Raw genomic sequence first — 55,535 nt, forward strand, 5'->3', positions numbered from 1 at the left:
GTAGGAAAGCTCAAGCGCTTCAAACGGGTGGCTCTGCGCTGCGAGAAAACCAAACGCAACTTTTCAGCCATCGTGTCAATCGCTGCAGCATTCAACCTCATCAAATCCGTCCACACAGCCTAGGCAGAACTATAGCGGCTTTTGGTTTCTTGTATTCTGCGTTTGTCGCAAATAAGTATCCGGCGAAATCTGCCAAGAGAGCATTTGATATAGCAATTTCCCCTGGTGCTTTATTTTCCAAGCGAACATTTGATATAGCAATTTCCCTTGGTGCTTTGGTTGCTCTGACTCCGCTTTTCTTAGTTGTTTCTGCGTTGATAAAGTTGGAGGATCGTGGTCCTGTGTTTTTCTTCCAAGAGCGTTGGGGACAGAATGGAAAGAAAATTCGAATTATTAAGTTTCGCACAATGGCTCAGCGCAACTCCGGGCTTGGCGCAGGAGCTTCGGTTGGAAATAATAACAACAGATTTTCTAAAGTCGGTGCCTTTTTGCGAAGAACCAATATCGATGAGATTCCTCAGCTTCTTAACGTAGCAAAAGGCGACATGTCTTTGATAGGTCCGCGCTGTCACCCTGTCGGCATGTTGGCTGGAGACATAGCATACGAGGAGCTGTTTCCTGATTACCAGCAACGTCACGTCATGCGTCCAGGCTTGAGTGGCCTCGCGCAAATACGCGGTTGGCGGGGTCCGACTACGCGTCGCGGAGAAGCCAGAGCTCGAATTGCATGTGATCTTTATTACGTGCAGAACTACAGCTTCTGGCTGGACATAAAAATTCTCTTGGCGACTATTCGTTCCGAAGTAGGTCGCGGTACCGGGTTTTAGGTTTCTGGCGAGCTTCTGAAAACTGCAGAACGAGTAGACTAATAGTATCTGCGCGTTCTGCAGTTTGTAATGATCAAATCGGCTTGTCGATCCCGTCATAAAGCTTCTGCAACTGGCCGATGCGCACCTCATAGGCCTTTTCGATGCAGGAGACGTCGGTGCCGCAGGCTTCGCGGGTTTTCAGCCAGGCCTTCTGGTCGTCGGCCATGTTGCCGGAGACGCCCATGGCGAAGAGCCCCTTCAGCATGGTGTACATGGTCGCCATCTTCACGTCGTCATCATTGAGCGTGAGGTTGGAGCAGATGGTCTTTTCATTGGGCGTCAGGCCGGAGGCCGAGCAGTCGAAGCTGGCAGCCTTTGCCTCGTTGCCGCCGAAGGGGGCTGAAAGCGAAAGCGTGAGCGCCAGCGCCATGGCGGCGGGCAGGCCGCCGAATGCGAGATAGGACTTACGGTTCATTCTGATCTCCTCATCACTGGTTTCCTGCCGGTTCTAAAATGCGGCAGCAATTGCGGCGAAATCATGCTTTGGCCAAAGAGGCTTTCTAGCCTTGATTCTCCGCCCGGCGTAACATCTCTATAGCGCCGGGAAGGCTATGTCGTGACACATGAAGGAATTCTGAATGCCAATGGATGTGATGAACGAGCCGACGATTTCAGACACCGGCGTTCGCGCCGCACCGCGGAGTGCACGGAACAGGTCAAGGCGTTTCGCCGTGGCCGGCGCGCTTTCGATCGCGCTGGCATTGTCCGGCAATCAGGGGTTCGCGCTGGAACGTCAGGTGCCCGCGGCGCAGGCTGACGTGATGCTCTCCTACGCGCCGCTGGTGAAGGAAACGGCGCCCGCCGTCGTCAATGTCTATGCCGAGCGCATGGTCCAGCGACGCATGTCGCCGCTCTTCTCCGACCCGTTCTTCGGCCGCTTCTTCGGCGAACAGATGCCGGGCCGTTCCGAGCGGCAGACCTCGCTCGGCTCCGGCGTGATCGTGACCGGCGACGGCATGGTGATCACCAACAATCATGTGATTGCAGGGGCCGATGACGTGCGCGTCGCCCTTGCCGACGGTCGTGAATTTCCCTGTTCGGTGCTGTTGAAGGACGACCGCTACGATCTTGCCGTGCTGAAGATCGAGTCGGACGAGAATTTTCCGACCGTGGCGATCGGCAATTCGGACAATGTCGAGGTCGGCGATATCTCGCTTGCCATCGGCAACCCCTTTGCCGTCGGCCAGACGGTGACCAGCGGCATCATCTCCGGCCGCGCGCGCAATGCCGTCAATGACGGCGAATTCGGCTTCTTCCTGCAGACGGATGCGGCGATCAATCCCGGCAATTCCGGCGGCGCGCTCTTGAACATGAAGGGCGAGCTGATCGGCATCAACACCGCCATCTTCTCCTCCGGCGGTGGTTCCAACGGCGTCGGCTTCGCCATTCCCGCCAACATGGTGAAGGTATTCCTGAAGGCGGCCGAAGATGGCGAAACGCGCTTCCAGCGGCCCTATGTCGGCGCCACCTTCGGCCCCGTCACCTCCGATATTGCCGAGGCGCTGGGGCTGAAGGCGGCGCGCGGCGCGATCATTTCCGCCACCCGTCCGGGCAGCCCGGCGGAAAAGGCCGGTCTGGAACCCGGTTCTGTGATCGTTGCGGTCAACGACATCCCGGTCGAGCATCCCGATGCGTTGCTCTATCGGCTGACCGTTGCCGGCATCGGCAACACCGCGGATCTGACGGTCGAGCGGGACGGGCAGGTGACCCACGTCGCCCTTCCGCTTGATCTGGCCCCGGAAGACCCGCCGCGCGATACCCGCGTGATCGATGGTTCCTCGCCCTTCTCGGGGCTTACGGTGGAAAACGTCTCGCCGCGCGTGGCCGAGGAGTTGCGCCTTTCGGGGATCGATGATGGAGTGGTGGTGAGCGATATCGAACCGGGCTCCACGGCCCAGCGGATCGGCTTTGCCAAGGGCGACGTCATCGTTGCCGTCAATGACGCGCCGATCGATACCACCGCGACGCTGGAGGATGTGGCAGGGGACAAGCCCGGCTACTGGCGTCTTTCCATCAATCGCGGCGGCAGGATGATAAACCAGATATTCAGATGAACGATCTTTTTGCCCCGCACGTCCCCGAGGACATCGAAAACAAGCGACCGCTGGCCGACCGGCTGCGGCCGAAGACGCTCGGCGAGGTGACCGGCCAGCCGCATCTGACCGGTCCGGACGGCGCGCTGACGCGCATGATCGCCTCAGGCTCGCTCGGCTCGATGATCTTCTGGGGGCCGCCGGGCACGGGCAAGACCACGGTGGCGCGGCTCCTGTCCGGTGAGGCCGACCTCGCCTTCGAGCAGATCTCGGCAATCTTTTCCGGCGTGGCGGACCTGAAGAAGGTGTTCGAATCAGCCCGCGCAAGGCGCATGAACGGGCGGCAAACGCTGCTCTTCGTCGACGAGATCCATCGCTTCAACCGCGCCCAGCAGGACAGTTTTCTGCCGGTTATGGAAGATGGCACCATCATCCTCGTCGGCGCGACCACGGAGAACCCGTCCTTCGAGCTCAATGCGGCTCTTTTGTCGCGCGCCCGCGTGCTGACCTTCCGTTCCCATGATGCCGAAAGCCTCGCTGAGCTGATGCGCCGCGCCGAAGAGGCCGAGGGCAGGGCGCTGCCGCTCGATGATGCCGCGCGCGAAACGCTGGTGATGATGGCCGACGGCGACGGTCGCGCGATCCTGACGCTTGCGGAAGAAGTCTGGCGTTCGGCCCGCGCCGACGAGCGACTCGATCCACAAAGCCTGATGAACATCGTCCAGCGCCGCGCGCCGATCTACGACAAGGGCCAGGACGGGCATTACAACCTGATTTCGGCCCTGCACAAATCCGTGCGCGGGTCGGATCCGGATGCCGCCCTTTATTATCTCGCACGCATGTTCGATGCCGGCGAGGATCCGCTGTTTCTCGGTCGCAGGCTGGTGCGCATGGCGTCCGAGGATATCGGGCTTGCCGATCCGCAGGCGCTCGTCATCGCCAATGCCGCCAAGGATGCCTATGATTATCTGGGCTCGCCGGAAGGCGAACTGGCGCTGGCGGAGGCCTGCGTCTATCTCGCCACCGCGCCGAAATCGAACGGCGTCTATACCGCCTTCAAGGCGGCGATGCGCGCGGCCAAGGAGCACGGCTCGCTGCTGCCGCCCAAGCACATTCTCAACGCGCCGACCAAGCTGATGAAATCCGAAGGCTACGGCGACGGCTATCGCTACGACCACGACGAGCCGGATGCCTTTTCCGGACAGGACTATTTTCCCACCGAAATGGGCCGGCAGAAATTCTATCAGCCACCCGAGCGCGGTTTTGAGCGCGAGATCAACAAGCGCCTTCAATGGTGGGAGAAGCTCAGGCGCGAGCGCAACGGCGGCTGAGCCCTTTTTGGCGGCTCCCGCGGGAACTCTTCTCTTCATGCGGCGTTTATCCAGCAACTCGAAGGGAGAACTGCAATGGATAACCTGCCTGCCCGCGTTCTTGCTTACATTGTTATCGCCATCGGCTGCGCCGCGATTGTTGCGGTGATCCTCACCGTGCCGCCGCTCTACGATGCGCGCGTCTTCCTGCTGCCCGCGATGCTGCTGATCGCCTGGGTCGCGGGACCCGTGCTGACCCACTATCTCGCGCCCGCAGCCCGCGCCCGTCTCCGCAAGCGGTAACCCCCCTGCCGCGCGACGCAAACGCCCGACCAGAAGGGAAGCTGGTCGGGCGTTTGTTTTTTCTCTGAACTGAAACGGCTCGGCTTACTGCGCCGGGCCCTTCTTGATCGGCTCCTGATAGGTGAAGCCCATGTCCCAGGGGAAGTAGATCCAGGTGTCCTGGCTGACCTCGGTGACGAAAGTGTCGACGGTCGGCACGCCCTGGGGCTTGGCGTAGACACAGGCGAAATGCGCCTTCGGCAGCATATCGCGCACTTCCCGCGCCGTATTGCCGGTATCCGTCAGGTCGTCGACGATCAGCACGCCCTCGCCGCCGGTCTTCGTCAGTGCCTCGGAAATGCCCTTCAGAAGCTTCGTCTCGCCCTGGCTCGTATAGTCGTGATAGCTGGCAATGCAGACCGTCTCGATCAACCGGATTTCCAGCTCGCGCGAGATCACCGCCGCCGGCACGAGGCCGCCGCGCGTGACGCAGACGATCGCATGGAAGGTCTGGTCGAGGCCGGACAGGCGCCAGGCAAGCGCGCGGGCATCGCGGTGGAACTGATCCCAGGAAACGGGAAAGGCTTTTTCGGGAAGGGACATGAAAGGCTCCGGGACAGGGGTGACGCAAAGGGTTTGACGGCCGACAACTCCGTCCGGCCCAGTGGCATCCGGCCGGCCCCGGGGGCATGAAATGCTTCTGCGATGCCCGGGGCAGGCAACGGCCTGCCGTTGGGCATCGCTATTAGCCGCATTCATCGCCAAAAGGCAAGGCATGCGGCCTTTCTGTCGCCGGAAAGATGGCTGATCGCGGGATCAGCGCGACATCAGCGTCGCCGCCGTCATCGATTCCAGCAGCGTGCGGGTGACGCCGCCGAACAGCAGTTCCCAAAGCCTGGAATGCGTATAGGCGCCCATGACCAGAAGATCGACGGAATTGTCCGACAGGCGGTTCTCGATGATGGTTGCTGCCTTCGCCTTGTCGGCATGGGCGCTGGTGGCGGTCACATTGACGCCGTGGCGGGAAAGCGTCGAGGCGATTTCCGCACCCGTGAGGCCGCTTTCCTGATCCTTGCTGTCATGCGGATTGACCGAGAAGATTTCGACCTCGCCGGCCTTCTTCAGGAAGGGCAGGGCATCGAAGGTGGCGCGGGCGGCCTCGCGCGAGCCGTTCCAGGCGACCATCACCCGGTTGAAGGGTTTTGCCACCTTGTCCACATGCGGCACGAGCAGCACGGGGCGTCCGCTTTCAAACAGGAAGCTCTCGAAATCGGCGCGGGCGTCTCCGGGGGCATCCGGGCTGACCTGCGGGGCGATGATCAGGTCGCAGGACCGGGCGCTGTCGATGACCGATGAGCCGGAGAACCCGGAGGCGGAGACGATCTTGCGCCATTCATAGGAAATGCCCTCGCGCGCCGCGCGTTTGTTGAAAATATCGCCGAGTTCGGCGCTGCGTTTCTCCGCCATGTCCTGAAGCGACTGGATGGAGATCGGGTCGGGGATTTCCATTGGCGCGATGATCGGCGTCGGGTTTACGGTCTCGGCATGGAGGCCGATCACATGTGCGTCGAAGGAGCGAACGATTTCAACGGCGTAATCGAGGAAGCCGCCGGCCTGCGTCGGTGATTCCATGACGGCGAGTATGGTCTTGTAGGTCATCTCAAACACTCCTCTCGGGCTTGGCTCCCACCCGTATGAAATGCCGGCTGGCGCGCCGGCCGTTACTGCTCTTCCAGTCTAAGCCTAATGCCAGAAAATGCGAAGGGCGGAAACGCGCCTTTCGGGTAAGGCGGCACGGGAATCAACCGGCCGTCATTGCCGCGAGCATGGCGCGGATGTCCTGGGCCGCCGCCTCCGCATCGGCCTCGGTTCTCGCCCTGACGACGAGCTGGGTGCGGAAACCTTCGGAGGAAAAGCGGGGATAGGAGCCGATCGAGGTCTTCGGGTGGGCCTTCTGGATTTCGCCGAGCCGCTCCGCGATATCGCCTTCGCCGAAGGGACATTCCACGGTCGTGGTGACGAGCGGGGCGCCGCCCTTCAGAGTCGGGATGACATTGTCGAGCATCGCCTCGAAAATGCTTGGCACGCCTGCCATCACATGGACATTGCCGATGACGAAACCGGGCGCGGTGGAGACCGGATTGTCGATCAGCGTTGCCCCTTCCGGCATGCGCGCCATGCGCTGGCGCGAGGCGTTGAAGTCGATCCCGCGCCGCTCGTAATGGGCTGCAAGCCGGCTCATCGCCTCGTCGTTGTAGATGCAGGGCAGGCCGAAGGCTGCGGAAACCGAATCAGCGGTGATGTCGTCATGGGTGCCGCCGATGCCGCCGGAGGTGAAGACATAGGTGTAGCGCTCTCTCAGCGCATTGACCGCCTCGACGATCGCGGCTTCGTCGTCGGCGACGATCCGCACTTCCTTCAGGCCGATACCGATGAGCGTCATCGCCTCTGCCAGATGGCCGATATTCCTGTCCTTGGTGCGGCCGGACAGAAGTTCGTCGCCGATGGCGAGCATCGCCGCGGTCGGATTGTCGTCTTCGCTCATTGTGGTTGGTCCGTGTTCGATTGAAGCAGGCGTGTTGTCACGTTTTGGACCCTTGATTGCGTTTCTTCAAGCCCGCCGCGTCGGCAAAGCGTATCTGCTGCGGATTGTGTGAACACTGCGTCTATGCCGCGGCCTCTGGACTTCGCCGCGTTCGAAGGACTATCTGCTGGGACACAGATTTCAATTCCGTTCAATGGAGTTTCAAATGGCGAAAGTTCTCGTTCTCTACTACTCGGCCTACGGCCACATCGAAGCCATGGCCAAGGCCGTCGCCGAAGGCGCTGCCGCCGAAGGCGCCGAGGTAACCATCAAGCGCGTTCCCGAACTGGTGCCGGAAGAGGTGGCCAAGGCGTCGCATTTCAAGCTCGACCAGGACGCGCCGATCGCCGATCCGAACGAGCTCGACCAGTATGACGCCATCATCTTCGGCGCCGGCACCCGCTTCGGCACCATGGCCTCGCAGATGCGCAATTTCGTCGACCAGACCGGCGCGCTCTGGGCAACCGGCAAGCTCGTCGGCAAGGTCGGATCGGTCTTCACCTCCTCGGCGACCCAGCATGGCGGCCAGGAATCGACCATTCTCGGCTTCATCCCGACCCTGCTTCACCAGGGCATGGTCGTCGTCGGCCTGCCTTACGCCTTTGCCGGCCAGATGGGCGTTGACGAGATCAAGGGCGGTTCGCCCTACGGCGCTTCGACGATCACTGATGGCGACGGCTCGCGCATGCCGTCTGCCGTCGAGCTCGAGGCTGCCCGCTTCCAGGGCGGTCACGTCGCCAAGGTCGCAGCCAAGCTCGCCGCCTGAGGCTCACGGTTTCGGCTTTTGACAACGCGCGGGCCTTCCGGTCCGCGCGTTCTTGTATCCCCGGTTTTCCCCGGCGGCTCCCGCATCGATCACGACGCTTAGGATTCCTGCAGTTTCAAACAGGCAGGAAGGAGCCGCGCGATGCGGATCGAAAATCACAGAATTCCGGGCATCTGGTTCGGACAATCCGCCAATCTCGGCGCCCGGCGGCAGAACCCGCCGGTCATCATCGTGCTGCACTACACAACCGGCTGGAACGGGGCGGCGAGCCGGGATTGGCTGATGGGCGCGGCGGCAGGCGCCGCCAATCGCGGGTCGAGCGCCCATGTGGTGATCGACCGCGATGGCACGGCCTGGCAGATCGCGCCCTTCAACCGCACCGCATGGCATGCCGGCCCGTCGCGCTACGGCACGCTTGAAGGGTTGAACGCCTTCTCCGTCGGCATCGAATTCGTCAATCCCGGCTGGCTGAAGCCGAACGGGCTTGGCGATTTCACCGATGCCTATGGCAAGCGCTTTTCCGAGCGGGCGCTGAAAAAGGCGGGCGGTTATCAAATGGCGCCGCAGCCCCGAGTCGGGTCGGGCAGTTTTGCCTGGCCGCTCTACCCGGAGGCGCAGATTGCGACTGGGGTCGACCTTGTTCAGGCGCTTGTCGGCTTTTACCCGATCAAGGCGATCGTCAGCCATGAGGAGATCGACACGCGCGGCTGGAAGACCGATCCGGGGCCGGCCTTTCCGATGGAGCGTTTCCGGGCGCTTCTCGGCGAGGCGGACGATCGCGAGCCCGCGGCCGTGGTCACGGCAGGGCGGCTCAATCTGCGCGGCGGGCCGGGCGCGGTCTTCGAGAAGGTGGTGCCGCCCGGAACGCTTCTGAAGGGCACGCGGTTGAAAATCATGCAGCGGCAGGGAGACTGGGCCTTTGTCGCGCCGGAAAGTCCCGATGGCCGGGAGGGCGCTGTCACAGGCTGGGTGCACGCGGCCTATATCGCTCCGGTGATGGAAGCCTGAGCAACAAGGCTCTGCTTGCGTCCTGCCGGCAGGGCCTCTATATCACCGCCAACATTAACGGTTTGACATCCAACCTTGAACTGGACTGGCGGATCATGAATTCACTTGGTTTTGACAAGAAGCCGGAGGCCACGCGCGTTGTCGTCGCCATGTCCGGCGGCGTCGACAGCTCGGTCGTGGCCGGGCTTTTGAAGCGCGAGGGCTATGATGTCCTCGGCATCACCCTTCAGCTTTACGATCACGGCGCGGCCGTGCACAGGGCCGGTTCCTGCTGCGCCGGGCAGGACATCGACGATGCCCGCCGCGTCTGCGAACGGCTGGGCATTCCCCATTATGTGCTCGACTACGAGGCGCGGTTTCGCGAAACGGTGATCAACCCCTTCGCCGAAAGCTATATCGCCGGCGAGACGCCGATCCCCTGTGTTGCCTGCAACCAGACGGTCAAGTTCGCCGATCTTCTGTCGACGGCCAAGGAACTTGGCGCGGATGCGCTGGCGACCGGCCACTACATCCGCTCCAAACCGAACCCGATGCCGGAGAACCCGATGCGCCGCGCGCTTTACCGTCCGGTGGATGCCGAGCGCGACCAGAGCTATTTCCTGTTTGCGACCACGCAGGAACAGATCGATTTCCTGCGCTTTCCGTTGGGCGGCCTGCCGAAGGCCGATACGCGGCGGCTGGCGGAAGAGATGGGCCTGATCGTCGCCGACAAGCCGGACAGCCAGGACATCTGTTTCGTGCCGCAGGGCAAATATTCCGACGTGATTGCCAAGCTGAAGCCCAATGCCGAGCTTTCCGGCGAGATCGTGCATCTCGACGGCCGCGTGCTCGGCCGGCATGAGGGGATCGTGCGCTACACGATCGGCCAGCGCAAGGGGCTGGGCGTTGCCACCGGAGAGCCGCTCTACGTGGTCTATCTCGATGCCCGTTCGCGCCGCGTCATCGTCGGCCCGCGCGAGGCGCTGGAAACGCGCCGCATTTATCTGCGCGACGTCAACTGGCTGGGCGACGGGCCGCTTGAAGAGGCGGCGGCGGACGGGTTTTCCTGTTTCGCCAAGGTCCGCTCCACGCGTCCGCCGCTCCCCGTCAGGCTGCATGCCGACGAGAACGGCGTCTATGTCGACCTGCTGGAAGGCGAGGCGGGGATCGCCAGCGGCCAGGCCTGCGTGCTCTATGATGCGCCGGGCAATGACGCCCGCGTCTTCGGCGGCGGTTTCATCGATCGTTCGGAGCGTTCGGCGGAGGCCGAGGCGGCTCTGAAGAGCCTGATGGACGGGCTCGCGGCCTGACGCTGCCCGTCACGTGGCGATCGGCGCCTCGGCGGACATGAACAGTTTCAGCGATTCCTGGTAGCCGAGCCGCAACAGTTGTTCGATATAGGCGATCAACTGGTCGGCCCAGCCGAAGCCGAGATAGGCCGCGAGCCAGACGATCAGTCCGGCGATGATCAGGGCATAGATGAAGTTTCTGAGGATCATCAGCAACATGGCGAGCAGCACGAAGGCGACCAGCCCGTAAAACAGCGACGGCGTCAGCGCGACGCCGTCGGAATGGGCGAGATAGCCCATATAAATGCCGAAAATGATGCAGATGGCCGCGCTCAGCCGGTCGCGGATCATGCGGTGTGTATAGCTCGAACTTGCCATCTGACGGTCTTTCTTCGCTGAAATAGTTTTCCGGTATGTGATGATGAACGCGCGGCCTCCAAGGCGGGTTCCGCGTGTGCTTATAGCAGCTTGCAACCCGCTCGTCAGGAAAGTTCCGCGACGATCCTGTTCAAAAGCAGCATGCCTTCGGGCGTGGCGCGCAGGCGCGCATTGCCGATGCGCTCGATCAGGCCGAGGTTCAGCAGGAAATCCTCGCGTTCGGCATCCATCGGCTTGCCCGAGAGCGAAGACCAGCGGGCGAGGTCGACGCCCTCCTTCACCCGAAGCCCCATCAGCAGAAGCTCGTCGGCCTGCTCTTCCTGAGAGAGCAATGCTTGCTCGATCATGCCATGGCCATGGGCCTCGGCCGCCTGCAGCCAGGTCTCGGGGTGTTTCTCCGTTGCCGTCGCGGTCTTGCCCGAAGCCGTCCCCAGACGCCCATGCGCGCCGGGGCCGATCCCGGCATAATCGCCATAGCGCCAATAGGTGAGATTGTGGCGGCTTTCGGCGCCTGGGCGGGCATGGTTGGAAACCTCATAGGCCGGAAGGCCGCGCGCAGCGGTCACGGCCTGCGTCACCTCGTAGAGATGCGCCGCCTGGTCCTCGTCCGGCACGACGAGCTTGCCCCGGTTATAGAGGTCGAAGAAGCGCGTACCTTCCTCGATGGTCAACTGATAGAGCGACAGATGGTCGGCGGCCAGGTCGATCGCCTGGTTGAGTTCACGCTCCCAGTCCTCCGCCGTCTGCCCCGGACGGGCATAGATCAGGTCGAAGGACATGCGCGGAAAGGTCTCGCGGGCCAGACGGATCGCGCCAAGCGCCTGCTCGACAGTGTGCAGGCGTCCGAGAAAGCGCAGTTCGCGATCGTTCAATGCCTGCACGCCCATGGAAACGCGGTTGACGCCGGCGGCGCGGTATCCGCGAAACCGTTCTGCCTCGACGCTCGAGGGGTTGGCCTCCAGCGTCACCTCGATCCCGTCCGGCACATGCCAGGCCGCGGCGACGCCCTCAAGGATCGCGCCCAGCGTTTGCGGTTCCATCAGCGAGGGCGTGCCGCCGCCGATGAAGATGCTGGTGACGGTGCGCGGCCCGGAAAGCGCGCGCATATGGGCGATTTCTCTCAGGAAGCCGGCGACAAACCGCTTCTGGTCGACCGGCTGGTGGCGGACATGGCTGTTGAAGTCGCAATAGGGGCATTTGGCCGCGCAGAACGGCCAGTGCAGATAGACGCCGAAACCCGGTTCGCCGTCATCGCCATTGATGCCTGCCGTTGCCGCCGGGTCGTTTGTCAGAGCGCAAGTCCCGTTTCGGTGAACAGCTTGAAGGCGCGGGCGCGGTGGGAGAGCGCACCGCCATCGGCCGGGCCGCCTTCGGCTTTTTCGGACGGATCCATCTCGCCGAACGTCCTGTCGTGGCCCTTGGGCTGGAACACCGGGTCATAGCCATGGCCCTTTTCGCCGCGCGGCGGCCAGACGAGATTGCCTTCGACCTCGCCGCGGAACGTCTCGGTATGGCCGTCGGGCCAGGCAAGACACAGCACGCAGACGAAGCGGGCGGTGCGCGCCTCCGGCGTCGTCGCGCCTTTCTCGGCGAGCGCCTTTTCCACCTTCTCCATCGCCATCATGAAATCGCGGCTGCCATCCTCGGTCTCTGCCCAGTCGGCGGTGTAGACGCCGGGCGCGCCGTCAAGGGCGTCGACGGCAATGCCAGAGTCGTCGGCAAGGGCCGGCAGGCCGGACTTTTGCGCGGACGCCAGCGCCTTGATCGCGGCGTTTTCCTCGAATGTCGTGCCAGTCTCTTCAGGCACGTCAAAGGAGAGTTCTGCCGCCGACTTGGCCGAAAAACCGAGCGGGCCGATCAGTTCGGCGATCTCCGCGATCTTGCCGGCATTGTGGCTGGCAACGACGATGGTCTTGGTTTCGAGTTTGCGCATGTCAGTTCCTGGTGGCTTCAACTGGTTTTACGTCTTTCCGTCACCCCGGCCTTGAGCCGGGGTTTAGGGCGTTACGAACAAAGCAGGGGCCTGATCTCGATGTTTCAAGCCACCCGTATGGCCCTGGATGCCGGCTCAAGGCCGGCATGACGGTGGTTTGGGGCCAACCATCGTCATCAAAGCCCCCAGAGCTTTGCCTCGGCGCATTCCAGGCTGTTGCCGGCGGGGTCGCGGAAATAGATCGAGCGGGCGCCGTTCGTCCAGCGAAAATCGCTTTCGATGGCGATGCCGTTGGCCGCAAGCCGTGCGATCATCGAGTCGAAATCGTCTTCCTCGAGCCGGAAACAGGCATGCCCGGGGCCGCGCGCGCCATGGGTGGGGACTGGAAACGACGTGGCGTCCGAATGCTTTTCCGTCTCGGTCGGGTTGAAGACCAGCAACACCCCCGGTCCGCAGCGGAAGAACACATGGCGATTTTCGACACGGGTTATCTTCTCGAGCCCGAGAACGCCGCCGTAGAAGGCCTCGGCGGCGTCAAGGTTCTCAGCATAGAGCGCAGTTTCCAGAACGGCGGCAATTGGCATGGCAAACTCCTTCAGACGCCGGCGATGGTCTTCTTCTGCAGGTCCACCAGCTCGGAAATGCCGTTGCGGGCCAAGTCCAGGAGCGTCAGGAATTCGTCCTGCGAGAAGGGCTTGCCCTCGGCGGTGCCCTGGATCTCGACGATGCCGCCGGTGCCGGTCATGACGAAATTGGCGTCGGTCTCGGCAGACGAATCCTCCAGATAGTCGAGGTCGATGACCGGCTGATCGGCGAAGATGCCGCAGGAGATTGCCGCGACATGGTCCTTCAGCACCTTGTCGGTCTTGACCATGCTGCGGGCTTCCATCCATTTCAGGCAATCATGCAGCGCGATCCAGGCGCCGGTGATCGAGGCGGTGCGGGTGCCGCCGTCTGCCTGGATGACGTCGCAGTCGACGCTGATCTGACGTTCGCCGAGGGCTTCGAGATCGACGACGGCGCGCAGCGAGCGGCCGATCAGGCGCTGGATCTCCAGCGTGCGGCCGCCCTGCTTGCCGGAGGAGGCCTCGCGGCGCATGCGCTCTCCTGTGGCGCGCGGCAACATGCCGTATTCGGCCGTCACCCAGCCCTTGCCGCCATTGCGCAGCCACGGCGGAACGCGCTCTTCGAGGGAGGCGGTGCACAGAACATGCGTATCCCCGAATTTGACGAAGCAGGAGCCTTCCGCGTGCTTGGAAAAGCCACGCTCGAAGGAAACATTGCGCATCTGGTTGAGTTGTCTGCCTGATGGCCGCATGGTGTGGTCCTTCCGGTTTTCGTTGCGGCGGTTCTAGAAGGAAGAGGCGGCTTTTGCAAAGAAAAACGGCAGGCCGGCGCGCAGCAAAGACGAATTGCGAAGCGCCGCGCCGACACTATATTATGGGTCGAAGCAGACGAACCACCCGGCCATTTGAAGCATGACAGCAGATCGACGCGCAGACAATTCGGCAATGACACTGGACGACCGCTCGCGCGAGGTGTTCCGCGCGATTGTCGAGAGCTACCTGGAAAGCGGGGAGCCGCTCGGCTCGCGCAACCTGTCGCGGCTCCTGCCGATGTCGCTGTCGCCGGCCTCTGTTCGCAATGTGATGAGCGACCTTGAGGAACTCGGCCTGATCTACGCGCCGCATGTCTCGGCCGGTCGCCTGCCGACGGAGATCGGCCTGCGCTTCTTTGTCGATGCCTATATGCAGGTGGGCGACCTTGCTGAAAGCGAGCGCTCCGAGATCGAGCGCCACATGAAGAGCGTCGATCGCGGCCAGCCCGTCGACGGGCTTTTGAACGAGGCAAGCCAGATGCTTTCCGGCATGTCGCGCGGCGCGGGGCTGGTGATGACGTCGAAGAGCAACACCGTGCTCAAGCATGTCGAGTTCATCCGGCTGGAGCCGACCAAGGCGCTGGCCGTGCTTGTCGGCGAGCACAACGAGGTTGAAAACCGGATCATCGACCTGCCGGCCGGCACGACCTCCTCGCAGCTGACGGCGGCGTCGAATTTCCTCAACGCGCATCTGAACGGCCAGACCCTGCCGGAGCTGAAAACGGTTCTGGGGCTGCTGAAGGACGAGGTGCGCCACGAACTCGACCAGCTTTCGCAGGATCTCGTCGGACGCGGCCTTGCCGTCTGGTCTGGCAGTTCGGAGGAGGGCAAGCCGGGCCGGCTGATCGTGCGCGGCCGGGCCAATCTGCTCGAAGGCGTCGCCGATGCCGCCGATATTGATCGGCTGCGCATGCTGTTCGACGATCTTGAGAAGAAGGAAAGCCTGATCGAGCTGATCAGCCTGGCCGAAAGCGGCTCGGGCGTTCGCATCTTCATCGGCTCGGAGAACAAGCTGTTCTCGCTGTCGGGCTCCTCGCTCGTGGTCGCGCCCTATCGCGACAGCGACAACCAGGTCGTCGGCGCGGTCGGCGTGATCGGACCGACGCGTCTCAACTATGCCCGGGTGGTGCCGATGGTGGACTATACGGCCCATCTTCTGTCGCGAATGTCGCGTTCTCGCTGAGCGCGCCATGTGAATACCGGGGAGGGCCTTGATTTTTCGGGAATGAACCTCGATATCGTGGCCCGAGAGATTCAAGAACAAACTGCAACGTGCGGAGACGTCATGACCGACGAGACCAAGAAGAACGGCACTGACGAGGAAATCAACGAGACGGTGGTCGACCTTGAGGCGGATGCGCCGGTCGAGGCGGCTGCGGATGCCGAAATCGCTGAGCCCGATCCGATCGATCTTCTGCGTGAGGAGAACGAAAAGCAGCGCGACCAGTTGCTCAGGCTCGCCGCCGAGATGGAAAACCTGCGCCGGCGCACCGCCCGCGACGTGAAGGACGCCAAGGCCTATTCGGTCACGGCGTTTGCGCGCGACATGCTCGGCGTATCCGACAATCTGCGCCGGGCGCTCGACAGTCTGCCCGAAGACAAGCGCTCCGACGAGATCAAGGGTTTTGTCGAAGGCGTGGAGATGACCGAACGGTCCATGCTGTCGGCGCTGGAACGCCATGGCGTGAAGACGATCGAGGCGGAAGGGCAGAAATTCGACCCGCATTTCCACCAGGCGATGTTCGAGGTGCCGAACCCGGAAATTCCCGCCAACACGGTGGTTCAGGTCGTCCAGACCGGCTACATGATCGGCGATCGCGTCCTGCGCCCGGCCATGGTCGGCGTCTCGAAGGGCGGGCCAAAAGCCGATCTCGCGCAGCAGGCCGGTGAGGACAAGTCTGAATAAGCACGGCTTCGCGAACAACACAAAAAGAGGCGTTTCGCTTTGCGGAACGCCTCAGACTGCTGACAAAGCATGCGACCTAGGGCGCGCCACTTCGCGAGACCTCCCCATGAGGCGTCATGCTCGGACTTGATCCGAGCATCCAGGCGGCGCAACTCCTTGAATTCAGGGGCTTTCTGCAGCCATTTCTCGGGCAGCCTGGATCCTCGTGTCAAGCACGAGGATGACCCAGACCACGAGGGGGCAGCAGTCCGTGGCGTTTCGCTTTTGCGGAACGCTTTTTTACTGGGAAAATGCTTGCCGCAGGTTCAGGCCGCGGAAGAATCCGGATCGGTATTCAGGAAGGCGTAGATCGCGCTTTCGGAATCCGACGCCCGGAGTTTCTTGACCAGGTCCTGGTCACGCAGAAGCCGCGCCACGCGCGAGAGCGCCTTGAGATGATCCGCGCCCGCGCCCTCGGGGGCGAGCAGAAGAAAGGCAAGATCGACCGGCTGGTCGTCCAGCGCCTCAAAATTGACGGGGTGCTGCAGGCGGGCGAACACGCCGCAAATGTGGTCAAGCTTCGGCAGTTTGCCGTGGGGTATGGCGATGCCGTTGCCGACACCGGTCGAACCGAGGCGCTCGCGCTGGAGCACCACTTCGAAGATCTCGCGCTCGGGAATTCCCGTCACGGCCTCCGCTCTGGCGGCCAACTCCTGCAATAATTGCTTCTTGGAGTTTGCCTTGAGGGCGGGGATGATCGCCTCCTGTTTCAGCAGGTCGTCAAGGGCCATATCCTGGTATCCTGGGTTGCGGCTTGGGGGCGGGCGCCTGAACGGCACCCGCCAAAGTGGGTTCAGCCCTTGATGCCGGCTGTGTCGATCCAGCCGATATTGCCATCGGGGCGGCGATAGACGATGTTGAGCGTCTTGTTGTCCGGGTTGCGGAACAGCATCAGCGGCTTGTCGGTCATGTCGAGCGCCATGACGGCCGTTGCCACCGCCATTGTGCGGACCTCGGTCTTCGCTTCGGCGATGATGGCCGGCGCATAGTCTTCCGGAATCTCGGTTTCATCCTCCTGCGGCAGGTCCATCACCGAATAGGCGACTTCGGCGAAATCGGCGTGGCCATTGTGCTGGTGGTGATCCTTCAGCTTGCGCTTGTAGCGGCGCAGGCGCTTGGCGATGCGTTCGAACGCTGCGTCGAAGGCGGCCTGGGGATCATGGGCCTTGCCGGCTGCATGCAGCACGGCGCCACTGTCGAGATGGACCTTGCAGTCGGCCTCGAAGCCGCCTGCCGACTTCTCGACCGTGACCTGGCCGGAATAGCCGCCGTCAAAATATTTGGTGACCGCTTCCTCGATCTGGTCTTCGATTTTTTCACGGAAAGCCTCACCGACTTCCATTTGTTTTCCCGAGACGCGAACACTCATGGATCTTCCCTTCTTCTATCGTTTGCGGGCACCAGTTTAAGCCAAGCCCCGTTCTCCTCCAAGAACTTACAGGCATGGCCTTCCGGTGACCGGGACGGCACTTCGATGACTGATTGTCATCATAACTCATTTGGGCATTTTTCAGCCGTTTGCCAGCGGGATCTCCGCAATATTCTTCTTGCGATTTTTTGCCGCCGGGTGCGGTTGGTTTGCCGCTTATCCCGGTCCCGGAGCATCTGCGTCCCGTCTCCCTTGCTGAGGCGGCGCCCCTCTTGCGGCGGATGCTCTACCGTCCATGTTGGCCGAAGTCAATCACGGCGGCGCCTTTGCCGGGGCCGTTCTCACCGCGGCTCAGGCGCCGACGGCCTTGGCGTAGGCGCGTTTTTCGCGGCGGCGCTGGACGGAGGAGGGGATCGACATGGCCTCGCGGTATTTTGCCACGGTCCGGCGGGCCAGCGTGATGCCCTCGTCCTTGAGTGCTGAGACGATGTCATCGTCGGACAGGACCGCCTCGGCCGTTTCCGCACTGATCATGCGGCGGATCTTGTGGCGGATCGATTCCGCCGAAAGCGCGCTGCCGTCCGCCTGGTCGGAGGCGATCGAAACGGAGAAGAAATAGCGCAGTTCGTAAAGGCCGCGCGGGGTCAGGATGAACTTGTTGGAGGTGACGCGGCTGACGGTCGATTCGTGCATCTTGATCGCGTCGGCCACGGTCTTCAGGTTGAGCGGCCGCAGATGATCGACGCCGTGCTTGAGGAAGGCGTCCTGCTGGCGCACGATCTCGCTTGCGACCTTCAAGATTGTGCGGGCGCGCTGGTCGAGGCTGCGCGTCAGCCAGTTTGCCGTCTGCAGGCAGGTGTTGAGAAAGGCATCATCGGCCTCCGACATGCCGCGCGAGGCCTTGATTTCGGTAAGGTAGGAGCGATTGACCAGAACGCGCGGCAGCGTGTCGGGATTGAGCTCCACCTGCCATTCGCCCTCCTTGCGGGCCGAGACGATGACATCGGGCAGGACCGATTCGGGCGGCTGGCTGGAAAAGGTGCCGGCCGGTTTCGGGTTCAGCCGGCGAAGCGTCTGCATCATCGCCAGAAGATCCTGTTCTTCCACGCCGCAAAGCTTCTTCAGCCTGGTGAAATCGCGGCGGGCGACCAGTTCGAGATTGTCGACCAGGGCCGCCATTGCCGGGGTAAGGCCTTCAGTCTGCAGCAATTGCTGACGCATGCAGTCGGAAAGGGACTGGGCGAAGATGCCGGGCGGATCGAGCGTTTTCAGCCGCTCCAGCACAGCATCCAGCCTGTCGGCGGTCAGTCCGGCGCGTTCGGCGATTTCGGCGGTCTCGCCCCGGAAATAGCCGGCCTCGTCGAGATAGTCGACAAGGTGGCGGGCGATCGCCTGTTCGTCCGGACGCTTGAAGGTGAGCGCGATCTGGGCGGTGAGGTGATCGCGCAGGCAGGGCCTGCCGGCGACGAATTCGTCAAGGTCGACATGGTCGTCGCCACCAAGCGTGCCCGGCATCGATTTCCACTGGCTCATCAGCTCCGGCGCATCCGGCCGCAAAGGCGGGCTGTCTTCGCCGTAAGCGCTGTCGAAATTGCTGTCGAGGCTGTCTCCGAGCCGGGCCGTGCCGTCGGCCTGCCGGTCGTCGGAATACCAGTCGCTGGCAAGGTCGGCGCCGGCGGTCTCCTGTGGTTCGGCAACCTCCGGCCGGTCCTCCGGTCCGCCGTCTTCGCCGGCAACCTCCAGAAGCGGGTTCTTCTCCACTTCCTGGGCGATGAACTGGTTAAGTTCGGCATGCGGCATCTGCAGCAGCTGAATGGACTGCATCAGTTGCGGCGTCATGACCAGCGACTGGTTCTGTCGGAGAAAGAGATTGGCGCTTAATGCCATGACGCGAGCAAAACCCCTGGGTCGCTATCGCCGGCCCGAACGGGCGACCATATGCGTACTGAACAAATCAAAGTGTACAGATGGGAGACTGGCACAAAAATTGCTTTGTGATCAAGCCGGAATCCGCTGCTCGGGCGTTCGCATCTACAGGCTGAAATTGTCTCCGAGGTAGAAACGGCGCACATCGGTGTTGGCGACGATCTCGTCGGCCTTGCCGTGGGTCAGCACCTCGCCGGCATGGATGATATAGGCGCGGTCGATCATGCCAAGCGTTTCGCGGACATTGTGATCCGTGATCAGGACGCCGATGCCGCGCCGCGTCAGGTGGCGGATCAGGTTCTGGATATCGGCGACCGAAATCGGGTCGACGCCGGCAAAGGGCTCGTCCAGCAGCATGAAGGCCGGGTCGGTTGCCAGCGCGCGGGCGATTTCGAGGCGCCGGCGCTCGCCGCCGGAAAGCGCCACGGCCGAGGTCTTGCGCAACTTGGCGATGCCGAATTCCTCCATCAGCTGCTCGAGCTTTTCTTCCCGCTCCTTCTTCTTCAGGGGCGTCAGTTCGAGCACGGCGCGGATGTTGGCTTCAACCGAGAGGCCGCGAAAGATCGAGGCTTCCTGCGGCAGGTAGCCGACGCCGAGGCGGGCGCGGCGGTACATCGGCAGGCCGGTGACGTCGCGGCCATGCAGCGCGATGGAGCCCTCATCGACGGGCACCAGGCCGGTGATCATATAAAAACAGGTGGTCTTGCCCGCGCCGTTGGGGCCGAGCAGGCCGACGGCCTCGCCGCGGCGCACCACCAGCGACACGCCGTTGACGACGCGCCGGCTGCGATAGGTCTTGGTCAGCCCCTGCGCGATCAGCGTGCCGTCATAACGGCCGTTTTCGCGGTCGCCGTTCTGGGGCGCAGTTGCGGTAACGGACGGGCGCTCTGCCGTGGAGAGCGTTTTTCTTGTCGTTGTCTTCGGCATGCGGGATCAGTTGCCTGGCCGTGACTGCGGGTTGAGCCGGATCTGCACGCGCTTGCCGCATGCGTCAAGCTTGGCCTGGCTGGTGTTCATGTCGACGGTGAGCTTGCAGCCGACGAAGACATTGCCGCTTTCCTTCAGCACCACTTCATTGCCCTCCAGCACGAAATGCTGGGTGACCATGTCGAAATAGCCAGTGTCGCCGGTGGCCGTCTGCGTGTCTGTGAGAAGCTGCACCGACTGGCTGAGGTCGATTCGCTCGATATCGCCCTGTCCGGAGGCGATCCCGGTCGAGCCGCCGGCATAGCGCACGGTCATCTTGCCGGCCTTGACCTGGTTCTCGCCCTGGACGGCGACGACATTGCCGGAAAAGGTGATCAGCTTGGTCGCGTCATCCACTTCGAATTCGTCGGCGTCGATGTCGATCGGCTCGTCGCCGGAAAGCTGGAAGCCGCTGGTCTGGGTCGACTGGGCGAGGCTTTGGCCCGCCGGCAGCGCCAGCGCGCACAAAAGCGCCAGCGTTGCCGCGGTCGAGCGGCGCGGGGCGCAGAATTTCAAATTGCTCAGATCCATCCGAAACCTCATTGTCCGGTGCGGGCCAGTGCCGACGGCGACAGCGTGACGTGAACGCCGCCGCCAAAGCGGATTTTCTGACCGTTATCGATGATATTCACGTTTTCGGCAACCACTGATGCCTGCGGCGCAGTTACGGACACCGGCGTGTCGCTGGACAGCGTTCCGGCCTTGATGTCGATCTCGGCGGATGTGAAATCCGCATGCATGCCGTTCGAAAGCTCGATGGTGAAGGGGTCGTTTATCGTCAGCTTCTCGGTGGCGCGGTCGTAGAGCGTGCGCGCCGCATCGACCACGGCCGTCACATTATCCTCGACGGGAACCGTGGCAATGACGTTTTCGAGCAGCACGGTGCTGTCGTCGGGATTGGCGGCGGGCAACAGCGCGCGATCCGCCTTCAGCGAGTAGCGGATGCCGTCGGAATTGCGGCCCGACATGCCGGGATTGGTCATGACGATCATGCCGTTCTCGATCGATGCGGCATCGAGCGAGATGTTGTCGGGCACGATCGAGCGCAGAAAGGTTGCGGCAATCAGTCCGATCGTGATCACAACAGCGGCAAGCGGCAGGAGGAATTTGAGGCGACGCACATGGCCTGAATGCCGCCGCGCCTTGCGGAAGCCTTCCTCGATGGATGGCCCGGACAGACCCTTGTCGTCATGCGTTGTGGTTGCAATGCTCATCTTGTGTCGTCTCGTCGTCTTCGGACGGCCTGTCATTCCCGGCCGCCACGGGCCCTGCGACAGCCTGAGCCGTTGCCTCTCAGTGTTCATGGGTATTATGTTTTGCCGGCCATAACAAGTTGGCGACCGAAAAACGGGCCATGCGCGATTGACATCAGATGAGCGTCGCACGCACATTCGCCAAGCGCGGCAGCCATGCGCGCCGTTCAAAACACTGTGAGGGCGTTGATGAACCTATCGGATATCCTTGAGCGCAGGCGCCTCAGGCGGCGCGTTGGCTGGTGGCGTGCGGCGGCTCTCGCGGTCGCCGTCCTGCTCGTGGTCGCGCTCTACGAGGCCTATGGCGGGGCCGAGCCGGGGACCATGCTCGCCCGCCCGCACGTCGCGCAATTGTCGGTCTCGGGCGTCGTCGGCGACGATCCGGCGATGCTCGAGACGATCCGCGAGATCGGCGAGGATCCGGCGGCCAGGGCGCTGGTCGTGTCTCTTTCGACCGGCGGCGGCACGACATTCGGCGGCGAGGCGGTCTACAAGGCCTTGCGCAAGGTGGCAGAGACAAAGCCTGTCGTCAGCGAGATACGCACCCAGGCCGCCTCGGCGGGCTACATGATCGCGCTGGCCGGCGATCGCATCTTTGCCGGCGATACCTCGATCACCGGTTCGATCGGCGTCATCTTTCTCTATCCGCAGGCGAAGGAACTGCTCGACAAGATCGGCGTCTCCGTGGATTCGATCAAATCCGCGCCGATGAAGGCCGAGCCTTCGCCGTTCGACGATGCGAGCGCGGATGCGAAGGCCATGGTCCGCGCCTTGGTGATGGACAGCTATGACTGGTTCGTAGATCTTGTCGCCGAGCGTCGCGGCATGCCGCGCGATAAGGCGCTGGAGCTCGCCGACGGACGGATCCTGACCGGACGGCAGGCGGTTGGGGCCGGACTGGTCGACGAAATTGGCGGTCGCGAAGAAATTAAGGCCTATCTTGCCGCAAACGGCGTTTCGGACTCCCTTGAAATCCGGTCTTGGGATAACGTAAACAAAGACAGCTTCGGGGTCGGTTTAGCAAGAATGGGGGCCAAACTGCTCGAATCGCTCGGACTTGGCTGGTTTGTCAGCGAGGATATCCTTCGCCAGACCGGCCTTGTTGACGGGCTTGTGTCTGTCGGGCAGACTGATTGGCAATGAAAATCAGAGCGTTGAGGGGCTGGGTGTGATCAAGTCGGAATTGGTACAGATTGTTGCGGCGCGTAACCCGCATCTCTATCACCGCGATGTCGAAAATATCGTGAATGCAATTCTGGACGAGATCGCGGATGCGCTGGCGGCGGGCAACCGAGTCGAGTTGCGCGGCTTCGGTGCGTTTTCGGTCAAGAACCGCCCCTCGCGCTCGGGACGAAACCCGCGCACGGGCGACACCGTTTTCGTCGAAGAGAAATGGGTGCCGTTCTTCAAGACCGGCAAGGAATTGCGCGAACGCCTCAATCCCGACCAGAAAGACGACGACTAACGGCTGCGGGCCGGATCGCCGGCAATAAGGAAACGCGTTCGAGGCGCATCATGTCAAAGCTTGTCAATCTCATCATTCTTCTGCCCATCGGGGTGGTGCTGGTTCTGTTGTCGGTTGCCAACCGGCAGTCGGTGACCATGGCTCTGAACCCCTTCAATGCCAGCGACAACGTGCTCGCCGTCTCCGCTCCGTTCTTCGTCTACATCTTCATCGCCTTTATTCTCGGCATTTTGCTGGGCGCGCTGTTTACCTGGATCTCCCAGCGCAAGCACCGCAAGACCGCCAAATCCAGCAAGCGCGAGGCCGCACTCTGGCGCGCGGAGGCCGACAAGCAGAAGGCGCGGAGCACCGAAGTCTCGTCTGCCCGCCCGCTCGATCAACTGCCGTCCTCCTGAGACGATGCGAGAAGACTTGCCATTTTCGTAACAGGGCTGATAAACCGCAGCTTTCCAACACTCGCGGGATGATCGCCTTTCATGACGCCTTCCAGAGCCGACAAGACCCGCCGCAACAAGGCTGGCGGCAAGCCGCAGGCCAAGCCTGACCGGCAGCGCAAGGGCGCGCGGTCCGAAGGCCGTGTCGAACGGCGCAAGGCCGCGGCCCCGGCGGACAAGCAGACCGAGCGCCGCAGCCGCCAGCCCGAGCCGCAGTGGATCGCGATGCGGGAAGGCGAACGCCCGGCAGAACGCGTGCCGACCATTCTCCAGTCGGTCTCCGCCGACGGCTTTCACCTGATCGACAGCGGCCACGGGCTGAAACTCGAGCAATATGGCGATTATCGCATCGTTCGCCCCGAGGCGCAGGCGCTGTGGCCCCCGCTTCTCGATGAAAAGATCTGGGCCAATGCCGATGCGATTTTCACCGGCGATACGGACGAGGACGGCATGGGGCGCTGGCGCTTTCCCAAGGCCGCCCTTGGCGAAACATGGCCGCTGCGGATCATGGACGTCGATTTCCTCGGCCGCTTCACCGCCTTTCGCCATGTCGGCGTGTTTCCCGAACAGGTCGCCCACTGGCAATGGATGCGTGATGTGCTGCAGCAGGCCGCAGGCGGCAAGACCCCGCCTAAAGTGCTCAACCTCTTTGGCTATACCGGCGTTGCCTCGCTGGTCGCCGCTGCCGCCGGCGCGGAAGTGACCCATGTGGATGCGTCGAAGAAGGCGATCGGCTGGGCGCGCGAGAACCAGGCGCTCTCTGGCCTCAACGATCGTCCGATCCGCTGGATCTGCGATGATGCGATGAAGTTCATCGAGCGCGAGGAGCGACGCGGCAACCACTATGACATCATCCTCACCGATCCGCCGAAATTCGGACGCGGGCCGAATGGAGAGGTCTGGCAGCTTTTCGAGCATCTGCCTCGAATGTTGGACCTCTGCCGCGCGATCCTGAAACCGGATGCGCTCGGCTTCGTGCTGACGGCCTATTCGATCCGCGCCAGCTTCTATTCGGTTCACGAGCTGATGATGGAGACGATGCGCGGCTTCGGCGGCGTGGTCGAATCGGGCGAACTCGTCATTCGCGAGGCGGGGCTTTCCGGCGATCAGCCCGGCCGCGCCCTTTCAACATCCCTTTATGCGCGGTGGTTGCCCCAATGAGCTTCGAGCGAGACGACAGGCGCGCGCCGCGCGTCGGCACGGTGAAGGAAGTCACCTCCCTTACCAACCCGATCATCAAGGATATCCGCGCGCTGTCGCAGAAGAAGCACCGCGAGGAGACCGGAACCTTCATGGCCGAGGGGCTGAAGCTGGTCATCGATGCTCTGGAACTCAACTGGTCGATCCGCACGCTGATCTATGCCAAGGCGGCCAAGGGCAAGGCGCAGGTGGAAAAGGTCGCCGCCAAGACGATCGCATCCGGCGGCCTGGTGCTGGAGGTCTCCGAAAAGGTGCTTTCGGCGATCACGCGGCGCGACAATCCGCAAATGGTCGTCGGCGTGTTCGAAAGCCATTACCGGCCGCTTGCCGATATCCGCCCGGCGAATACCGAGACCTATGTGGCGCTCGATAGGGTGCGCGATCCCGGCAATCTCGGCACCATCATCCGCACCGCCGATGCGGCGGGCGCGGCGGGCGTCATCCTTGTCGGCGAGACCACCGATCCGTTTTCGCTGGAGACCGTGCGCGCCACCATGGGCTCGGTCTTCGCCCTTCCGGTCTCGCGCGCCGAGCCGCGCGCGTTCCTGGATTGGGCCGGAAAGAGCGGCGCCGAGATCGTCGCCACACATCTTGCCGGTTCCGTCGATTACCGGACCATCGACTATACGAAGAAGCCGGTCGTGCTTTTGATGGGCAATGAGCAGCAGGGCCTTCCTCCGGAACTCGCCGAAGGCGCGGGGCGGCTTGCCCGCATTCCGCAGCAGGGCAGGGCTGATTCGCTCAATCTCGCGGTCGCGACCGGTGTGATGCTCTATGAGGCGCGCCGCCATCTTCTGTCGCTCGACACACCGGAGAAAAGCCGATGAGATCGCCGCTTTCGCGCCCCGGCCCGGCCATCGCCTTCGTCGTCATCGCGCTGCTCATCGATGCGGTGGTCAAATATGCGGTCGAGCTCTATCTGCCGTTTCACCGGACAATCGACGTCCTGCCCTTCCTGGGCCTGTTCAAGACCTATAATCCCGGCATCGCCTTTTCGCTTCTGTCGGATACCAACGGCTGGGCGCTGGTCGGCATGCGGCTCGTCATCGTCGCGGTCGTCATCTATCTCTGGCGCAAGACCGCGCCGGGGCAGGCCTGGGCGCTGCTGGGCTTTGCGCTCGTCGTCGCTGGCGCGCTCGGCAATATTCTCGACCATTTCATCTACGGTCACGTGGTCGACTATATCCGCTTCCATGTCGGCGGCTGGACCTTCCCGATCTTCAACCTCGCAGACAGCTACATCACCGTCGGCGCAGTGATGATCTTTGTCCAGGAATTCCTGTTCAAAAGCCCCGGAGGCGACGACGCGTAAACCGGAAATACCGGCCGTCAATTTAGAAAGTGCTTGAACATCAAGGGATTGAAGGACCGTTGCTTCGGCCCTGAATTGTCCCCGGATGTTGACGAGGCGTCAAAACCTTCTGGACCTCGCATTCTCCATGTACTAGTCTTTTGGCATGAGGACGGTGCCCGGAAGGCACGTGAGAGGCGGCGGAGAATTGACGCGAGAGGACCTCTTTTTAACAATGTAACCTCCAGAACGGCGGGATGCGACTGTCACGAACGTGTCGCAGTTAGATGGTTTATGACATCCAAGATGAACGATCCGGAACACGCGATGACCATGGAAGCGCTCGATCTTCTTCAGGCAGCCGAACGCGCCGGCGCGGCCCCGGCCGTGAGCACGGCGCTTCTGCAGGAAGGCATTCTGGGCCGTATAGGCTCGCTTGAAACCCGCATTGCCCGCACGCCCGGCGAAATCGAGGCCGCGCAGGCGGTGCGCTATCGTGTCTTCGTCGACGAGATGCAGGCCCGTCTTCCGGCTGACGCCATGCGCGCCAAGCGCGATTTCGACCGGTGGGACGAAATCTGCGACCACCTGCTCGTACTCGACACCAAGCTCGACGGCGATGTCGAGGACCAGATCGTGGCAACCTACCGGCTTCTGCGCCACGAGGTGGCGATGGAGCATGGCGGGTTCTATTCCGATGCGGAATACCAGACCGACAAGCTCGTCGCCCGTCATCCCGATGTCCGCTTCATGGAGCTCGGCCGCTCCTGCGTGCTGCCGGATTACCGCAGCAAGCGCACCGTCGAACTGCTCTGGCAGGGCAACTGGGCCTATGCGCTGAAGCACAATATCGGCGTCATGTTCGGCTGCGCCTCCTTCCACGGCACGAACCCGGCCGAGCACGCCATGGCGCTCTCCTTTCTCTACCACAATGCCCGCGCCACCGGCGAATGGGCGGTCAACGCGCAGCCGGAACTTGCCGTCGACATGAACCTGATGAGCGCCGAAGATGTCTCCGGACGCCGGGCGCTGACCGGTCTGCCGCCGCTGATCAAGGGCTATCTGCGCCTCGGCGCGATGGTGGGCGATGGCGCGGTCATCGACCATGCCTTCAACACGACCGATGTGCTTGTGGTTCTGCCGATTTCTTCGATCTCCGACCGCTATCTCAACTATTACGGCGCCGACGCCGGCCGTTTCGCGAGCTGAAATTTCGGAGAGCGGCGCATAGCCCCCGACAATCTCCTCCCTTGGGGGGAGATGTCGCGAACGCGACAGAAAGGGGGAGGGGCATAAGCCGTGGGCTTCCGAATCTGCGGACAGGTTTTCACTCCTCTCTGCCCCTGTCGGGGCATCTCTCCCTCAAGGGAAGGGATTTTTGCTGCAAGGCGTCCGCGGGAATAGACAGCTATAAATCGGCTGAACTTTCAGCACGTCTGCTTCGGGCCGCTCGCAACCGGCCCGCCACCATCACGTTTTGCCCAGCTTTCTTGCCGCCGACACTTTCGAGCCGCGAAAATTCGTGACAGATGAAGAGGGCAATTCCCTTCATTTCGAGCGTGCGCCGTGGCAGACGATAATCGTATTCCGACCGAAGAACTGATTTCCGAGGAAAGCCGGGCATCGGCGACGCCGATGATGGAGCAGTATATCGAGATCAAGGCGGCCAATCCCGATCTCCTGCTGTTCTATCGCATGGGCGATTTTTACGAGTTGTTCTTCGACGACGCGGTGGAGGCGGCGCGGGCGCTGTCGATCACGCTGACCAAGCGCGGCCAGCATCTCGGCCGCGATATCCCGATGTGCGGCGTGCCGGTCCATGCGGCCGATGACTATCTGCAGAAGCTGATCGCCCTCGGCTTTCGCGTCGCCGTTTGCGAGCAGACGGAAGACCCCGCCGAGGCGAAGAAGCGCGGCGCGAAGTCTGTTGTCCGGCGCGACGTCACCCGGCTCGTGACCGCCGGTACGTTGACGGAAGAAAAATTGCTGGCGCCGGGCGAGAGCAATTTCCTGATGGCGCTTGCGCGGGTGAAGGGCGAGGGCGAGGCTGCCTACGGTCTCGCCTGGATCGATATTTCCACCGGCGTCTTCCGTCTGTGCGCCACCTCCGAAAGCCGGCTCGCCGCCGACATCATGCGGGTGGAACCGCGCGAACTGATCGTCTCCGACACGCTTTTCGCCGAGGCGAGGCTGCGGCCTGTCTTCGATCTTCTCGGCCGCGCGGTCGCGCCGCAACCGGCGGTTCTGTTCGACAGCGCCACGGCGAAGGACCGGCTGTCGCGCTTCTTCGGCGTGGCGACGCTGGATGGCTTCGGCCGGTTTTCGCGGCCCGAGCTTTCGGCCGCCGCCGCCGCCGTTGCCTATGTCGAGAAGACCCAGATCAACGAACGTCCGGCGCTCGGCATTCCAGAGCAGGACGGCGCTTCGGCGTCGATGTTCATCGATCCGGCGACCCGCACCAATCTGGAACTCGTTCGCACCATGAATGGCGGTCGCGACGGCTCGCTCTTGAAGGCCATCGACCGGACGGTCACCAGCGGCGGCGCGCGGCTTCTCAGCGAGCGGCTGATGTCGCCGCTGACCGATCCGGAGGACGTGCATGGGCGGCTCGATTCGGTCGGCTTCTTCCTTGATGAGGTCAGCCTGTCCTCGTCGCTTCGTGATGAACTGAAGCGATTGCCCGACATGCCGCGCGCGCTGTCGCGGCTGGCGCTCGATCGCGGCGGGCCGCGCGACCTCGGGGCGATCCTGAAAGGACTGGAAGCCGCCCGCGCCATCGCTGACATGCTGAAGCCGGCGACGCTGCCGGCGGAGCTCTCCGGCGCGCTTGACGCGCTTGAGGCCATGCCCGCCGATCTGGAGACGGCCCTTGCCGAAACGCTTGCCGAAGAACTGCCGCTCCTGAAACGCGACGGCGGTTTCGTCCGCGAAGGCGCCGATGAACGGCTCGACGAGGCGCGCGGCCTGCGCGACACGTCGCGGCGGGTGATCGCGGGTCTTCAGGCGCAATATGCCGAGGAGACCGGCGTCAAGGCGCTGAAGATCAAGCACAACAATATGCTTGGCTATTTCATCGAGGTGACCAGCGGCAATTCGAAGGCGCTGACGGAGGGCGACGCGGCCAAGGCCAAGTTCATCCACCGCCAGACCATGGCGAATGCGATGCGCTTCACCACCGCCGAGCTTGCCGATCTTGAAAGCCGGATCGCCAATGCGGCCGGCGAGGCGCTGGCAATCGAGCTTGAAACCTTCGAGGGACTGCGCCGGGCCGTCGTCGACAATGCCGAGCGGCTGAAGCAGGGCGCGCATGCATTGTCCGTGCTTGATGTTTCCGCCGGTTTCGCGGTTCTGGCGGAGGCGGAGGCTTATTGCCGGCCGATGGTCGACGACACGACGGCCTTCGAGATCAAGGGCGGACGCCACCCCGTGGTCGAACAGGCGCTCGCGCGCCAGTCGGCGGGGCCCTTCGTTGCCAATGACTGCACGCTCTCGCCCGAAAGCGGCGACAAGGGCCGGCTCTGGCTCCTGACGGGACCGAACATGGGCGGCAAGTCGACCTTCCTGCGGCAGAACGCGCTGATCGCGATCCTTGCCCAGACCGGCGCCTATGTGCCGGCGGCAAGCGCTCATATCGGCATTGTCGACCGGCTGTTTTCCCGCGTCGGCGCTTCCGATGACCTGGCGCGCGGGCGCTCGACCTTCATGGTCGAGATGGTGGAGACAGCGGCGATCCTCAATCAGGCGGGACCGCGCTCGCTGGTCATTCTCGACGAGATCGGACGCGGCACGGCGACCTTTGACGGCTTGTCGATTGCCTGGGCGACCGTGGAGCACCTGCATGACGTCAATGGCTGCCGCGGCCTGTTCGCCACCCATTTTCACGAGTTGACCGCGCTTTCGGAAAAGCTGCCGCGCCTCGTCAACGCCACGATGCGGGTGAAGGAATGGAAGGGCGAGGTCGTGTTCCTGCACGAGGTCGGGCCGGGGGCGGCGGATCGCTCCTACGGCATCCAGGTCGCGCGCCTTGCCGGCCTGCCCTCAGCCGTTGTCAAGCGGGCGAAGAATGTGCTGGCCCGGCTGGAGGACGCCGACCGCAAGAACCCGGCGGCAAGCCTGATCGATGACCTGCCGCTCTTCCAGGCGGCCATCCGCGCGCCCGAGCCCGAGGCGAAGCCCTCCGAAGTCGAGGCGATGCTGAGTGGCCTGAGGCCCGACGACATGACCCCCCGCGAGGCGCTGGAAGCGCTCTATGCGCTGAAGCGGAAAATTGAGGATGATGTTTCCCTTGAGGGGTGATTTGCTTTAAGACGACACCGGCGACAGGTAAGCCGCAGGTGTAAGGGCAAGTCCATGCAGAATTCCGCAAACGAACAGCGCGAACGCGCGTCAGAGCAGACCGTCAAGAGCAGCGCCCGCAAGGCGCAGCCTGATGCCTTTGCGATGACGGAGGCGCTCGATCCTGCAAAGCTGAAGGCGGAACTGCGTTCGATCGCAAAGAAAAACGGCGGAAATCCTGACAAGCTGCGTCAGGCCGTGCTTGCCCATCTGAAAGAGGTCAATGCCGCAGGCCGGAAGCGCGCTTACGAGATCCTCAAGGAAAACGGCGGCGGGCTGGAATGCGCCCGGCGGATTTCCTGGCTGCAGGACCAGATCCTGATCGCGTTGCATGGGCTCGTGGTTCAGTCGATCTATCCCGAAACCAACAGCGAATTCACGATCACCGCCGTCGGCGGCTATGGGCGCGGCACGCTTGCGCCCGGTTCCGATATCGACCTGTTGTTTCTGATCAACGGGGCCGACCGCGCCGAGACGTTGAAATCGATCGAATATGTGCTCTACATGCTCTGGGACATGGGGCTGAAGGTCGGTCACGCCACCCGCAGCGTCGCCGAGTGCATCAAGCTTTCCAAGTCCGACATGACGATCCGCACCTCGATCCTGGAGATGCGCTATATCGCCGGCCGCAAGTCGCTCGCCGATACGCTGGAACGCCGTTTCGACGAGGAAATCGTCGCCAATACCGCGCCGGAATTCATCGCCGCCAAGCTCGCCGAGCGCGACCAGCGTCACCAGAAATCCTTCGACACGCGCTATCTGGTGGTCCCCAATGTCAAGGAGGGCAAGGGTGGGCTTCGCGATCTCAACACGCTGTTCTGGATCGCCAAATATTTCTACCGGGTGCCTGAGCCGGCCGAACTTGTCGATCTCGGCGTGTTGTCGCGCCAGGAAATGAAGCTTTTCCTGCGCGCGGAGGATTTTCTCTGGGCCGTGCGCTGTCACATGCACTTCCTCACCGGCAAGGCGGAGGAGCGTCTGTCCTTCGATATCCAGAGCGAGATCGCCGAAGCGCTCGATTATCAGGACCGGCCCGGCCTTTCCGCCGTCGAGCGGTTCATGAAGCACTATTTTCTTGTCGCCAAGGATGTCGGCGATCTGACCCGCATCTTCTGCTCCGACCTTGAGGAGCAACAGGCCAAGGCCGCGCCGACGCTTCCCCGCGCCGTCTGGTCGAAATTCGCCAAGCGCCAGCGCAAGATCCCCGGCTCGCTCGAATTCGTCTCCGATAGCGGCCGCATCGCTCTTGCCGAACCGGACGTCTTCAGGAAGGACCCGGTGGCGATCATCCGCTTTTTCTATGTCGCCGTCATCAACGATCTCGAATTCCACCCCGACGCGCTGAAGGTCGTGACCCGCTCGCTGTCGCTGATCAATACGGAACTGCGCGAAAACGAGGAGGCGAACCGGCTGTTCCTGTCGATCCTGACCTCGCGCAACAAGCCGGCGCTCTATCTGAGGCGCATGAACGAGGCCGGCGTGCTCGGCCGTTTCCTGCCGGAATTCGGCCGCATCGTCTCGATGATGCAGTTCAACATGTATCACCACTTCACCGTGGACGAGCATCTGATCCGCGCCGTTGACGTCTTGTCCGAAATCGACAATGCCGGCGGCGAAAGCGAGATGCATCCGCTCGCCGCCCGTCTGATCACTTCGGTTGAGGATCGCACGGCGCTCTATGTGGCTGTACTGCTGCATGACGTCGCCAAGGGGCGCAAGGAGGATCACTCGATCGCCGGCGCCCGGCTTGCGCGCAAGATCTGCCCGCGCCTCGGCCTCAGCGTCAAGCAGACCGAGCTTGTCGCCTGGCTGATCGAGTTCCACCTTCTGATGTCGATGACCTCGCAGACCCGCGACCTCAACGACCGCAAGACGGTGGTCGACTTCGCCGACAAGGTCCAGTCGCTCGACCGCCTCAACATGCTGCTGATCCTGACGGTCTGCGATATCCGCGCCGTCGGTCCCGATGTGTGGAACGGCTGGAAGGGCCAGCTTCTGCGCACGCTCTATTACGAGACCGAAATCCTGCTTTCCGGCGGTTTCTCCGCCGTGTCCCGCAAGGCCCGCACGGAGCACGCGATCGAGCAACTCGACAATGCGCTCGAGGGCTGGGGCGACAATGAGCGGCACAAATACGCCAATCTGCACTATCAGAACTACATGCTCTCCGTGCCGCTGGAAGACCAGGTGCGCCATGCCCGCTTCATCCGCGATGCCGACAAGGAGCGCAAGCTCTTTGTCACCATGGTGCGCACCAACGCCTTCCACGACATCACCGAGATCACCCTTCTCGCGCCCGACCATCCGCGCCTTCTGTCGATCATTGCTGGCGCGTGCGCGGCGACCGGCGCCAATATCGCCGACGCCCAGATCTTCACCACTGCAGACGGTCGCGCGCTCGATACGATCCTGCTGAACCGCGCCTTCGACGACGACGCGGATGAACTGCGCCGCGCCAAGACGATCGGTCGGCTGATCGAGGACGTGCTGACCGGGCGCAAGCACCTGAACGACCTGATCGCCGCGCGCACGCGCGAGCGCCGCACGGTGCACGCCTTCTCGGTGCCGACCCATGTCTCGGTCACCAACAAGCTCTCCAACATCTTCACCGTGATCGAGATCGAGTGTCTGGACCGGACCGGCCTTCTCGCCGACGTCACCCAGACGCTTTCGGAACTCTCGCTCGATATCCAGACGGCACGGATCACGACCTTCGGCGAGAAGGTGATCGACAGTTTCTATGTGACCGATCTTGTCGGGGCCAAGATCACCAACGAGAACCGTCAGGCGGCGATCGTCGAGCGGATGAAGGCGGTGCTGGAAGACAAGGGCGATGCCTATCGCAAGGGCATGCCGCAGGGCATGCTGCTGCCGGCAGAGAACGGCCAGGAGGCCATTCCGGTCAAAGACGACGGAAACCGTCAATGAGCCTCGCCGGCAAGTTCGCCACCGTCGGCGGCGCCACATTCGCAAGCCGGTTGCTCGGTTTCGCCCGCGAGACGATGATGGCCGCCGCCCTCGGCAATGGCGCCATGGCCGACGTGTTCTACGCCGCTTTCCGCTTCCCGAACCTTTTCCGCCGACTTTTCGCCGAAGGCGCGTTCAACGCCGCCTTCGTGCCGCTGTTCTCCAAGGAGATCGAGGAAAACGGCGTTGACGGGGCCAAACGCTTTTCCGAGCAGGTGTTCGGCGTCCTGTTTTCCTTTCTCCTTGTCATCACCGTGGTGATGGAACTGGCGATGCCGCTTCTGGTGCGTTTCATCATCGCGCCGGGCTTTGCCGATGATGCGGAAAAGTTCGAGATGACCGTGCGGCTCGCCTCGGTCATGTTCCCCTATCTGATCTGCATGTCGCTGATGGCGATGATGAGCGGCATGCTGAACTCGCTGCACCGCTATTTCGCCGCCGCGATCGCGCCAGTGTTTCTCAACCTGGTTCTGATCGGGGTCCTGGCCTATGGCGTCTATGCGGGCGCCGATCCGGAACACATGGCGCGCAATCTCTCCTGGGGCGTGCTCGGGGCGGGCATCATCCAGCTTGGCGTCGTCTATATCGACGTCCGCCGGGCCGGCATGCGGCTCACCTTCCGTTTGCCCAAGGTCACGCCGAAGATCCGCCGTCTCGTCGCGCTCGCCGTGCCGGCGGCGGTGACCGGCGGCGTCATCCAGATCAACCAGATCATCGGCCAGGCGGTCGCCTCCGGCAAGGACGGGGCGATCTCGGCGCTGCAATATGCCGACCGGCTCTACCAGCTGCCGCTCGGCGTCGTCGGGGTTGCCGGCGGGGTCGTGCTGCTGCCGGAACTTTCGCGGGCGCTGAAGGCCGGCAACGCTTCCGAAGCCTCGCATATCCAGAACCGGACCATCGAATTCGTGCTGTTCCTCACCGTCCCGGCCGCCTTCGGGCTGATGGTGATCTCGCCGGAGATCACCCGCGTGCTTTACGAGCGCGGCGCCTTCGGGCCGGAAACGACGGCGCTGGTGGCGGCAATCATGACGGTCTATGCCTTCGGCCTTCCGGCCTTTGCGCTGACAAAGGCGCTGCAGCCGGCCTTCTATGCGCGCGAGAACACCAAACTGCCGATGCGCTTCACGCTGGTCGCTGTCGTGATCAACTCGATCCTGGCGATTTCGCTGTTTCCGATTCTCGCCGAACGCGGCATCGCGCTCGCCGAAGTGGTCTCGGGCTGGACCAATGTTCTGCTTCTGGCGACAACCCTCGTCATCACCGGCCATCTGCGCTTCGACAAGCTGCTGATGCGGCGCGGGCCGCTGATCATCGCAAGCGCCATTGCCATGGCTTTTTCCGTGCGGCTGGCGGCCGGGCGCATGTCCCAATGGTTTGCGCCGGAGGCGGCCTTCCTGCAGCAGCTTGGCGGGCTTTTGATCCTGCTGGGCTTGGCGGCGATCGTCTATTTCGGCCTGGTTCTGGCAACCGGCGGCGTCAACCGCGCGCTGCTCGGGCGGCTGGTGAGGCGCGGCCGCAAGAGTTAGCGCGCTTGCCCGTTTGACCTGCCGCCGCCTGCGGTGCATAAGCGCACTCGACATTCAACAGACCGGGCCTTCCACCCGTCCGAAAGAGACCAAGACATGAGCGAATTCAAGCCGCAAATCTTCTCCGGCGTGCAGCCGACCGGCAATCTTCATCTCGGCAATTATCTCGGCGCATTGCGCAAATTCGTCGCCCTGCAGGAGCAGATGGACTGCATCTACTGCGTCGTCGACCTGCATTCGATCACCGCGCAACTCGTCCATGACGACCTGAAAAGCCAGACGCGCTCGATCACGGCGGCTTATCTCGCCTCCGGTATCGATCCGGTGAAGCATATCGTCTTCAACCAGTCCGCCGTGCCGCAGCATGCCGAGCTTGCCTGGATCTTCAACTGTGTCGCCCGCATCGGCTGGATGAACCGGATGACCCAGTTCAAGGACAAGGCCGGCAAGGACCGCGAGAACGCCTCGCTCGGCCTTCTGGCCTATCCAAGCCTGATGGCGGCCGACATTCTCGTCTATCGCGCCACCCATGTGCCGGTCGGCGACGACCAGAAGCAGCATCTCGAGCTGACCCGCGACATCGCCATGAAGTTCAACCTCGATTTTGCCAAGAAGATCAAGGAGATCGGCAAGGGCGTTGACATCACAGTCGGCGACCAGCCTGTCCATGCCTTCTTCCCGATGGTCGAGCCGCTGATCGAGGGGCCTGCGCCGCGCGTGATGAGCCTGAAGGACGGTTCGAAGAAGATGTCGAAATCGGATCCCTCCGACCTGTCGCGCATCAACCTCACCGATGATGCCGAAACCGTCGCCCGCAAGATCCGCAAGGCGAAGACCGATCCGGATGCGTTGCCGAGCGAGGTCGACGGGCTGAAGGGCCGCCCCGAGGCCGACAATCTCGTCGGCATCTTCGCCGCCCTTTCCGATCGCACCAAGGCCGATGTGCTGACCGAGTATGGCGGGCAGCAGTTCTCGCAGTTCAAGCCGGCGCTGGCCGAGCTCGCTGTCAACGTCCTGTCGCCGGTCAATGCCGAGATGCGCCGGCTGATCGACGATCCGGCCCATATCGACGCCGTGCTGAAGGATGGTTCTGAGCGGGCCGGAGCCATTGCCGAGAAGACGATGAAGGACGTGCACGAGATCGTCGGCCTGCTCTGACGCTTGCTTTTGCGTCATCTATGCTATGATGCGGCGTTCGGATCGCCGGCATGACGTTGCCTGAGAAGGCCTTCTTCTTGCCGGCTCGGCCTTCTGTGCCGGGCCTTGCAGCGGTTCGTTGCCGGACAACACGGAGTTTCGCAAACATGGTTTCCAAACGACTTTCCGGCGAGGCCGGACATCGCCGTAAATTCATGGCCATTGTCGACGATACGCCGGAATGCAGCCGCGCCGTGCGCTATGCCGGTCGGCGCGCCAAGAACTCCAATGGCGGGCTGGTGCTCTGCTATGTGATCCCCGAACACGAGGTCCAGCAGTGGATCGGCGTGCAGGAATTCATGCGGGCGGAGGCCCGCGAAGAGGCCGAGGCGATCGTTAACAAGGTGGCCGAGGCCGCACGCGAAGGCATCGGTATCGAGCCCGAGATCGTCATCCGCGAGGGCGACAGGTCCGAGCAGATCAACGCCGTGGTCGAGGAAGACCGTGACATAGCCATCCTCGTGCTGGCCGCAGGTTCGGCCAAGGACGGGCCGGGCCCGCTGGTCTCGCTTTTGGCCGGCCGCGGCAAGGCCTTCACCATTCCCGTCACCGTTCTGCCCGACGGGCTGGAGGATGCCGATATCGACGCGCTCTGCTGATGCCCTTGCGGTTGAAGGCCAAAGCGCCGATATAGGGATAAAGCCTTGCCTGACGACAAGATTTGGAGATGAAGATGTTCATCCAGACCGAAACGACGCCGAACCCGGCGACCCTGAAATTCCTGCCCGGCAAGATCGTGATGGAAAGCGGCAATGCGGATTTCCGCTCGGCCGATGACGCGATCGTCTCGCCGCTCGCGACCCGGCTCTTTGCCGTGCCCGGCGTCACTGGCGTGATGTTCGGCTATGATTTCGTCGCCGTGACCAAGGGCGATCCCGAATGGCAGCACCTGAAGCCCGCAATCCTCGGCGCGATCATGGAGCATTTCATGTCCGGCGCGCCGGTGATGGCCGGCGAGGCTCCGCAGGTGGAAGACGACAGCGGCGAGGAATTCTTCGACGCCGGCGACGAAACCATCGTCGCCACCATCAAGGAACTGCTCGACACCCGCGTCCGCCCCGCCGTTGCCCAGGATGGCGGCGACATCACCTTCCGCGGCTATCGCGAGGGCACGGTGTTCCTCAACATGCGCGGCGCCTGCTCGGGCTGCCCCTCCTCGACGGCGACGCTGAAGCACGGCGTCCAGAACCTCCTGCATCACTTCGTTCCCGAAGTGGAGCATGTCGAGGCCGTCTGACAACCGTGGCGATACGGTTCTGAAAGGTCCGCAATGCTGATACTGGCGCTCGATACGGCGCAGGCCGATTGCGCGGCCTGCCTTTTCGATACGACAAGCGATGTCGTGCTTGCCCGCACGGTCGAGACTATCGGCAAGGGGCACGCCGAACGGCTGATGGCCGTGATTGATGAAACGCTGCAGCGTGCGGGCAGGGCGCCAGCCGGTTTCGACCGGATCGCGGTCAATGTCGGTCCGGGTTCGTTCACCGGCGTCAGGGTCGGGGTTTCGACGGCCCGCGCTCTGGCGCTTGCGACAAGGACGGAATGCGTCGGCGTTTCATCGCTTTCCGCGCTCGGCTTTCAGGCGCGGGAGCTTGCGCGGGGCCGCGCCGTCATGGCGACCATCGACGCGCGACGGGGCGAGGCCTATGCCCAGGTTTTCGGCGCTGACGGACAAGCGCTCACCGAGCCCTCTGCCTTTGCCTATGAAGCGCTGGACGGCCTGATGCGTCGCCACGATGCCCTCGCCTTTGGCACCGGGGCAAGCGTTGCCGGGCTGGAGGTCGCTGGCGACGTGACCCACATCGAGATCGAGACGATCGCACTGCTTGGCGTCGTTGCCCGTCCGCAAGGGCCGGTGAGCCCGCTTTATCTGCGCGCGCCAGACGCCAGGCCACAGGCGGGATATGCCGTCGCCCGCCGCTGACTGTTCCGGATTTGCCATGCTTCCCTTTTTCAGACGATCGCCGGAAATAGACCTGTTTCCCTTGGGGGACGAGCATCTGGGGCTGGCCGCCGATCTTCACCGCAAGCGTTTCTCCCATGCCTGGAGTGCCGGGGAACTGCGCAAGCTCCTGGGTCAGGCGCCGGTCTTCGGTCATATCGCGCGGCATGTGAACCGCATCGTCAGCCCGCCCGCGGCCGGTTTCGTGCTGGCGCGCAGCGTCGAGGAGGAAGCGGAGATCCTGACGATCTGCGTCGGTCCCGATTATGCCCGCAACGGCGTCGGCTGGCGGCTGATGGTGGCCGCCATGCAGGAAGCACGCATGCGCGGCGCGGCCTATATGCTGCTGGAGGTGGATGCCCAGAACCAGGCGGCGATCGGGCTTTACCGCAAGCTCGGCTTCTTCGAGGTCGGCCGCCGCAAGGCCTATTACGCGCACGACGACGGAACCCGCTCGACCGCGCTTGTCATGCGCCGCGATCTCGGCTAACCCCGAACGTCACGACGTTAATCGGGGAGGTGAGGGCGATGATCTGGCTGCGCTATGCCTATGTGGCGCTCGCCCTGTTTCTCGCAACCGTGATCCTCTCGCCATTGCAGATCATCGCGCTCTGGCGCGGATGGACGCTTGCCCGGAAAATGCCGCGCTACTGGCATATGGTCGCCTGCTTCGTGCTCGGCATCCGCATTCATGTCCATGGCGCAATCGAGACGCGGCGGCCGCTGATGCTCTCGGCCAATCATACGAGCTGGCTCGACATCATCGTCCTCGGCCGCGTTGCCGATGTTGCCTTCATCGCCAAGTCGGAAGTGCGCTCATGGCCGATTTTCGGTGTCTTTGCCCGACTGCAGAACTCCGTTTTCATCGAGCGCGCCGACAAGCGCGGGACCGGCCGGCAGGTCAATTCGATCGCCGAGCGCATGGCGGCGGGCGAGATCATCATTCTCTTTCCGGAAGGCACGACGTCTGACGGCAACCGGCTGCTGCCGCTCAAATATTCGCTTTTCGGCGCGGCCTCGAGCGCGGTGCCCTATTCGCCGGACGGCACGGTCCATGTCCAGCCGGTGGCCGTCGCCTATACCGGTATCCAGGGCATGCCGATGGGCCGGTTCATGCGCCCCGTCGTCGCCTGGCCGGGCGATGTCGGCATGCTGCCGTCGCTTGCCGGCGTCATCAGGGCCCGGGCGCTCGACGTCGATGTCTGTTTCGGCGAAAGCGTGACCTTTACGGCGGACACGAAGCGCAAGGAAGCGGCGGCGGAAGTCGAAGGCCGCATGCGCACGCTTCTTGCCGATCGCCTGAGCGGGCGCTGAAGCGCGCCGGACAAAGCGCGATACGGTCACCTATTTTTTCATTTTCTCGGAAGCCAAACCGCGTTAAAAGGCCCGCCATGACACAGGAAACGACGACAGTGATCCGGCAGGACGCCACCAACCAGCGCAAGGTCTTCATCAAGACCTATGGCTGTCAGATGAACGTCTATGACAGCGAGCGCATGGGCGAGGCGCTGGCCGCCGACGGCTATCAGCCGACCGAGGTCATCGAGGACGCCGATCTGATCCTGCTCAACACCTGCCATATCCGCGAGAAGGCGGCGGAGAAGGTCTATTCCGCGCTCGGCCGCTACCGCGATCTGAAAACCGCTCGCGCCAAAGAAGGCCGCGAAACGCTGATCGGCGTTGCCGGCTGCGTCGCCCAGGCGGAAGGCGAGGAAATCCTGCGCCGCGCGCCCGACGTCAGCGTCGTCATCGGCCCGCAGACCTATCACCGCCTGCCGGAGGCGTTGCGCCGCGCCAAGACCGGCGAGCGCGTGGTCGATACGGAATATGCGGTCGAGGACAAGTTCGACTATCTGCCGAAGAAGGAACGCGGCGTTCGCCCGAAGAACGTCTCGGCCTTTCTGACGGTGCAGGAAGGCTGCGACAAGTTCTGCACCTTCTGCGTGGTCCCCTATACGCGCGGCGCGGAAATCTCCCGCTCGCGCAAGCAGATCGTGGACGAGGCGAAGCGCCTTGCCGAAAACGGCGTGCGCGAGATCACGCTTCTCGGCCAGAACGTCAATGCCTGGCACGGCGAGGGACCGGACGGCGCCGAATGGGGGCTCGGCGAATTGCTGTTCGATCTGGCGAGGGTCGATGGCATCGACCGGCTGCGCTACACCACCAGCCATCCGCGCGACATGGATGAGAGGCTGATGGCCGCCCACCGGGAACTGCCGGAGTTGATGCCCTATCTGCACCTTCCTGTCCAGGCGGGATCCGACCGTATCCTGAAGGCGATGAACCGCCGTCACACTGCCGCCGAATATCTGGCGTTGATCGAGCGCATCCGCGCCGCGCGCCCCGATATCGCCATGTCCGGCGATTTCATCGTCGGCTTTCCCGGCGAGACGGAAGAGGATTTCCAGGCGACGCTGGATCTCGTTGAACAGGTGCGTTACGCGCAGGCCTTTTCGTTCAAATATTCACCGCGTCCGGGCACGCCCGGCGCCGAGCTTGGCGATCAGGTGCCGGAAGCCGAAAAGGCGGACCGGCTGCAGCGGCTGCAGGCGCTCTTGTCGCGCCATCAGCTCGAATTCGCACAGTCGCGGATCGGCATGGAGATGGACATCCTGCTGGAAAAACCCGGCCGCAATCCCGGTCAGCTCGTCGGCCGTTCGCCCTGGCTGCAATCGGTCGTCATCGATGCCGGCGACGCCGTGGTCGGCGACATGGTGCGGGTCCGGATAACGGATGCCTCCGCCAACAGTCTGGCGGCGGTTCGCCTCGATTGAGGCGCGGTTGGCGATCTGTGACGTGTCCGTGAAATCTTGGGGCGTGCCTGAAATTTGCTTCACAAACAGCAGAATCGCGTTTAGCCTTTCTTCATGAAGAGAGATTGGCGAATAAAGACTCACATTTCTGCCGCTTTGCCTCTGTCGTTGACTGAACGATTTCCTATGTATCGCACCAAGTATGCTGCGCCTGCCGGGCGTGAATCCGGCAGGCGATGTCATTTTCTTTTTTCAAGGAGCCGGACCGCTTGAACGCTACTGAAATGGTTGCAAAGCATGAAATCCAGGCGGGGCCGTCTGCGGACGCCAGCCATTTTGTCCTGACCTTCGAGAACAACCGCCACGCCAGCGAATTGTTCGGCCAGTTCGACGAGCACCTGAAATTGCTGGAAAAGCAGCTTTCCGTGACGGCGGTGCCGCGCGGCAATTCGGTCGCGCTTTCCGGCTCGACGCTGGCCACGCATCAGGCGCGCCGCGCGCTCGACTATCTCTATGACCAGCTTCAGAAAGGGTCATCCTTGGAAAAATCCGATGTCGAGGGGGCGATCCGCATGGCCCAGGCCGCCGACGACCAACTGACCCTGCCGACGCTGGAGAGGAAGGCCCGGCTTTCCATGTCGCAGATCTCGACGCGCAAGAAGTCGATTGCCGCCCGCACGCCGGCGCAGGATGCCTATATCCGCGCCATGGAGCGGAACGAACTGGTGTTCGGCGTTGGCCCGGCGGGAACCGGCAAGACCTACCTCGCCGTTGCCCATGCCGCGCAGCTTCTGGAACGCGGCGCGATCGAGAAGATCATCCTGTCGCGTCCGGCCGTGGAAGCGGGCGAGCGGCTCGGCTTCCTGCCGGGCGACATGAAGGAGAAGGTCGATCCCTATCTGAGGCCGCTCTATGACGCGCTCTACGACATGATCCCCGGTGAGCGGGTGGAACGGGCGATCGCGGCGGGCGTGATCGAGATCGCGCCGCTCGCCTTCATGCGCGGGCGCACGCTCACCAATGCCGCGGTCATTCTCGACGAGGCGCAGAACACGACGTCGATGCAGATGAAGATGTTTCTGACGCGGCTCGGCGAGAATTCGCGCATGGTGGTCACCGGCGATCCGAGCCAGGTCGACCTTCCGCGCGGCGTCAAGTCCGGCCTAGTCGAGGCGCTTTCGGTGCTTGACGGAGTGGAAGGCGTGTCGACCAACAGGTTTACCGACAAGGATGTCGTCCGCCATCCGCTCGTCGCCCGCATCGTCGCGGCCTATGAAGGGCGGCTGGTGCCGTCTTCGGGCGGCGCCAAAGACGACGACTGACCATGCCGGACTTCGACTATCAGGTCAGCCGCGAAGCCGACGGTTGGCCCGGGGAGGAGGCGCTGGAGGCCTTCGTCGCCCGCGTGATCGGTGCATCGTCCGCCTATCTGGAGGAGGCGGAAGGCCAGCCGTTTCCCGAAGATCCGCCGGAATTGTCGCTGGTCTTTGCCGATGACGCGATGATCCGGGAGATCAACGCGGAGTGGCGGAACAAGGACAGCGCGACGAATGTTCTCTCCTTTCCGGCCTTTCCGGTGACCCCCGGCGCGATGCCGGGACCGATGCTCGGCGATATCGTGATTGCCTATGAAACGGTCGCGCGCGAGGCCGAAACGCTCGAAAAGAGCTTCGACGATCATCTGACCCATCTTCTGGTGCATGGATTTCTGCATCTTTTGGGGTATGATCACATCGAAAACGAAGAGGCGGAGGTCATGGAAGGGCTGGAGACTCGCATTCTTGCCACACTTGACCTATCTGATCCCTATCAGGGCAGCGACCCTCTCTAACGCCTAAGGAACGATGAACCAGCAACAGATCGTACCGCTTGCAGAAAGCGGTCAGGATACCGAAGACGGATCCTCGCTCGACGAGCCTAACAGTCCGGTCTCGGACAGGAATTCCAACAAGCACACTGGCTCGCCGCTCAGAGGCCTTCTGCTGCGCTTCCGGCGCAACGGAAACGCTGCATCGCGCTTGCGCGAGGACCTTGAGGACGCGCTGTCGACGGACAATAGCGGCGACAGCGATTTCTCGCCCGAAGAGCGAGCCATGCTCAACAATATTCTCAGCTTCCGCGAGGTCCGGGTCGAGGATGTGATGGTGCCGCGCGCCGATATCGACGCGGTGGAGCAGAGCACGACGATCGGCGACCTCCTGCTGATCTTCGAGAATTGCGGCCATTCGCGCATGCCGGTCTTCTGCGAGACGCTGGATGACCCGCGCGGCATGGTGCATATCCGCGACCTGCTGGCCTATCTTTCCAAGCAGGCCCGCGGCCGCCGCCGCGCGCGCACCGCCAATGCGCGCGATGCCGCGAAGGCGAGCGCGACGAAGGGCGGCGAGGTCAAGCCGGCCGAGCGCCCGTCACGGACGCCGCAGAGCCCGCTCGACCTCGGCAAGGTCAATCTCGACAAGACGGTGGCCGAAGCCGGCATCATCCGCCCCGTGCTGTTCGTGCCGCCCTCCATGCTCGCCTCCGACCTGTTGCAGCGCATGCAGGCCGGCCGGACGCAGATGGCGCTCGTCATCGATGAATATGGCGGTACGGACGGTCTCGTTTCCCATGAGGACATCGTCGAGATGGTGATCGGCGAGATCGACGACGAGCACGACAGCGAGGAGGCGATGTTCACGCGCGTTTCCGAGGACGTGTTCCTGGCCGATGCCCGCGTCGAGCTCGAGGATATCGCCGAGGCCATCGGCCCGGATTTCGAGATCGGCGAGCATGCCGAGGATGTCGATACGCTCGGCGGCCTGATCTTCTCCGCCATCGGCCGGATTCCGGCGCGCGGCGAGGTGATCCAGGCCTTGCCCGGCTTCGAGGTGCATATTCTCGATGCCGATCCGCGCCGCATCCGCCGTGTCCGCATCCTGCGCAAGCGTGGGCCCGCGCGTCGGCGTTCGGCGGCTCAGGCCCGCACCGGCGTTCCCGCATTCGAGGAGTCGCGCGGGGCAGGGCAGGGCGAGGAGGCTTTATCCGGGCTTGCCGAAGAGCATGCCGAGACCGCAGACCGGCACTAGCGCATCGGCTCGAAAATCGGGATCGATTTTCGAAAAGAACGATGCGTAGATTCAATAAGTTAGAGCGTCCTTTGTGCGTCCTAAAGGACGCACGGCGCTCTAGCGCATCGGCCCGAAAGCCGGAACCGGCTTTCGGAAAGCACGATGCCTGGATTCAACAGGGTAGAGCTGCCTTTATGCGCCCCAATGGACGCATGGCGCTTTGGCGCCGCCAGGCGCAGACAGGGTGGAAGCGTATCTTGAAGCCAGCGCGTTTTCTTCGGGAACTTGGTCCCTGGCGAAGGCGGCTTGCGCTCTTTGCCTGCGGCGCAGTTTCGACCTTCGCGCTGGCGCCCTTCGGCGTCATGCCCGTCATGTTCATCGCCATGCCCGCCCTGGTGTGGCTGACGGACGGTGCGCTGGCCGGAAAAGCCGGTCGCGCGCGCTTGTTTTCCGGCTTTGGCGCGCTCTGGTGGTTCGGGTTCGGTTACTTTGTTTTCGGTCTCTGGTGGCTCGGCAACGCCCTGTTGAAGGACGCCGGGCTCTATGCCTGGGCGATTCCCCTGGCCGTTTTCGGCTTTCCAGCAATGCTTGCGCTTTTTTACGGCCTTGCCGGCGCGCTTGCGGCGCTCTTCTGGCGGCCGGGTCCAGTGCGTCTTGCGGCCCTCGCGGTCGCCATGGTTGCGGCCGAATGGTTGCGCGGCCATGTGGCAAGCGGCTTCCCGTGGAACGCAATCGCCTACACCGCCATGCCGACGCCGCTTTTCATGCAGTCGATCCGCCTCCTGGGGCTCTATGCAATGGGCGGTTTTGCCGTTTTCGTCTTCGCAAGCCCGGCGCTTCTTTCCGACCCGAGGGGACGACGCATCGGACTGGCCGCGGCGTTCGTGCTGGCGGCGGCCGATATCGGCTATGGAATATACCGGCTCAACACGGCGGCGCCGGCCGCCGAGCGGGTGGTCAATTTCCGTCTCGTGCAGCCGGCGATCGGCGATGCCGCGTGGCGATCGCCCGAGGGCCGCGCCGAGATCTTTGCCCGCCTGATCGCGCTTTCTGGCACACCGGGCGAACCGGGAGCGGCAGAGCCGGACGTGATCGTCTGGCCGGAAAGCACGCTGCCCTTCCTGCTTGAGGAACGGCCTGATGCGCGCACGGCCATCGGCGAAATGCTGAAGCCCGGACAGGTCTTGATCCTCGGCGCGGCCCGCTTTGCCGGCCGCAAGCCCGATGGCTGGCCGGAATTCTACAACGCCGTCTATGTGCTCGATGATGCCGGTCGGACGGTATCCGTCGCCGGGAAGACGCATCTGGTGCCCTTCGGCGAGTATCTGCCTTTCGAGGATTTTTTCCGTGCAATCGGGCTTCAGGCGCTGACGACGCTGCCCGGGAGCTATGTGCCTGTCGAAAACCGGCAGATGCTGCTTCTGCCCGACGGCCTGTCGCTCTTTCCGCTGGTCTGCTACGAGGCGATCTTCCCGCGCCTGGTCGACGGCAAGACCGGCGAGGCCTCGGCCATTTTGAACCTGACCTACGATGCCTGGTTCGGGCGCACGCCGGGGCCCTACCAGCATTTCGCACAGGCCCGCGCCCGCGCGGTCGAGACCGGGAAAACGCTGATTCGGGCCGGTGAAAATGGTGTTACCGCTGTCATTGATTCGCGTGGAAACGTCGTCGGGCGCTTGCCTTTTGATGAACCCGGAATTCTCGACGTGGCGGTTTCTCTTCCATAGGTTGCGTTGGGTGTGATAAGGTGAAAAATTAAATCATCGCGTGTGACAACAAATGCTTCATTAGGAGCCGTTTATTCATCCCATGGTTTTATATTTGGCGCAGAATTGACCGCAATACCCCAAAATTGCATAGTGAAACCGCTTGGTTTTCAACTAGGGCTTTTTGTCGCCCAACTCTGATGGTTGCAATAGCGCTGTCAGGCTTTGGCATCGGGGTCAGTTGTCAAGCTGGTTAAAGTAGGATGGAAAATGACAGAAAACAAAAAAAAGCCGAACCCCATCGACGTTCACGTCGGGAGTCGGATCAGGTTGCGCCGTACCATGTTGGGCATGAGCCAGGAAAAGCTTGGTGAAAGCCTTGGAATTACATTCCAGCAGATCCAGAAATACGAAAAGGGCACCAATCGCGTCGGTGCCAGTCGTCTTCAGAACATTTCGACGATCCTGAACGTTCCGGTATCCTTCTTCTTTGAGGATGCGCCCGGCGATCAGGGGACGAATGCGTCGGGGATGGCCGAAGCGTCGAGCTCCAGCTACGTGGTCGACTTTCTGTCTTCCTCGGAGGGACTCCAGCTCAACCGCGCTTTTGTCAAGATCGGGGACGCGAAAGTACGCCGCAAACTGGTAGACCTCGTCAAGTCGCTGGCCGAGGAAGCCGAGTAAGGCTTTCAGCGCGCAGACAAACCGTCCGGAAGGCTGGCCCAAGCCGTCTTCCGGGCCGTTTTTACGCGCTTTTTTCGGGGATCCGGGAGATATAAAGATATAGTTATATGGTTGTGCGCTTGTCATTTTGCGGCGAAGCGTCTAACAAATTCGGGCAAATTTCTATGTGGGGAATCCCGATGCGCACCAATTACTTCTTCACCAGCGAGTCCGTGTCCGAAGGACATCCCGACAAGGTCTGTGACCGGATTTCCGATGAGATCGTCGACCTGATCTACCGCGAGGCCGTCAAGACCGGCGTCGACCCGTGGTCGGTCCGTGTCGCGTGCGAGACGTTGGCGACGACCAACCGGGTCGTCATTGCCGGCGAGGTGCGGTTGCCGCCAAGCCTGATGAAGAAGGACAAGAACGGCAACGAAATCGTCAATCCCTCGCGCTTCAAATCCGCCGCCCGCCGCGCCATCCGTAATATCGGCTACGAGCAGGACGGTTTTCACTGGAAGACGGTGCGCATCGACGTGCTGCTGCACGCGCAGTCGGCGCACATCGCGCAAGGGGTCGACAATGCCTCCGACAGGCAGGGCGACGAGGGCGCGGGCGACCAGGGCATCATGTTCGGCTTTGCCTGCCGGGAGACGCCGGAACTGATGCCGGCGCCGATCTACTATGCCCACCGTATCCTTCAGACGCTTTCCGAGGCCCGCAAGGCCGGCGAAGGCGACGTTGCGCTTCTCGGGCCGGACGCCAAGAGCCAGGTGACGGTGCGCTACCACCACGGCAAGGCCGCCGAGGTGACCTCGATCGTGCTTTCGACCCAGCATCTCGATGAAAGCTGGGATTCCGAAAAAGTCCGCAGCGTCGTGGAACCCTATATCCGCGAAGCGCTGGGCGAGCTGCCGATCTCCGATGACTGCGCCTGGTATATCAACCCGACCGGCAAGTTCGTCATTGGCGGGCCGGACGGCGATGCGGGGCTGACCGGCCGCAAGATCATCGTCGATACCTATGGCGGGGCAGCGCCCCATGGCGGCGGCGCGTTTTCCGGCAAGGACACGACCAAGGTCGACCGTTCGGCCGCCTATGCCGCGCGCTATCTCGCCAAGAATGTGGTCGCCGCCAACCTTGCCGAGAAATGCACGATCCAGCTTGCCTACGCCATCGGCGTCTCTCAGCCGCTGTCGATCTATGTGGACCTGCACGGGACCGGCAAGATCAAGGAGGAAGAGGTGGAAAAGGCGATCCGCGCGACCATGGACCTTTCGCCGTCGGGCATCCGTCGCCACCTCAACCTCAACAAGCCGATCTACGCCAAGACTTCCGCCTACGGCCATTTCGGCCGCAAGGCCGGCCGTGACGGTTCGTTCTCCTGGGAGCGGCTCGATCTTGTGCGCCCGCTGAAACAAGCCCTGAAGAGCTGATCCGCCGCCGTGAGCGAGAATTCCCAACACGAGGCCGGGAAGGCCTTTTTCGGCCGTCGAAAAGGCAAGCCCTTGCGCGACCGGCAGGCGCGCAATCTCGAAGAGGTGCTGCCGGCGCTGGCGATCGACCCGTTTGGTCCGTCGCCCGATGACCTGCGCTCGCTCTTTGCCGCCGAGGTAAACACGCTTCGCCTGGAGATCGGTTTCGGCGGCGGCGAGCATCTGCTGCATCGCGTGCGCGAGGAGCCGGCGACCGGCTTTATCGGCATCGAGCCCTTCGTCAATTCCGTGGCCAAGCTTCTGGGCCAGGTCGAAGGCGCCGAACCGGACAATCTGCGGCTTTATGATGATGATGCGGTTGCCGTTCTCGACTGGCTGCCGGCAGCATCGCTTGACCAGATCGACCTGCTCTATCCCGATCCCTGGCCAAAACGCCGGCACTGGAAGCGCCGTTTCGTCTCGCAGGTCAATCTCGACCGGTTTCATCGCGTGCTGAAGCCGGGCGGCCGCTTTTGCTTTGCCTCGGACATCGATTCCTACATCAACTGGACATTGCTGCACTGCCGTCGGCACGGCGGGTTTTCATGGCAGGCAAAGACGGCCGGCGACTGGCTCACGCCCTACGACAACTGGCCGGGAACGCGCTATGAGGCAAAGGCGCGCCGCGAGGGACGCTCGAGCGCCTATCTGACGTTTCTGAAGATCTGAGAGGACAGGACGACCTCAGCTCAGAGCATTTCGCAGTCAGATGGAAACATCTGAAGTCCGCGAAAATACGTCAAAACAAATAGATAGAACGGTTGCGCGTTTCCAAGACAGGCGGAACAGCTCTAGCCTATTGAGGCCGCGCATCGTGCTTTCCGAAAATCGATTCCGATTTTCGGGCCGATGCGCTAGTGGAGCGTGACGGTCTTCAGTTCCTCTTCCATGGCCTTGAAGAAGATGCTGGTGCGGTTTTCCGTCAGAAGCAGCAGCGTGCCGTCGGCGCCGAACAGGGCCCACAGCTTCTCAGCGGTCTTGACCCCTTGCGCATCGGGAAAATGCTTGAGCGCCTCTTCCCGTTCGAAGGCGCGATAGTAGCCGAGGCGGCCTGCGCCGAAGGCGGCGAGCTGATCGGTTTCGAGGAAGGTTGCCGCGGACGGGAATTTCATGGGGTCAGGCTGCCTTTGTCTTGAGCATGGGTGAACACAGGCTTCGAAAACGACCTGCGCCAAGGTTCCGAAGCTCGTGATTTCAAAGGCTATTCTGAGACCGAAATCTTAATTTTTCGTACCTCCTGGGGACGCCGCGCGATGTCGATGGCAAGAAGACCACGATCGAGCGTCGCGCCCACAACCTCCATGCCGTCGGCAAGGGCGAATTGGCGGCGGAACTGGCGGCCGGCGATGCCGCGAAACAGGTATTCGCCGCTTTCGCGCTCTTCCCGATTGCCGCTGACGACCAGAATATTGTCCTCGGCCACGGCGTCGAGTTCGCTTTCATCGAAACCGGCGACGGCCAGCGTGATCCGCAAGAATACGCCAGAGGGCTCTTCGGGAAACCACTCCACGTCGAAGGGCGGATAGCCGGACGCGCCCTTGAAGGCGGCGTCTTCGGGGCGACTTTGCAGCATCCTCGGATTGATGCGCAGATCGATTCTCGGCATGGGGCGGCTCCGTTTCTCTTCTGCGATATGGGGCATGGTCGCACACCTGGCAAGGCTGCGCCTGCTTGACAAGCGCCGGGCCAGTCTCCATTCCGGACATCTCGGATTTCATGTAGGCAGAGACAAAGAAAATGTGCGCACGAAAAATCATCATCGATACCGATCCCGGTCAGGATGACGCGGCCGCGATCATGCTGGCGCTGGCGAGCCCCGAAGAGATCGATGTCCTCGGGATCACCGCCGTTGCCGGCAACGTGCCGCTGGCGCTGACGGAGCGCAATGCGCGCATCATCTGCGAGCTTTCGGGCCGGGCCGACATGAAAGTCTTCGCCGGCTGCGACCGACCGATGCATCGCCCGCTGGTGACCGCCGAACATGTCCACGGCAAGACCGGCCTTGACGGCCCGGAACTTGCCGAGCCGACAATGGCGCTGCAGGACATGCATGCGGTCGATTTCATCATCGAGACGCTGAGGGCCGAGCCGGAGAAGACCGTGACGCTCTGCACCCTCGGCCCGCTCACCAATGTCGCGACGGCTTTTGAAAAAGCGCCCGATATCGTCGGCCGCGTCCAGGAAATCGTGATGATGGGCGGCGGCTATTTCGAGGGCGGCAACATCACGCCGTCGGCCGAATTCAACATCTATGTCGACCCGGAAGCGGCGAAGGCCGTGTTCGCAGCCGGCATTCCGATCGTGATGATGCCGCTCGACGTCACACATCAGCTGCTCTGCCTGAAGGAACGCGTCGACCGGATCGACGCAATCGGCCGTCCGGCCGCACAGGCGATGGCGGCGATGCTGCGTTTCTACGAGCGGTTCGATGTGGAAAAATACGGCTCGGACGGCGGCCCGCTGCATGATCCCTCGGTGACCGCCTATCTGTTGAAGCCGGAACTCTTTTCGGGCCGCGAATGCAATGTCGAGATCGAGACCGGTTCCGAGCTGACGCTGGGTGAGACGGTGATCGACTGGTGGCACGTCACAGATCGCGAGAAGAATGCGCTGGTGATCGGCAAGGCCGACGCGGCGGGTTTCTTCGACCTGCTGACGGAACGCTTGGCGCGGCTCTGACGGACAGAACGCCGCCCTTCGGGGCGGCATCATGCCTTTGCCGGCCGTGCGGCGTCTACAGCCGCGCCTTCACCTCATCCGCCGTCGGGATCGAGGGCTGTGCGCCGGGCTTGAGGCAGGCAAGGGCGCCTGCGACCGAGGCGCGGTGCGCCGCGGCCTCGAAGGAGAGGCCCTGTTCCAGCCCGCTCGCCAGATAACCGCAAAAGGTATCGCCGGCGCCGACCGTGTCGACCGGATCGATCTTCAGCGCGTCGATCCGGAAAAACGCGCCTTCATGCATGGCAATCACGCCATCGCCGCCAAGGGTGATCACCATGGTCTGGCCGGTCTTGTCGTGGTGGGTCTTCAGCATCGCGATCCGACCCTCGCTGCCCAGTTCCTCGGCGCCGACGAGGCGTTCGAACTCGGTCTCGTTGGCAATCACGATGTCGGCGAGCGCGCCGAGCTCGGCGGCTTCCGGCGTCAGCGGCGCGGTGTTCAGGACCGAGGTTACGCCCTTCTTGCGCGCTGCATGAAGCGCCGCGCGGATGGCGGGGGCAGGGACCTCGAGCTGCAGCATCAGCAGGTCGCCGGGCGACATCCGCTCGACGGCCGCCAGCGCGTCGTCTTCCGTCAGCGTGCCATTGGCGGCGGCGTTGATGACAATCACGTTTTCGCCGTCGCCGCCGACGAGGATCATCGCCGTGCCGGTCGGCCCGTCCGTGGTCTTGAGACATGACAGGTCGACGCCGGCCTCTGCCAGAAGCGCCGTTGCCGGCGTGGCGAATTCGTCGCTGCCGACTGCCCCGACCATGGCCACCTCAGAGCCTGCGCGACGGGCGGCGAGCGTCTGGTTTGCGCCCTTGCCGCCCGGTGCGGTGGTGAAGGACGTGCCGGTCACGGTTTCGCCCGGTTCCGGCAGGCGTTCGGTGGTGGCGATGAGATCCATGTTGATGGACCCGAAAACCGTGATCATGGCGCTTTCTCCTCTGGCTTGGGCCGTCGCAAACGCGATGCTCCGGCCATGCTCTCAACGAGGGTTTTATGGCGAAGAGCAGGCCATGACAATCAGTCCTCGTCGACAACGCGCAGTTTCATGCGACCGACGCCGGAAAAGGCCGGGTCGTCATCGCCATGCGGGGCAAGCGGACGCTCCACACTTTCGGCCTGCCTTTCGCCGCGCGTCTCGAATTCCAGCGCGCCGATCCGCTCTCCGCGCCGGGCGATCTTGCCGGTGGAGACCCTGATCTGCTCGACATCCTGGCGTGCCTGCGAGAAATGGCTGTTGAGCTTCTCCACGCGTTCGTTCAATCGGCCGAGATCGCCGATCAGATGGGCGACTTCGCCCTGGATCAGATGCGCCTGTTCGCGCATGCGCTGGTCCTTCATGACGGCCTGCACCACCTGGATGGAGAGCAGCAGAAGCGTCGGCGAGACGATGACCACGCGGGCGGCATGGGCGCGCTGGATGCTGGCCTCGAAATGTTCGTGGATATCGGCGAAGATCGATTCGGACGGCACGAACAGGAAGGCCGTGTCCTGGGTTTCGCCCGGCAGAAGGTACTTGCCGGCAATGTCGCGGATATGGGTTTCCAGATCGCGTCGGAAGCGCTGGCCGGCGGCGCGCCTTGCGTCCTCCTCTTGCGCATCGCGCATCGTGTTCCACGATTCCAGCGGAAATTTCGCGTCGATGATCAGCGGCGGCGCGCCGTTCGGCATGTCGATCACGCAATCCGGCCGCGTGCCGTTGGAAAGCGTTGCCTGAAACCGGAAGGTGCCGGAGGGAAGCGCGTCGGCGATGATCGCCTCCATCCGCCCCTGGCCGAAAGCGCCGCGCGTCTGCTTGTTGGAGAGGATCGCCTGCAGGCCGACCACGTCCTTGGCCAGCGACTGGATATTGTTCTGCGCGGCGTCGATGACGGCGAGCCGTTCCTGCAGCCGCCGCAGGTTCTCATGCGTCGTCTGGTGCTGCTGGTGGAGCGTGGAGCCGATGCGCTGCGACAGCCCGTCGAGGCGCGAGCCGAGCGCGGCGTTGAGCTCCGACTGGCGGCTGCCGAAAAGCTCCGCCATCGTCGCCATACGCCCCTGCATCTCCGTCTGGGCGCGGACCAGATTGTGCAGTTCCCGTTCGAGCGCGGCCGAGCGGCGTCCGGAGGCGGTCCTGATTGCCAGCACGAGGATCGTCGCGGCAAGCAGCAGGGCCACCGACCCGGCCAGAACAATGACCGGGTCGGCCATCGCGATCGCATTCGTCAGTCTGTCCATCAGGCGGCCCTCTCTTGAAACGAGGCTAGCATAAAACCATCTGAAGAAAAGATCAAAACAAGAACATTTATCGGTTTAGCCGGAAAGCCCGATCGGCCGGCTTTTCAGCAAAACGAAACCGTTTCCTCTTTCGCCAACATGCGCTATCAGAGCCCCATGACAACGATGCCTTTGATAATTCTGCCGGACCCTCTGCTGCGCAAGGTCTCCGAACCGGTCGAGCGGATTGACGACGACCTGAAGAAACTCGCCGGCGACATGCTGGAAACCATGTATGAGGCGCCCGGCATCGGGCTTGCCGCGATACAGGTCGGCGTGCCGCGTCGCATGCTGGTGGTCGATGTCGCCAGCCGGGATGAGGAAGAGGGCGAGGAAGAAGGGGAGCGGAAGAAGAACCCGCTCGTGGTCATCAACCCGACCATTGTGACCTCCTCCGATGAACGCTCGGTCTATGAGGAAGGCTGCCTGTCGATCCCGGAATTCTTCGCCGAGGTCGAACGGCCGGCGCGCGTCAAGGTGCGCTATACCGATCTTAACGGCAAGGAACAGGAGATCGACGCCGACGGCCTGCTTTCCACCTGCCTGCAGCACGAGATCGACCATCTCGACGGCGCTTTGTTCATCGACTATCTCTCGCGGCTGAAGCGCGACCGGGTAATCAAGCGCTTCACCAAGGCGTCGCGCCAGCAGAAGATGTAGATCTCTGCCGGGTCAAAACGCGAAAGGACGGATCATGGCGCTCAAGCTCATCTTCATGGGAACGCCCGACTTCTCCGTGCCGACCCTGCGGGCGCTCGTCGAGGCCGGGCACGAGGTCGTCGCCGTCTACACCCAGCCGCCGCGCGCGGCCGGCCGGCGCGGGCTTTCCGAGGTCAAGTCGCCGGTGCATCAGGCGGCGGAGCTTCTGGGCCTTGAAGTGCGAACGCCCGTCAATTTCAGACAGGACGAGGACCGCGCGGCGTTTCGCGCGCTTGATGCCGATGTCGCCGTGGTGGTCGCCTACGGGCTGATCCTGCCGGAGGCCATTTTGAGCGGCACGCGGCTTGGCGCCTATAACGGCCATGCCTCGCTTCTGCCGCGCTGGCGCGGTGCCGCGCCAATCCAGCGCGCCATCATGGCCGGCGACGCCGAAACCGGCATGATGATCATGAAGATGGACAAGGGGCTTGATACCGGCCCGGTGGCGCTCACCAACAAGGTTTCGATCGGCGAGAATATGACCGCGGGCGAACTGCACGACCGGCTGATGCTGAAGGGCGCGAAGCTGATGGCGGAAGCCATGGCGAAGCTGGAAGGCGGCGATCTGCCGCTTGTCCAACAGGCCGAGGACGGCGTGACCTATGCGAGGAAGATCGAGAAGGCCGAGACCCGGATCGATTTTTCCAGACCGGCCGCCGAGGTTCATAATCACATTCGCGGGCTTGCGCCCTTTCCCGGCGCCTGGACCGAAATGCCGACGGAAAAGCGCGCCGAGCGGGTGAAGGTGCATGAAAGCCGCATCGGCGCGGGCGAGGGGCCTGTCGGCGCCGTGCTGGACGCAGAACCGCTCACCATTGCCTGCGGCGAGGGCGCGGTCCGGCTCACGAGGCTGCAGAAGGCCGGCGGCAAGGTGCTGGACGCGGAGGATTTTCTGCGCGGCAATGCTCTGCCGCCCGGCACGGTCCTTTTCTGATGCCGCGCTATCGCTGCACGGTCGAATATGACGGCACGGCCTATGTCGGCTGGCAGCGCCAGGCGACCGGCCGCTCCGTTCAGGGCGCGTTGGAAGAGGCCGTCAAGGGTTTCTCCGGCGAGGATGTGTCGATCCGCGGCGCGGGACGGACGGATTCCGGCGTGCACGCGCTTGGCCAGGTCACCCATTTCGACCTCGAGCGGACCTGGAGCGAGTTCACCCTGCTCAATGCGGTGAACGCCCATCTCCGCCTGGCGCGCGACGGTATTGCCGTGACCGAGGTCAGCGAGGTCGGCGATGATTTCGACGCGCGCTTTTCCGCCGTCAAGCGTCATTATCTTTATCGCATCATCAATCGCCGCGCTCACCTGGCGGTGGACTACAAGCGGGCCTGGTGGGTGCCGCGTCCACTTGACCACGCGCTGATGCACGAGGCGGCGCAGCGCCTCGTCGGACGGCATGATTTCACCACCTTCCGCTCGGTCCAGTGCCAGGCGAAGTCCCCGGTGCGCACGCTGGACCGGCTCGATGTCACCCGCGATGGCGATGTCATCGAGATCCGCGCATCGGCGCAGAGCTTCCTGCACAACCAGATCCGCTCCTTCGCCGGTACGCTGAAACTCGTCGGCGAGGGGAAAATGAGCGACGAGGACGTTCAGGCGGCGCTGGAAGCGCGCGACCGGCGGGCCTGCGGAACCGTCGCACCGCCCGAAGGGCTGTTTTTCATGCAGGTCGACTATCCTTGAGTGGGTAGCATGGTTGCATTCGCCGGCGGCCACATGTATCAATAAATCCAGATTTATGGATATATTGGAGGCCCTGATGCCGGTGACCATCTATCACAACCCCAATTGCGGCACCTCGCGCAACGTCCTGGCGATGATCCGCCAGTCGGGCGAGGAGCCGGAGATTATCGAATATCTGAAGACCCCGCCGACGCGCGCGCGTCTTGTCGCGCTGATCGGCGAGATGGGCATTCCGGTGCGCGATCTCCTGCGCCGCAAGGGCACGCCCTATGACGAGCTCGGCCTCGATGATCCGGCGCTTTCCGATGAGGCGCTGATCGATATGATGATGGCGCATCCGATCCTGATCAACCGGCCGATCGTGGTGACGGCGAAGGGGACGAAGCTCTGCCGCCCGTCGGAGACCGTCCTGGAGATCCTGGAAAATCCGGACATTGGCGGGTTCTCGAAGGAAGATGGCGAGGTCGTCATTCCGGGCAAGGGCAAGTCCGAATGAAGCTTCCCGACGATGACGACATGCCGGTTCTGGATCAGGAGGCGTTTCGGCCGATAGACCGCGCGCGCCTCTTTGCCGAGGACGATTTTTTGCATGCGCCCCGCATCCTGATGCTCTACGGCTCGCTGCGCGAGCGCTCCTATTCGCGGCTTTTGACGGAAGAGGCGGAAAGGCTCCTGAAAGCCTATGGCGCGGATGTCCGCATCTTCGATCCGCACGGCCTGCCGCTGGTCGGCAGCGTGCCGGACGATCATCCCAAGGTGCAGGAGCTCAGGGGCCTGTCCATCTGGTCGGAAGCGCAGGTCTGGTGCTCGCCGGAGCGCCACGGGGCGATGAGCTCGGTGATGAAGACGCAGATCGACTGGCTGCCGCTGTCGTCGGGTGCGGTCCGGCCCACCCAGGGCAGGGTGCTGGCGCTGATGCAGG

At 62.9% G+C, this 55,535-nt stretch carries 58 protein-coding genes (1 of these 58 running past the window's edge); 39 read left to right on the top strand and 19 right to left on the bottom strand.

Annotated elements, in window-relative coordinates; genetic code table 11:
* Positions 1–149 precede the first annotated feature (149 nt).
* Entirely contained in the window at positions 150–827 is a 678-nt protein-coding gene (locus FF124_RS19425) for a sugar transferase (protein ID WP_425462554.1), read from the top strand.
* A gap of 73 nt (positions 828–900) precedes the next feature.
* Here FF124_RS19425 and FF124_RS19430 read toward each other — a convergent pair whose 3' ends face one another.
* Positions 901–1,284 (bottom strand): lysozyme inhibitor LprI family protein, encoded by a 384-nt coding sequence (locus tag FF124_RS19430; RefSeq protein ID WP_425462553.1) that lies wholly within the window; start codon positions 1,282–1,284, stop codon positions 901–903.
* Between the two features lie 163 nt (positions 1,285–1,447).
* Here FF124_RS19430 and FF124_RS19435 point away from each other — a divergent pair, with 163 nt between their 5' ends.
* The 3 genes from FF124_RS19435 to FF124_RS19445 all read left to right on the top strand — a co-directional run bounded on the left by FF124_RS19435 (position 1,448) and on the right by FF124_RS19445 (position 4,515).
* The gene (locus FF124_RS19435) at positions 1,448–2,923 is read left to right on the top strand and encodes a Do family serine endopeptidase (protein WP_246072576.1); all 1,476 of its coding nucleotides are present in this window, start codon (positions 1,448–1,450) and stop codon (positions 2,921–2,923) included.
* Positions 2,920–4,233: a replication-associated recombination protein A gene (locus FF124_RS19440; RefSeq protein ID WP_138750145.1), complete on the top strand. Its 1,314-nt coding sequence runs from the start codon at positions 2,920–2,922 to the stop codon at positions 4,231–4,233. The genes FF124_RS19435 and FF124_RS19440 overlap by 4 nt, the downstream gene beginning before the upstream one ends.
* A gap of 75 nt (positions 4,234–4,308) precedes the next feature.
* A complete protein-coding gene (locus FF124_RS19445) occupies positions 4,309–4,515 on the top strand; it encodes a hypothetical protein (protein WP_138750146.1) in 207 nt (68 codons plus the stop codon).
* 84 nt (positions 4,516–4,599) lie between these two features.
* Here the strand turns inward: FF124_RS19445 and gpt are convergent, their stop codons facing one another.
* From gpt to FF124_RS19460, 3 genes are all read right to left on the bottom strand, one after another.
* The gene (gene gpt, locus FF124_RS19450; RefSeq protein WP_138750147.1) at positions 4,600–5,097 is read right to left on the bottom strand and encodes a xanthine phosphoribosyltransferase; all 498 of its coding nucleotides are present in this window, start codon (positions 5,095–5,097) and stop codon (positions 4,600–4,602) included.
* Positions 5,098–5,310: 213 nt separating this feature from the next.
* A complete protein-coding gene (locus FF124_RS19455) occupies positions 5,311–6,153 on the bottom strand; it encodes a universal stress protein (protein ID WP_138750148.1) in 843 nt (280 codons plus the stop codon).
* A 142-nt stretch (positions 6,154–6,295) separates the two neighbouring features.
* The gene (locus FF124_RS19460; protein WP_138750149.1) at positions 6,296–7,039 is read right to left on the bottom strand and encodes a competence/damage-inducible protein A; all 744 of its coding nucleotides are present in this window, start codon (positions 7,037–7,039) and stop codon (positions 6,296–6,298) included.
* Positions 7,040–7,244: 205 nt separating this feature from the next.
* On the opposite strand from FF124_RS19460, the gene wrbA reads away from it, so the two are divergent.
* From wrbA to mnmA, 3 genes are all read left to right on the top strand, one after another.
* Positions 7,245–7,844, top strand: a complete 600-nt coding sequence (wrbA, locus tag FF124_RS19465) for an NAD(P)H:quinone oxidoreductase (RefSeq protein WP_138750150.1) — start codon at positions 7,245–7,247, stop codon at positions 7,842–7,844.
* Positions 7,845–7,985: 141 nt separating this feature from the next.
* Complete coding sequence (locus tag FF124_RS19470) at positions 7,986–8,852, top strand: N-acetylmuramoyl-L-alanine amidase (protein ID WP_138750151.1); 867 nt, start codon at positions 7,986–7,988, stop codon at positions 8,850–8,852.
* Between the two features lie 95 nt (positions 8,853–8,947).
* The gene (mnmA, locus tag FF124_RS19475; RefSeq protein WP_138750152.1) at positions 8,948–10,141 is read left to right on the top strand and encodes a tRNA 2-thiouridine(34) synthase MnmA; all 1,194 of its coding nucleotides are present in this window, start codon (positions 8,948–8,950) and stop codon (positions 10,139–10,141) included.
* Between the two features lie 9 nt (positions 10,142–10,150).
* On the opposite strand, the gene FF124_RS19480 is transcribed toward mnmA, so the two are convergent.
* The 5 genes from FF124_RS19480 to rph all read right to left on the bottom strand — a co-directional run bounded on the left by FF124_RS19480 (position 10,151) and on the right by rph (position 13,749).
* A complete protein-coding gene (locus FF124_RS19480) occupies positions 10,151–10,498 on the bottom strand; it encodes a hypothetical protein (RefSeq protein ID WP_138750153.1) in 348 nt (115 codons plus the stop codon).
* A gap of 104 nt (positions 10,499–10,602) precedes the next feature.
* Complete coding sequence (hemW, locus tag FF124_RS19485) at positions 10,603–11,790, bottom strand: radical SAM family heme chaperone HemW (RefSeq protein WP_425462555.1); 1,188 nt, start codon at positions 11,788–11,790, stop codon at positions 10,603–10,605.
* On the bottom strand, positions 11,787–12,431 hold the full coding sequence (gene rdgB, locus FF124_RS19490; RefSeq protein ID WP_138750155.1) for an RdgB/HAM1 family non-canonical purine NTP pyrophosphatase: 645 nt from the start codon (positions 12,429–12,431) through the stop codon (positions 11,787–11,789). The genes hemW and rdgB overlap by 4 nt, the downstream gene beginning before the upstream one ends.
* Positions 12,432–12,607: 176 nt before the next feature.
* Complete coding sequence (locus tag FF124_RS19495; RefSeq protein ID WP_138750156.1) at positions 12,608–13,015, bottom strand: VOC family protein; 408 nt, start codon at positions 13,013–13,015, stop codon at positions 12,608–12,610.
* Between the two features lie 11 nt (positions 13,016–13,026).
* Entirely contained in the window at positions 13,027–13,749 is a 723-nt protein-coding gene (gene rph / locus FF124_RS19500; RefSeq protein WP_138750157.1) for a ribonuclease PH, read from the bottom strand.
* Between the two features lie 160 nt (positions 13,750–13,909).
* On the opposite strand from rph, the gene hrcA reads away from it, so the two are divergent.
* Together hrcA and grpE are read left to right on the top strand one after the other, a co-directional pair.
* The gene (gene hrcA / locus FF124_RS19505; RefSeq protein ID WP_138750158.1) at positions 13,910–14,992 is read left to right on the top strand and encodes a heat-inducible transcriptional repressor HrcA; all 1,083 of its coding nucleotides are present in this window, start codon (positions 13,910–13,912) and stop codon (positions 14,990–14,992) included.
* 102 nt (positions 14,993–15,094) lie between these two features.
* Positions 15,095–15,715 (top strand): nucleotide exchange factor GrpE, encoded by a 621-nt coding sequence (grpE, locus tag FF124_RS19510; protein WP_138750159.1) that lies wholly within the window; start codon positions 15,095–15,097, stop codon positions 15,713–15,715.
* A 305-nt stretch (positions 15,716–16,020) separates the two neighbouring features.
* Here the strand turns inward: grpE and ptsN are convergent, their stop codons facing one another.
* The 6 genes from ptsN to FF124_RS19540 form a co-directional block, all read right to left on the bottom strand.
* Positions 16,021–16,485 (bottom strand): PTS IIA-like nitrogen regulatory protein PtsN, encoded by a 465-nt coding sequence (gene ptsN, locus FF124_RS19515; protein ID WP_024708273.1) that lies wholly within the window; start codon positions 16,483–16,485, stop codon positions 16,021–16,023.
* A gap of 62 nt (positions 16,486–16,547) precedes the next feature.
* The gene (hpf, locus tag FF124_RS19520) at positions 16,548–17,123 is read right to left on the bottom strand and encodes a ribosome hibernation-promoting factor, HPF/YfiA family (protein WP_138750160.1); all 576 of its coding nucleotides are present in this window, start codon (positions 17,121–17,123) and stop codon (positions 16,548–16,550) included.
* Positions 17,124–17,474: 351 nt separating this feature from the next.
* On the bottom strand, positions 17,475–19,010 hold the full coding sequence (rpoN, locus tag FF124_RS19525) for an RNA polymerase factor sigma-54 (protein WP_138750161.1): 1,536 nt from the start codon (positions 19,008–19,010) through the stop codon (positions 17,475–17,477).
* Between the two features lie 144 nt (positions 19,011–19,154).
* On the bottom strand, positions 19,155–19,976 hold the full coding sequence (gene lptB / locus FF124_RS19530) for an LPS export ABC transporter ATP-binding protein (RefSeq protein ID WP_138750162.1): 822 nt from the start codon (positions 19,974–19,976) through the stop codon (positions 19,155–19,157).
* A 6-nt stretch (positions 19,977–19,982) separates the two neighbouring features.
* Positions 19,983–20,546, bottom strand: coding sequence for an LptA/OstA family protein (locus FF124_RS19535; RefSeq protein WP_138750163.1), 564 nt, complete (start codon positions 20,544–20,546; stop codon positions 19,983–19,985).
* 8 nt (positions 20,547–20,554) lie between these two features.
* Positions 20,555–21,229: an LPS export ABC transporter periplasmic protein LptC gene (locus FF124_RS19540; RefSeq protein ID WP_138750164.1), complete on the bottom strand. Its 675-nt coding sequence runs from the start codon at positions 21,227–21,229 to the stop codon at positions 20,555–20,557.
* Between the two features lie 228 nt (positions 21,230–21,457).
* Here FF124_RS19540 and sppA point away from each other — a divergent pair, with 228 nt between their 5' ends.
* From sppA to trmB, 24 genes are all read left to right on the top strand, one after another.
* Positions 21,458–22,411, top strand: coding sequence for a signal peptide peptidase SppA (sppA, locus tag FF124_RS19545; protein ID WP_138750165.1), 954 nt, complete (start codon positions 21,458–21,460; stop codon positions 22,409–22,411).
* 25 nt (positions 22,412–22,436) lie between these two features.
* A complete protein-coding gene (locus tag FF124_RS19550; protein ID WP_138750217.1) occupies positions 22,437–22,733 on the top strand; it encodes an integration host factor subunit beta in 297 nt (98 codons plus the stop codon).
* Positions 22,734–22,780: 47 nt separating this feature from the next.
* The gene (locus tag FF124_RS19555) at positions 22,781–23,128 is read left to right on the top strand and encodes a LapA family protein (protein WP_138750218.1); all 348 of its coding nucleotides are present in this window, start codon (positions 22,781–22,783) and stop codon (positions 23,126–23,128) included.
* Positions 23,129–23,209: 81 nt separating this feature from the next.
* The gene (locus FF124_RS19560) at positions 23,210–24,328 is read left to right on the top strand and encodes a class I SAM-dependent methyltransferase (RefSeq protein ID WP_138750166.1); all 1,119 of its coding nucleotides are present in this window, start codon (positions 23,210–23,212) and stop codon (positions 24,326–24,328) included.
* Entirely contained in the window at positions 24,325–25,194 is an 870-nt protein-coding gene (locus FF124_RS19565; protein ID WP_138750167.1) for a TrmH family RNA methyltransferase, read from the top strand. Before FF124_RS19560 ends, FF124_RS19565 begins: the two co-directional genes overlap by 4 nt.
* Complete coding sequence (gene lspA / locus FF124_RS19570) at positions 25,191–25,679, top strand: signal peptidase II (RefSeq protein WP_138750168.1); 489 nt, start codon at positions 25,191–25,193, stop codon at positions 25,677–25,679. The genes FF124_RS19565 and lspA overlap by 4 nt, the downstream gene beginning before the upstream one ends.
* Positions 25,680–25,991: 312 nt before the next feature.
* On the top strand, positions 25,992–26,867 hold the full coding sequence (olsB, locus tag FF124_RS19575; protein WP_187327014.1) for a l-ornithine N(alpha)-acyltransferase: 876 nt from the start codon (positions 25,992–25,994) through the stop codon (positions 26,865–26,867).
* Between the two features lie 357 nt (positions 26,868–27,224).
* A complete protein-coding gene (mutS, locus tag FF124_RS19580; RefSeq protein ID WP_246072578.1) occupies positions 27,225–29,954 on the top strand; it encodes a DNA mismatch repair protein MutS in 2,730 nt (909 codons plus the stop codon).
* Positions 29,955–30,008: 54 nt separating this feature from the next.
* Entirely contained in the window at positions 30,009–32,921 is a 2,913-nt protein-coding gene (locus FF124_RS19585) for a [protein-PII] uridylyltransferase (RefSeq protein ID WP_138750169.1), read from the top strand.
* The gene (murJ, locus tag FF124_RS19590) at positions 32,918–34,486 is read left to right on the top strand and encodes a murein biosynthesis integral membrane protein MurJ (protein ID WP_138750170.1); all 1,569 of its coding nucleotides are present in this window, start codon (positions 32,918–32,920) and stop codon (positions 34,484–34,486) included. The genes FF124_RS19585 and murJ overlap by 4 nt, the downstream gene beginning before the upstream one ends.
* Before the next feature lie 96 nt (positions 34,487–34,582).
* A complete protein-coding gene (gene trpS / locus FF124_RS19595) occupies positions 34,583–35,644 on the top strand; it encodes a tryptophan--tRNA ligase (RefSeq protein ID WP_138750171.1) in 1,062 nt (353 codons plus the stop codon).
* Between the two features lie 146 nt (positions 35,645–35,790).
* The gene (locus tag FF124_RS19600) at positions 35,791–36,282 is read left to right on the top strand and encodes a universal stress protein (protein ID WP_138750172.1); all 492 of its coding nucleotides are present in this window, start codon (positions 35,791–35,793) and stop codon (positions 36,280–36,282) included.
* A 74-nt stretch (positions 36,283–36,356) separates the two neighbouring features.
* Positions 36,357–36,920 carry a NifU family protein gene (locus tag FF124_RS19605; protein ID WP_138750173.1) on the top strand — a complete coding sequence of 188 codons (564 nt, stop codon included), beginning with the start codon at positions 36,357–36,359 and terminating at the stop codon, positions 36,918–36,920.
* 33 nt (positions 36,921–36,953) lie between these two features.
* On the top strand, positions 36,954–37,607 hold the full coding sequence (gene tsaB / locus FF124_RS19610; protein ID WP_138750174.1) for a tRNA (adenosine(37)-N6)-threonylcarbamoyltransferase complex dimerization subunit type 1 TsaB: 654 nt from the start codon (positions 36,954–36,956) through the stop codon (positions 37,605–37,607).
* Positions 37,608–37,623: 16 nt separating this feature from the next.
* Entirely contained in the window at positions 37,624–38,115 is a 492-nt protein-coding gene (locus FF124_RS19615) for a GNAT family N-acetyltransferase (protein ID WP_246072581.1), read from the top strand.
* A gap of 38 nt (positions 38,116–38,153) precedes the next feature.
* A complete protein-coding gene (gene olsA / locus FF124_RS19620; RefSeq protein ID WP_138750176.1) occupies positions 38,154–38,939 on the top strand; it encodes a lyso-ornithine lipid O-acyltransferase in 786 nt (261 codons plus the stop codon).
* Positions 38,940–39,016: 77 nt separating this feature from the next.
* Positions 39,017–40,399 (top strand): tRNA (N6-isopentenyl adenosine(37)-C2)-methylthiotransferase MiaB, encoded by a 1,383-nt coding sequence (gene miaB / locus FF124_RS19625; RefSeq protein ID WP_138750177.1) that lies wholly within the window; start codon positions 39,017–39,019, stop codon positions 40,397–40,399.
* Between the two features lie 263 nt (positions 40,400–40,662).
* Positions 40,663–41,700: a PhoH family protein gene (locus tag FF124_RS19635; RefSeq protein WP_138750179.1), complete on the top strand. Its 1,038-nt coding sequence runs from the start codon at positions 40,663–40,665 to the stop codon at positions 41,698–41,700.
* 2 nt (positions 41,701–41,702) lie between these two features.
* On the top strand, positions 41,703–42,209 hold the full coding sequence (gene ybeY, locus FF124_RS19640; RefSeq protein WP_138750180.1) for an rRNA maturation RNase YbeY: 507 nt from the start codon (positions 41,703–41,705) through the stop codon (positions 42,207–42,209).
* 13 nt (positions 42,210–42,222) lie between these two features.
* Positions 42,223–43,443, top strand: coding sequence for a hemolysin family protein (locus tag FF124_RS19645; protein WP_138750181.1), 1,221 nt, complete (start codon positions 42,223–42,225; stop codon positions 43,441–43,443).
* A gap of 239 nt (positions 43,444–43,682) precedes the next feature.
* On the top strand, positions 43,683–45,152 hold the full coding sequence (lnt, locus tag FF124_RS19650) for an apolipoprotein N-acyltransferase (RefSeq protein ID WP_187327012.1): 1,470 nt from the start codon (positions 43,683–43,685) through the stop codon (positions 45,150–45,152).
* A 249-nt stretch (positions 45,153–45,401) separates the two neighbouring features.
* Complete coding sequence (locus tag FF124_RS19655) at positions 45,402–45,815, top strand: helix-turn-helix domain-containing protein (protein WP_138750183.1); 414 nt, start codon at positions 45,402–45,404, stop codon at positions 45,813–45,815.
* A gap of 179 nt (positions 45,816–45,994) precedes the next feature.
* On the top strand, positions 45,995–47,233 hold the full coding sequence (metK, locus tag FF124_RS19660; RefSeq protein ID WP_138750184.1) for a methionine adenosyltransferase: 1,239 nt from the start codon (positions 45,995–45,997) through the stop codon (positions 47,231–47,233).
* Positions 47,234–47,242: 9 nt separating this feature from the next.
* Complete coding sequence (gene trmB, locus FF124_RS19665; protein ID WP_138750185.1) at positions 47,243–47,941, top strand: tRNA (guanine(46)-N(7))-methyltransferase TrmB; 699 nt, start codon at positions 47,243–47,245, stop codon at positions 47,939–47,941.
* A 185-nt stretch (positions 47,942–48,126) separates the two neighbouring features.
* Here trmB and FF124_RS19670 read toward each other — a convergent pair whose 3' ends face one another.
* Positions 48,127–48,384, bottom strand: coding sequence for a BQ00720 family protein (locus FF124_RS19670; RefSeq protein WP_138750186.1), 258 nt, complete (start codon positions 48,382–48,384; stop codon positions 48,127–48,129).
* An 89-nt stretch (positions 48,385–48,473) separates the two neighbouring features.
* Complete coding sequence (locus FF124_RS19675; protein WP_138750187.1) at positions 48,474–48,878, bottom strand: Hsp20 family protein; 405 nt, start codon at positions 48,876–48,878, stop codon at positions 48,474–48,476.
* A gap of 131 nt (positions 48,879–49,009) precedes the next feature.
* On the opposite strand from FF124_RS19675, the gene FF124_RS19680 reads away from it, so the two are divergent.
* Complete coding sequence (locus FF124_RS19680; RefSeq protein ID WP_138750188.1) at positions 49,010–49,951, top strand: nucleoside hydrolase; 942 nt, start codon at positions 49,010–49,012, stop codon at positions 49,949–49,951.
* Between the two features lie 55 nt (positions 49,952–50,006).
* On the opposite strand, the gene FF124_RS19685 is transcribed toward FF124_RS19680, so the two are convergent.
* Both FF124_RS19685 and FF124_RS19690 read right to left on the bottom strand, forming a co-directional pair.
* The gene (locus FF124_RS19685; RefSeq protein WP_138750189.1) at positions 50,007–50,906 is read right to left on the bottom strand and encodes a ribokinase; all 900 of its coding nucleotides are present in this window, start codon (positions 50,904–50,906) and stop codon (positions 50,007–50,009) included.
* Between the two features lie 92 nt (positions 50,907–50,998).
* Entirely contained in the window at positions 50,999–52,195 is a 1,197-nt protein-coding gene (locus FF124_RS19690; protein WP_138750190.1) for a DNA recombination protein RmuC, read from the bottom strand.
* Positions 52,196–52,351: 156 nt separating this feature from the next.
* On the opposite strand from FF124_RS19690, the gene def reads away from it, so the two are divergent.
* The 5 genes from def to arsH form a co-directional block, all read left to right on the top strand.
* The gene (gene def / locus FF124_RS19695; RefSeq protein ID WP_210237512.1) at positions 52,352–52,894 is read left to right on the top strand and encodes a peptide deformylase; all 543 of its coding nucleotides are present in this window, start codon (positions 52,352–52,354) and stop codon (positions 52,892–52,894) included.
* A 34-nt stretch (positions 52,895–52,928) separates the two neighbouring features.
* Complete coding sequence (fmt, locus tag FF124_RS19700) at positions 52,929–53,867, top strand: methionyl-tRNA formyltransferase (protein ID WP_138750192.1); 939 nt, start codon at positions 52,929–52,931, stop codon at positions 53,865–53,867.
* Positions 53,867–54,613: a tRNA pseudouridine(38-40) synthase TruA gene (truA, locus tag FF124_RS19705; RefSeq protein ID WP_138750193.1), complete on the top strand. Its 747-nt coding sequence runs from the start codon at positions 53,867–53,869 to the stop codon at positions 54,611–54,613. Before fmt ends, truA begins: the two co-directional genes overlap by 1 nt.
* Before the next feature lie 76 nt (positions 54,614–54,689).
* The gene (gene arsC / locus FF124_RS19710) at positions 54,690–55,109 is read left to right on the top strand and encodes an arsenate reductase (glutaredoxin) (RefSeq protein ID WP_138750194.1); all 420 of its coding nucleotides are present in this window, start codon (positions 54,690–54,692) and stop codon (positions 55,107–55,109) included.
* Positions 55,106–55,535 carry the 5' portion of an arsenical resistance protein ArsH gene (arsH, locus tag FF124_RS19715; RefSeq protein ID WP_246072583.1) on the top strand. 296 nt of this gene lie beyond the right edge of the window, so the window shows 430 of its 726 coding nt (coding positions 1–430); the start codon lies at positions 55,106–55,108; its stop codon lies off the right edge, out of view. Before arsC ends, arsH begins: the two co-directional genes overlap by 4 nt.

It is taken from the genome of Martelella lutilitoris, assembly GCF_005924265.1.
GTDB lineage: Bacteria > Pseudomonadota > Alphaproteobacteria > Rhizobiales > Rhizobiaceae > Martelella > Martelella lutilitoris.

What these genes read in the sequence shown, in the direction of transcription:
- def (WP_210237512.1), top strand. Translation starts at nt 52,352, where the DNA reads ATGACAACGATGCCTTTGATAATTCTGCCGGACCCTCTGCTGCGCAAG.
- FF124_RS19675 (WP_138750187.1), bottom strand. Translation starts at nt 48,878, where the DNA reads ATGCCGAGAATCGATCTGCGCATCAATCCGAGGATGCTGCAAAGTCGC.
- FF124_RS19495 (WP_138750156.1), bottom strand. Translation starts at nt 13,015, where the DNA reads ATGCCAATTGCCGCCGTTCTGGAAACTGCGCTCTATGCTGAGAACCTT.
- FF124_RS19690 (WP_138750190.1), bottom strand. Translation starts at nt 52,195, where the DNA reads ATGGACAGACTGACGAATGCGATCGCGATGGCCGACCCGGTCATTGTT.
- olsA (WP_138750176.1), top strand. Translation starts at nt 38,154, where the DNA reads ATGATCTGGCTGCGCTATGCCTATGTGGCGCTCGCCCTGTTTCTCGCA.
- FF124_RS19455 (WP_138750148.1), bottom strand. Translation starts at nt 6,153, where the DNA reads ATGACCTACAAGACCATACTCGCCGTCATGGAATCACCGACGCAGGCC.
- sppA (WP_138750165.1), top strand. Translation starts at nt 21,458, where the DNA reads ATGAACCTATCGGATATCCTTGAGCGCAGGCGCCTCAGGCGGCGCGTT.
- FF124_RS19655 (WP_138750183.1), top strand. Translation starts at nt 45,402, where the DNA reads ATGACAGAAAACAAAAAAAAGCCGAACCCCATCGACGTTCACGTCGGG.
- FF124_RS19680 (WP_138750188.1), top strand. Translation starts at nt 49,010, where the DNA reads ATGTGCGCACGAAAAATCATCATCGATACCGATCCCGGTCAGGATGAC.
- rpoN (WP_138750161.1), bottom strand. Translation starts at nt 19,010, where the DNA reads ATGGCATTAAGCGCCAATCTCTTTCTCCGACAGAACCAGTCGCTGGTC.
- metK (WP_138750184.1), top strand. Translation starts at nt 45,995, where the DNA reads ATGCGCACCAATTACTTCTTCACCAGCGAGTCCGTGTCCGAAGGACAT.
- FF124_RS19460 (WP_138750149.1), bottom strand. Translation starts at nt 7,039, where the DNA reads ATGAGCGAAGACGACAATCCGACCGCGGCGATGCTCGCCATCGGCGAC.
- gpt (WP_138750147.1), bottom strand. Translation starts at nt 5,097, where the DNA reads ATGTCCCTTCCCGAAAAAGCCTTTCCCGTTTCCTGGGATCAGTTCCAC.
- ybeY (WP_138750180.1), top strand. Translation starts at nt 41,703, where the DNA reads ATGCCGGACTTCGACTATCAGGTCAGCCGCGAAGCCGACGGTTGGCCC.
- FF124_RS19470 (WP_138750151.1), top strand. Translation starts at nt 7,986, where the DNA reads ATGCGGATCGAAAATCACAGAATTCCGGGCATCTGGTTCGGACAATCC.
- FF124_RS19615 (WP_246072581.1), top strand. Translation starts at nt 37,624, where the DNA reads ATGCTTCCCTTTTTCAGACGATCGCCGGAAATAGACCTGTTTCCCTTG.
- FF124_RS19440 (WP_138750145.1), top strand. Translation starts at nt 2,920, where the DNA reads ATGAACGATCTTTTTGCCCCGCACGTCCCCGAGGACATCGAAAACAAG.
- FF124_RS19565 (WP_138750167.1), top strand. Translation starts at nt 24,325, where the DNA reads ATGAGCTTCGAGCGAGACGACAGGCGCGCGCCGCGCGTCGGCACGGTG.
- FF124_RS19540 (WP_138750164.1), bottom strand. Translation starts at nt 21,229, where the DNA reads ATGAGCATTGCAACCACAACGCATGACGACAAGGGTCTGTCCGGGCCA.
- hpf (WP_138750160.1), bottom strand. Translation starts at nt 17,123, where the DNA reads ATGAGTGTTCGCGTCTCGGGAAAACAAATGGAAGTCGGTGAGGCTTTC.
- fmt (WP_138750192.1), top strand. Translation starts at nt 52,929, where the DNA reads ATGGCGCTCAAGCTCATCTTCATGGGAACGCCCGACTTCTCCGTGCCG.
- FF124_RS19645 (WP_138750181.1), top strand. Translation starts at nt 42,223, where the DNA reads ATGAACCAGCAACAGATCGTACCGCTTGCAGAAAGCGGTCAGGATACC.
- olsB (WP_187327014.1), top strand. Translation starts at nt 25,992, where the DNA reads ATGGAAGCGCTCGATCTTCTTCAGGCAGCCGAACGCGCCGGCGCGGCC.
- FF124_RS19435 (WP_246072576.1), top strand. Translation starts at nt 1,448, where the DNA reads ATGCCAATGGATGTGATGAACGAGCCGACGATTTCAGACACCGGCGTT.
- ptsN (WP_024708273.1), bottom strand. Translation starts at nt 16,485, where the DNA reads ATGGCCCTTGACGACCTGCTGAAACAGGAGGCGATCATCCCCGCCCTC.
- rdgB (WP_138750155.1), bottom strand. Translation starts at nt 12,431, where the DNA reads ATGCGCAAACTCGAAACCAAGACCATCGTCGTTGCCAGCCACAATGCC.
- FF124_RS19585 (WP_138750169.1), top strand. Translation starts at nt 30,009, where the DNA reads ATGCAGAATTCCGCAAACGAACAGCGCGAACGCGCGTCAGAGCAGACC.
- FF124_RS19605 (WP_138750173.1), top strand. Translation starts at nt 36,357, where the DNA reads ATGTTCATCCAGACCGAAACGACGCCGAACCCGGCGACCCTGAAATTC.
- trpS (WP_138750171.1), top strand. Translation starts at nt 34,583, where the DNA reads ATGAGCGAATTCAAGCCGCAAATCTTCTCCGGCGTGCAGCCGACCGGC.
- arsC (WP_138750194.1), top strand. Translation starts at nt 54,690, where the DNA reads ATGCCGGTGACCATCTATCACAACCCCAATTGCGGCACCTCGCGCAAC.
- lptB (WP_138750162.1), bottom strand. Translation starts at nt 19,976, where the DNA reads ATGCCGAAGACAACGACAAGAAAAACGCTCTCCACGGCAGAGCGCCCG.
- grpE (WP_138750159.1), top strand. Translation starts at nt 15,095, where the DNA reads ATGACCGACGAGACCAAGAAGAACGGCACTGACGAGGAAATCAACGAG.
- FF124_RS19430 (WP_425462553.1), bottom strand. Translation starts at nt 1,284, where the DNA reads ATGAACCGTAAGTCCTATCTCGCATTCGGCGGCCTGCCCGCCGCCATG.
- murJ (WP_138750170.1), top strand. Translation starts at nt 32,918, where the DNA reads ATGAGCCTCGCCGGCAAGTTCGCCACCGTCGGCGGCGCCACATTCGCA.
- truA (WP_138750193.1), top strand. Translation starts at nt 53,867, where the DNA reads ATGCCGCGCTATCGCTGCACGGTCGAATATGACGGCACGGCCTATGTC.
- hrcA (WP_138750158.1), top strand. Translation starts at nt 13,910, where the DNA reads ATGACAGCAGATCGACGCGCAGACAATTCGGCAATGACACTGGACGAC.
- miaB (WP_138750177.1), top strand. Translation starts at nt 39,017, where the DNA reads ATGACACAGGAAACGACGACAGTGATCCGGCAGGACGCCACCAACCAG.
- mnmA (WP_138750152.1), top strand. Translation starts at nt 8,948, where the DNA reads ATGAATTCACTTGGTTTTGACAAGAAGCCGGAGGCCACGCGCGTTGTC.
- FF124_RS19670 (WP_138750186.1), bottom strand. Translation starts at nt 48,384, where the DNA reads ATGAAATTCCCGTCCGCGGCAACCTTCCTCGAAACCGATCAGCTCGCC.
- FF124_RS19445 (WP_138750146.1), top strand. Translation starts at nt 4,309, where the DNA reads ATGGATAACCTGCCTGCCCGCGTTCTTGCTTACATTGTTATCGCCATC.
- FF124_RS19480 (WP_138750153.1), bottom strand. Translation starts at nt 10,498, where the DNA reads ATGGCAAGTTCGAGCTATACACACCGCATGATCCGCGACCGGCTGAGC.
- FF124_RS19635 (WP_138750179.1), top strand. Translation starts at nt 40,663, where the DNA reads ATGGTTGCAAAGCATGAAATCCAGGCGGGGCCGTCTGCGGACGCCAGC.
- lspA (WP_138750168.1), top strand. Translation starts at nt 25,191, where the DNA reads ATGAGATCGCCGCTTTCGCGCCCCGGCCCGGCCATCGCCTTCGTCGTC.
- rph (WP_138750157.1), bottom strand. Translation starts at nt 13,749, where the DNA reads ATGCGGCCATCAGGCAGACAACTCAACCAGATGCGCAATGTTTCCTTC.
- tsaB (WP_138750174.1), top strand. Translation starts at nt 36,954, where the DNA reads ATGCTGATACTGGCGCTCGATACGGCGCAGGCCGATTGCGCGGCCTGC.
- FF124_RS19685 (WP_138750189.1), bottom strand. Translation starts at nt 50,906, where the DNA reads ATGATCACGGTTTTCGGGTCCATCAACATGGATCTCATCGCCACCACC.
- wrbA (WP_138750150.1), top strand. Translation starts at nt 7,245, where the DNA reads ATGGCGAAAGTTCTCGTTCTCTACTACTCGGCCTACGGCCACATCGAA.
- FF124_RS19600 (WP_138750172.1), top strand. Translation starts at nt 35,791, where the DNA reads ATGGTTTCCAAACGACTTTCCGGCGAGGCCGGACATCGCCGTAAATTC.
- FF124_RS19535 (WP_138750163.1), bottom strand. Translation starts at nt 20,546, where the DNA reads ATGGATCTGAGCAATTTGAAATTCTGCGCCCCGCGCCGCTCGACCGCG.
- FF124_RS19560 (WP_138750166.1), top strand. Translation starts at nt 23,210, where the DNA reads ATGACGCCTTCCAGAGCCGACAAGACCCGCCGCAACAAGGCTGGCGGC.